The organism is Kribbella sp. VKM Ac-2566, from assembly GCF_004366005.1.
Classification (GTDB): domain Bacteria; phylum Actinomycetota; class Actinomycetes; order Propionibacteriales; family Kribbellaceae; genus Kribbella; species Kribbella pratensis.
Window position 1 is genome coordinate 908,770 of record NZ_SODT01000009.1, and the last position, 56,497, is coordinate 965,266.

At 67.9% G+C, this 56,497-nt stretch carries 51 protein-coding genes, 1 tRNA gene and 1 pseudogene (1 of these 53 cut by a window edge); 25 read left to right on the forward strand and 28 right to left on the reverse strand.

Annotated features, from left to right (window positions below):
* A protein-coding gene (locus tag EV647_RS15845; protein ID WP_134003396.1) for an ABC transporter permease crosses the window boundary here: on the forward strand, positions 1–865 show its 3' portion. 125 nt of this gene lie to the left of the window's left edge; the window shows 865 of its 990 coding nt (coding positions 126–990); its start codon lies beyond the left edge, outside the window; its stop codon occupies positions 863–865.
* Here EV647_RS15845 and EV647_RS15850 read toward each other — a convergent pair.
* Positions 858–3,389, reverse strand: coding sequence for a YfhO family protein (locus tag EV647_RS15850; RefSeq protein ID WP_166680339.1), 2,532 nt, complete (start codon positions 3,387–3,389; stop codon positions 858–860). The two genes, EV647_RS15845 and EV647_RS15850, sit on opposite strands and share 8 nt — an antisense overlap.
* 105 nt (positions 3,390–3,494) lie before the next feature.
* Between EV647_RS15850 and EV647_RS15855 the strand changes: the two genes are divergently transcribed.
* Positions 3,495–4,445 carry a glycosyltransferase family 2 protein gene (locus EV647_RS15855; protein WP_134003400.1) on the forward strand — a complete coding sequence of 317 codons (951 nt, stop codon included), beginning with the start codon at positions 3,495–3,497 and terminating at the stop codon, positions 4,443–4,445.
* A gap of 62 nt (positions 4,446–4,507) precedes the next feature.
* Here EV647_RS15855 and EV647_RS15860 read toward each other — a convergent pair whose 3' ends face one another.
* The gene (locus tag EV647_RS15860; RefSeq protein WP_134003402.1) at positions 4,508–5,587 is read right to left on the reverse strand and encodes an ABC transporter ATP-binding protein; all 1,080 of its coding nucleotides are present in this window, start codon (positions 5,585–5,587) and stop codon (positions 4,508–4,510) included.
* A gap of 222 nt (positions 5,588–5,809) precedes the next feature.
* On the opposite strand from EV647_RS15860, the gene EV647_RS15865 reads away from it, so the two are divergent.
* Positions 5,810–6,829, forward strand: coding sequence for a LacI family DNA-binding transcriptional regulator (locus EV647_RS15865; RefSeq protein WP_134003404.1), 1,020 nt, complete (start codon positions 5,810–5,812; stop codon positions 6,827–6,829).
* A gap of 122 nt (positions 6,830–6,951) precedes the next feature.
* On the opposite strand, the gene snpA is transcribed toward EV647_RS15865, so the two are convergent.
* The gene (gene snpA / locus EV647_RS15870; RefSeq protein ID WP_134003406.1) at positions 6,952–7,635 is read right to left on the reverse strand and encodes a snapalysin; all 684 of its coding nucleotides are present in this window, start codon (positions 7,633–7,635) and stop codon (positions 6,952–6,954) included.
* 171 nt (positions 7,636–7,806) lie between these two features.
* Complete coding sequence (locus EV647_RS15875) at positions 7,807–8,697, reverse strand: alpha/beta fold hydrolase (protein ID WP_238177234.1); 891 nt, start codon at positions 8,695–8,697, stop codon at positions 7,807–7,809.
* Positions 8,698–8,749: 52 nt separating this feature from the next.
* On the opposite strand from EV647_RS15875, the gene EV647_RS15880 reads away from it, so the two are divergent.
* Positions 8,750–9,334, forward strand: coding sequence for a TetR/AcrR family transcriptional regulator (locus tag EV647_RS15880; RefSeq protein WP_134003410.1), 585 nt, complete (start codon positions 8,750–8,752; stop codon positions 9,332–9,334).
* Positions 9,335–9,346: 12 nt separating this feature from the next.
* Here EV647_RS15880 and soxR read toward each other — a convergent pair whose 3' ends face one another.
* Positions 9,347–9,823 (reverse strand): redox-sensitive transcriptional activator SoxR, encoded by a 477-nt coding sequence (soxR, locus tag EV647_RS15885; protein ID WP_133787295.1) that lies wholly within the window; start codon positions 9,821–9,823, stop codon positions 9,347–9,349.
* A gap of 350 nt (positions 9,824–10,173) precedes the next feature.
* Between soxR and EV647_RS15890 the strand changes: the two genes are divergently transcribed.
* The gene (locus tag EV647_RS15890) at positions 10,174–12,468 is read left to right on the forward strand and encodes a DEAD/DEAH box helicase (protein WP_238177235.1); all 2,295 of its coding nucleotides are present in this window, start codon (positions 10,174–10,176) and stop codon (positions 12,466–12,468) included.
* Between the two features lie 47 nt (positions 12,469–12,515).
* On the opposite strand, the gene EV647_RS15895 is transcribed toward EV647_RS15890, so the two are convergent.
* Positions 12,516–13,604 carry an aminotransferase class V-fold PLP-dependent enzyme gene (locus EV647_RS15895; protein ID WP_134003412.1) on the reverse strand — a complete coding sequence of 363 codons (1,089 nt, stop codon included), beginning with the start codon at positions 13,602–13,604 and terminating at the stop codon, positions 12,516–12,518.
* Positions 13,605–13,766: 162 nt separating this feature from the next.
* On the opposite strand from EV647_RS15895, the gene EV647_RS15900 reads away from it, so the two are divergent.
* The 5 genes from EV647_RS15900 to EV647_RS15920 are packed head-to-tail and all read left to right on the forward strand — an operon-like array spanning position 13,767 to position 21,410.
* Positions 13,767–16,886: a penicillin acylase family protein gene (locus EV647_RS15900; RefSeq protein WP_134003414.1), complete on the forward strand. Its 3,120-nt coding sequence runs from the start codon at positions 13,767–13,769 to the stop codon at positions 16,884–16,886.
* A 27-nt stretch (positions 16,887–16,913) separates the two neighbouring features.
* On the forward strand, positions 16,914–17,531 hold the full coding sequence (locus EV647_RS15905) for a YbjQ family protein (RefSeq protein WP_134003416.1): 618 nt from the start codon (positions 16,914–16,916) through the stop codon (positions 17,529–17,531).
* Complete coding sequence (locus tag EV647_RS15910; RefSeq protein WP_134003418.1) at positions 17,521–18,900, forward strand: GH1 family beta-glucosidase; 1,380 nt, start codon at positions 17,521–17,523, stop codon at positions 18,898–18,900. Before EV647_RS15905 ends, EV647_RS15910 begins: the two co-directional genes overlap by 11 nt.
* Entirely contained in the window at positions 18,897–20,141 is a 1,245-nt protein-coding gene (locus tag EV647_RS15915; RefSeq protein ID WP_134003420.1) for an MFS transporter, read from the forward strand. Before EV647_RS15910 ends, EV647_RS15915 begins: the two co-directional genes overlap by 4 nt.
* A 57-nt stretch (positions 20,142–20,198) precedes the next feature.
* The gene (locus tag EV647_RS15920; RefSeq protein WP_134003422.1) at positions 20,199–21,410 is read left to right on the forward strand and encodes an adenylate/guanylate cyclase domain-containing protein; all 1,212 of its coding nucleotides are present in this window, start codon (positions 20,199–20,201) and stop codon (positions 21,408–21,410) included.
* Here the strand turns inward: EV647_RS15920 and EV647_RS15925 are convergent.
* From EV647_RS15925 to EV647_RS15950, 6 genes are all read right to left on the reverse strand, one after another.
* A complete protein-coding gene (locus EV647_RS15925; protein WP_238177236.1) occupies positions 21,390–22,595 on the reverse strand; it encodes a winged helix-turn-helix domain-containing protein in 1,206 nt (401 codons plus the stop codon). The two genes, EV647_RS15920 and EV647_RS15925, sit on opposite strands and share 21 nt — an antisense overlap.
* A 127-nt stretch (positions 22,596–22,722) precedes the next feature.
* Positions 22,723–24,024 (reverse strand): MFS transporter, encoded by a 1,302-nt coding sequence (locus EV647_RS15930; protein WP_134003426.1) that lies wholly within the window; start codon positions 24,022–24,024, stop codon positions 22,723–22,725.
* Between the two features lie 21 nt (positions 24,025–24,045).
* Positions 24,046–24,480, reverse strand: coding sequence for an EVE domain-containing protein (locus tag EV647_RS15935; protein WP_134003428.1), 435 nt, complete (start codon positions 24,478–24,480; stop codon positions 24,046–24,048).
* A gap of 10 nt (positions 24,481–24,490) precedes the next feature.
* Positions 24,491–25,999: a tripartite tricarboxylate transporter permease gene (locus EV647_RS15940; RefSeq protein ID WP_134003430.1), complete on the reverse strand. Its 1,509-nt coding sequence runs from the start codon at positions 25,997–25,999 to the stop codon at positions 24,491–24,493.
* The gene (locus EV647_RS15945; RefSeq protein ID WP_134003433.1) at positions 25,999–26,511 is read right to left on the reverse strand and encodes a tripartite tricarboxylate transporter TctB family protein; all 513 of its coding nucleotides are present in this window, start codon (positions 26,509–26,511) and stop codon (positions 25,999–26,001) included. The genes EV647_RS15940 and EV647_RS15945 overlap by 1 nt, the downstream gene beginning before the upstream one ends.
* Positions 26,508–27,515 carry a tripartite tricarboxylate transporter substrate binding protein gene (locus tag EV647_RS15950; protein ID WP_134003435.1) on the reverse strand — a complete coding sequence of 336 codons (1,008 nt, stop codon included), beginning with the start codon at positions 27,513–27,515 and terminating at the stop codon, positions 26,508–26,510. The genes EV647_RS15945 and EV647_RS15950 overlap by 4 nt, the downstream gene beginning before the upstream one ends.
* Positions 27,516–27,697: 182 nt before the next feature.
* Here EV647_RS15950 and EV647_RS15955 point away from each other — a divergent pair, with 182 nt between their 5' ends.
* Together EV647_RS15955 and EV647_RS15960 are read left to right on the forward strand one after the other, a co-directional pair.
* A complete protein-coding gene (locus tag EV647_RS15955) occupies positions 27,698–29,350 on the forward strand; it encodes an ATP-binding protein (RefSeq protein WP_134003437.1) in 1,653 nt (550 codons plus the stop codon).
* Complete coding sequence (locus tag EV647_RS15960) at positions 29,347–30,012, forward strand: response regulator (RefSeq protein WP_134003439.1); 666 nt, start codon at positions 29,347–29,349, stop codon at positions 30,010–30,012. Before EV647_RS15955 ends, EV647_RS15960 begins: the two co-directional genes overlap by 4 nt.
* Positions 30,013–30,284: 272 nt before the next feature.
* On the opposite strand, the gene EV647_RS15965 is transcribed toward EV647_RS15960, so the two are convergent.
* Both EV647_RS15965 and EV647_RS15970 read right to left on the reverse strand, forming a co-directional pair.
* The gene (locus EV647_RS15965; RefSeq protein WP_238177237.1) at positions 30,285–30,920 is read right to left on the reverse strand and encodes a gamma carbonic anhydrase family protein; all 636 of its coding nucleotides are present in this window, start codon (positions 30,918–30,920) and stop codon (positions 30,285–30,287) included.
* A gap of 17 nt (positions 30,921–30,937) precedes the next feature.
* A complete protein-coding gene (locus EV647_RS15970) occupies positions 30,938–31,396 on the reverse strand; it encodes a T6SS immunity protein Tdi1 domain-containing protein (RefSeq protein ID WP_134003441.1) in 459 nt (152 codons plus the stop codon).
* 51 nt (positions 31,397–31,447) lie between these two features.
* Here EV647_RS15970 and EV647_RS15975 point away from each other — a divergent pair, with 51 nt between their 5' ends.
* The gene (locus EV647_RS15975) at positions 31,448–32,596 is read left to right on the forward strand and encodes an MFS transporter (protein ID WP_134003443.1); all 1,149 of its coding nucleotides are present in this window, start codon (positions 31,448–31,450) and stop codon (positions 32,594–32,596) included.
* 86 nt (positions 32,597–32,682) lie between these two features.
* On the forward strand, positions 32,683–33,045 hold the full coding sequence (locus EV647_RS15980; RefSeq protein WP_134003445.1) for a cupin domain-containing protein: 363 nt from the start codon (positions 32,683–32,685) through the stop codon (positions 33,043–33,045).
* A 7-nt stretch (positions 33,046–33,052) separates the two neighbouring features.
* Here the strand turns inward: EV647_RS15980 and EV647_RS15985 are convergent, their stop codons facing one another.
* Positions 33,053–33,631 carry a TetR/AcrR family transcriptional regulator gene (locus EV647_RS15985; protein WP_134003447.1) on the reverse strand — a complete coding sequence of 193 codons (579 nt, stop codon included), beginning with the start codon at positions 33,629–33,631 and terminating at the stop codon, positions 33,053–33,055.
* A gap of 114 nt (positions 33,632–33,745) precedes the next feature.
* On the opposite strand from EV647_RS15985, the gene EV647_RS15990 reads away from it, so the two are divergent.
* Positions 33,746–35,125, forward strand: a complete 1,380-nt coding sequence (locus tag EV647_RS15990; RefSeq protein WP_134003449.1) for an MFS transporter — start codon at positions 33,746–33,748, stop codon at positions 35,123–35,125.
* Complete coding sequence (locus tag EV647_RS15995) at positions 35,115–35,582, forward strand: GNAT family N-acetyltransferase (RefSeq protein ID WP_134003451.1); 468 nt, start codon at positions 35,115–35,117, stop codon at positions 35,580–35,582. The genes EV647_RS15990 and EV647_RS15995 overlap by 11 nt, the downstream gene beginning before the upstream one ends.
* Here EV647_RS15995 and EV647_RS16000 read toward each other — a convergent pair.
* From EV647_RS16000 to EV647_RS16010, 3 genes are all read right to left on the reverse strand, one after another.
* Entirely contained in the window at positions 35,567–36,289 is a 723-nt protein-coding gene (locus tag EV647_RS16000; RefSeq protein WP_166679974.1) for an endonuclease/exonuclease/phosphatase family protein, read from the reverse strand. The two genes, EV647_RS15995 and EV647_RS16000, sit on opposite strands and share 16 nt — an antisense overlap.
* 41 nt (positions 36,290–36,330) lie before the next feature.
* The gene (locus EV647_RS42545; RefSeq protein WP_202876174.1) at positions 36,331–36,618 is read right to left on the reverse strand and encodes a hypothetical protein; all 288 of its coding nucleotides are present in this window, start codon (positions 36,616–36,618) and stop codon (positions 36,331–36,333) included.
* A 277-nt stretch (positions 36,619–36,895) separates the two neighbouring features.
* A complete protein-coding gene (locus EV647_RS16010) occupies positions 36,896–38,221 on the reverse strand; it encodes an FAD-binding oxidoreductase (RefSeq protein ID WP_134003455.1) in 1,326 nt (441 codons plus the stop codon).
* Between the two features lie 185 nt (positions 38,222–38,406).
* Between EV647_RS16010 and EV647_RS16015 the strand changes: the two genes are divergently transcribed.
* On the forward strand, positions 38,407–39,063 hold the full coding sequence (locus EV647_RS16015; RefSeq protein WP_134003457.1) for a DUF998 domain-containing protein: 657 nt from the start codon (positions 38,407–38,409) through the stop codon (positions 39,061–39,063).
* A gap of 109 nt (positions 39,064–39,172) precedes the next feature.
* Positions 39,173–40,039 (forward strand): MBL fold metallo-hydrolase, encoded by an 867-nt coding sequence (locus tag EV647_RS16020; RefSeq protein WP_134003459.1) that lies wholly within the window; start codon positions 39,173–39,175, stop codon positions 40,037–40,039.
* A 168-nt stretch (positions 40,040–40,207) separates the two neighbouring features.
* Here the strand turns inward: EV647_RS16020 and EV647_RS16025 are convergent, their stop codons facing one another.
* Positions 40,208–40,570, reverse strand: coding sequence for a hypothetical protein (locus tag EV647_RS16025; protein WP_202876175.1), 363 nt, complete (start codon positions 40,568–40,570; stop codon positions 40,208–40,210).
* Positions 40,571–40,612: 42 nt separating this feature from the next.
* Positions 40,613–43,630 (reverse strand): PQQ-dependent sugar dehydrogenase, encoded by a 3,018-nt coding sequence (locus EV647_RS16035; protein WP_202876176.1) that lies wholly within the window; start codon positions 43,628–43,630, stop codon positions 40,613–40,615.
* A 169-nt stretch (positions 43,631–43,799) separates the two neighbouring features.
* On the opposite strand from EV647_RS16035, the gene EV647_RS16040 reads away from it, so the two are divergent.
* A complete protein-coding gene (locus EV647_RS16040; RefSeq protein WP_166680340.1) occupies positions 43,800–44,699 on the forward strand; it encodes a GIY-YIG nuclease family protein in 900 nt (299 codons plus the stop codon).
* 19 nt (positions 44,700–44,718) lie between these two features.
* Complete coding sequence (locus tag EV647_RS16045; RefSeq protein ID WP_134003465.1) at positions 44,719–45,351, forward strand: hypothetical protein; 633 nt, start codon at positions 44,719–44,721, stop codon at positions 45,349–45,351.
* 2 nt (positions 45,352–45,353) lie between these two features.
* On the opposite strand, the gene EV647_RS16050 is transcribed toward EV647_RS16045, so the two are convergent.
* The 3 genes from EV647_RS16050 to EV647_RS16060 form a co-directional block, all read right to left on the reverse strand.
* A complete protein-coding gene (locus EV647_RS16050; RefSeq protein ID WP_134003467.1) occupies positions 45,354–46,094 on the reverse strand; it encodes an RNA methyltransferase in 741 nt (246 codons plus the stop codon).
* Between the two features lie 4 nt (positions 46,095–46,098).
* Positions 46,099–46,395, reverse strand: a complete 297-nt coding sequence (locus tag EV647_RS16055; RefSeq protein WP_134003469.1) for a DUF4287 domain-containing protein — start codon at positions 46,393–46,395, stop codon at positions 46,099–46,101.
* 70 nt (positions 46,396–46,465) lie between these two features.
* Positions 46,466–47,842, reverse strand: a complete 1,377-nt coding sequence (locus EV647_RS16060) for an aminotransferase class V-fold PLP-dependent enzyme (RefSeq protein ID WP_134003471.1) — start codon at positions 47,840–47,842, stop codon at positions 46,466–46,468.
* 38 nt (positions 47,843–47,880) lie between these two features.
* Here EV647_RS16060 and EV647_RS16065 point away from each other — a divergent pair, with 38 nt between their 5' ends.
* Positions 47,881–49,062, forward strand: coding sequence for an MFS transporter (locus EV647_RS16065; RefSeq protein WP_134003473.1), 1,182 nt, complete (start codon positions 47,881–47,883; stop codon positions 49,060–49,062).
* Here the strand turns inward: EV647_RS16065 and EV647_RS16070 are convergent.
* Positions 48,992–50,200: an MFS transporter gene (locus tag EV647_RS16070; protein WP_370343194.1), complete on the reverse strand. Its 1,209-nt coding sequence runs from the start codon at positions 50,198–50,200 to the stop codon at positions 48,992–48,994. The genes EV647_RS16065 and EV647_RS16070 overlap by 71 nt on opposite strands.
* A 27-nt stretch (positions 50,201–50,227) precedes the next feature.
* On the opposite strand from EV647_RS16070, the gene EV647_RS16075 reads away from it, so the two are divergent.
* Positions 50,228–50,300 (forward strand) — tRNA-Thr (locus tag EV647_RS16075).
* A gap of 97 nt (positions 50,301–50,397) precedes the next feature.
* On the opposite strand, the gene EV647_RS42995 is transcribed toward EV647_RS16075, so the two are convergent.
* On the reverse strand, positions 50,398–50,790 hold the full coding sequence (locus tag EV647_RS42995; protein WP_238177239.1) for a tyrosine-type recombinase/integrase: 393 nt from the start codon (positions 50,788–50,790) through the stop codon (positions 50,398–50,400).
* A 483-nt stretch (positions 50,791–51,273) separates the two neighbouring features.
* Here EV647_RS42995 and EV647_RS16085 point away from each other — a divergent pair, with 483 nt between their 5' ends.
* Complete coding sequence (locus EV647_RS16085) at positions 51,274–51,912, forward strand: transaldolase family protein (protein ID WP_238177240.1); 639 nt, start codon at positions 51,274–51,276, stop codon at positions 51,910–51,912.
* On the opposite strand, the gene EV647_RS16090 is transcribed toward EV647_RS16085, so the two are convergent.
* A complete protein-coding gene (locus EV647_RS16090; protein WP_134003475.1) occupies positions 51,819–52,418 on the reverse strand; it encodes a hypothetical protein in 600 nt (199 codons plus the stop codon). The genes EV647_RS16085 and EV647_RS16090 overlap by 94 nt on opposite strands.
* A gap of 520 nt (positions 52,419–52,938) precedes the next feature.
* Positions 52,939–53,121, reverse strand: coding sequence for a hypothetical protein (locus tag EV647_RS42020; RefSeq protein ID WP_166680295.1), 183 nt, complete (start codon positions 53,119–53,121; stop codon positions 52,939–52,941).
* A gap of 898 nt (positions 53,122–54,019) precedes the next feature.
* Here EV647_RS42020 and EV647_RS43000 point away from each other — a divergent pair.
* On the forward strand, positions 54,020–54,796 hold the full coding sequence (locus EV647_RS43000; RefSeq protein WP_238177241.1) for a hypothetical protein: 777 nt from the start codon (positions 54,020–54,022) through the stop codon (positions 54,794–54,796).
* A 92-nt stretch (positions 54,797–54,888) separates the two neighbouring features.
* On the opposite strand, the pseudogene EV647_RS43005 reads toward EV647_RS43000, so the two are convergent.
* A pseudogene (locus tag EV647_RS43005) lies at positions 54,889–55,089 on the reverse strand (hypothetical protein); the annotation flags it as partial.
* 102 nt (positions 55,090–55,191) lie between these two features.
* Here EV647_RS43005 and EV647_RS16105 point away from each other — a divergent pair.
* Positions 55,192–56,070: a hypothetical protein gene (locus EV647_RS16105; RefSeq protein WP_134003479.1), complete on the forward strand. Its 879-nt coding sequence runs from the start codon at positions 55,192–55,194 to the stop codon at positions 56,068–56,070.
* Positions 56,071–56,497 lie beyond the last annotated feature (427 nt).

Genomic DNA, 56,497 nt, shown 5'->3' on the forward strand with positions numbered 1-56,497 from the left:
ATTGTCCGCCGTCGAGCAGCAGCAGGCCCAGCAGCAGTACGAGATGGCCCACAAGGACTGGGTCGAGCACGCGCAGGAGATCCGCACGCAGTGCGAGGCGGACTGGAAGACGCAACCCGACCCGAAGCCGAAGCTCGAGGAGATGTGTTTCTACTCCGAGCCGAAGCCGGAGGATTTCGGCAAGCCGCCGACCGTGTTCGCCCAGATCATGCCGGAGCTGTTGCAGGGTTCGTCGTACTTCCTGGCGTTCGCCGCGTTCCTGATCGGCGCCAGTTTCCTCGGCGCCGAGTTCAGTTCCGGTGCCATCGGCAACTGGTTGACGTTCGAGCCGCGCCGGCTCCGGGTCTACGGCAGCAAGTTGCTCGCGGCCGCGACCGGATTCGTGCCGATCGCCGCGGTGGTGCTGGCGGTCATCCTGTTCGGAACGTTCCTCATCGTCGACAAGCTCGGCGACACCGCGAGTACGACGGGGAAGGTCTGGGGCGACCTGTCCGCGATCGGCGGTCGCGCTGTACTCACGACCGCACTGGCCGCGGCACTCGGCAGCGTCGTCGGACTGCTACTCCGGCACACCGCTGCCGCGATCGGTGTCGTGATGGCGTACCTCGTTCTCGCGGAAGGCGTTTTCGCCGCCTTCCTGGAGAAAGCCCAGCCGTGGTTGGTGAAACTCAACTTCGACGCCTTCGTCCGGCACGGCGCGCAGTACTCCGTGACGGAATGCAAGACCGGCAGTGACGGCAGCTACATTTGCGACTACGTGCAGAAAACGCTTTCGTTCGAGCACGGCGCTTGGTACCTGGCGATCTTCACCGTGGTCGTGGTCCTGCTCGGCGGCTGGGTCTTCCACCGCCGGGACGTCAACTAGCGGAGCGCCGCCGTCGCCGTACTGCGCCGATCAGGACGATCCCGAGCGTGGCCACGGCGGCGGCCGCACCGATCGCCAGCCCGCGGAGAAGTCCGGGCGGCACGAACGTGCAGTCCACCCGGTCCGCGGTGCCCGTCAGCGGGACAGCGATCAGGCCGCCGAAGTTCCGCGGGGTCTGCGGCTTGCCGCCGGCGACCTTGCAGGTCCAGCCGTCGATCTTCGGTACGCCGACCACCGCCCAGCCCTTGCTGCCGGCGGGCAGTGTCGCGTGGAGGGAGTGACCGCCTGTCTCCACGTCCGTCGCCCCGGTCGCCCGAAGCTTCTCGACCGCGCTGCTCAAGGCCTGCTGGTCGAGGCAGCCGAGGGCGTTCCGCGGCGGGATGCCCTGTGGGGCGTCGCCGAAGTTGACTTCGACCAGCACGACCCCGCTCGCCGGCACGGTGCCGAGCCCGATCATCGCGCTGCTGGTGTTGATCCCGGGCCGGCGCGACGAGCTCAGTTCGTGCCACTCGCCGTCGGCCAGCCGGGCGCGGCCGCCGACCCGTGGCATGTACAGGTACGCCGTGCTGCCCGCCTTGCATGCCGCGACCAGTTTGACGTCACCGGTCGCGAACCGGGTGCCCTTGTACTTCGGGACGTCGTACACCTTGGTCCCAAGCAGGCGCTCCTGGGCGGCGTACGCGTTCGGGGCATTGGTGTCGACCGGGACCGCCGCATCGAGCCGGCGCCGTACCGTGACCAGCGGCGGGACCGTCGCCCGGGTGACCTGCGGGTTGCCGTCGACGAGCCGCATCCGGGCGCCGACCGAGAAGATCGTGTCGGTCACCGGGTTGTCGAGCGTCCGCGCCGCGCGACCGTACCCGGACCAGCCGAAGCCGAGTGCAGTCATCATCTCGTTCACCGAGTGCGGCAACAGGCTGCTGTACAGGCCGGCGCCCTGGCCGCCGAGCAGAATCGGGTCGTTCGGCGTGACGGACGTCCCCGGCTCGGTCCGGTACTCCGGCCACCCGTCGGCTGCCCGCAGCGCGTCGTACCGCGTGGTCTGCAGATCGTTCCACGGCGCAACGGAAGTGCTGAGCACCTTCGAGCGCTGCTCGTCGGTGATCACCGCGGTCCAGGTGGTCTCCACTGCCACGACCACCAGCAGTACGGCGAACGCGGCGACGACCGGCCACTTCACCCGGCGTGTCCTCGGGAACTGGCGCAAAGTCCAGATGGTGCCGAACGCAACCACTGTCACCGCCCCGGACGCGATCAGCACCTCTGTCCAGTGCTCGGTCAGCAGCGGACTGCCGTCGGACAGTACGGCGATCAGCGCCAGCAGGACCGCTCCGCCCAGCAGGGCGATCGGACCGGGCAGCTTGTGAGCGACCGAGACCCACGCGACCACGACGAGCACGCCGCAGAGCACGAACGTCTCGCGGTACTGGCTGCCGTTGGGGGTGTCGAACGCGTGCCAGAACTCCTGCGTCGGCGCCCAGCGGAACGACAGCGCCGTCAGGACGGTCGTGATCACCCAGACCGCTTTCGGACGCCAGGGGACGAACTTGTTGAACGGCATCGTCAGCGCGAGCAGGAGGGCGATCGTTCCGACGTAAAGACTGGCGGTCCGGCCGACGCCCTCGGACAGCGGCAGCAGCCGGGACAGGAACACATCCCACGCCGAAGGATGGAAGATCCCGGACGGGGACGGCGTTGCGGCGCGGTTGGTGGTGACGATCGGTAGCAGGATGGGCGCGACCAAGGCCATGCCGAGCGCGAACGAGACGCCGTGCCGGACGACCGACCGGAGGCGCAGCGACCAGCTGAGGTCGCTGGTGAGCAGCCGGGCGAGCAGGTAGATCCCACCCGCAATCGTTGCCATGTAGGCGGTGTAGAAGTTGGACAGCCAGAAGACGGCGACCACCAGCACACTCAGCACCCGGTTGGTCCGGCGTAGTGACCATTCGGCGACCAGGAAGAACATCGGCAGGGCGATGAGGCCGTCCAGCCACATCGGCACGTAAGCTCCGTCGTCGAGTGCCCAGCCGCAGACGCCGTACGACACGCCCAAGGTTGCTGCAACCCAACGGGGGCCTGGATGCATCTTGAGAAGTACGGCGGCCATCGCGGCCGCGGCCAGGCTCAGCTTGAGTGTGGTGACGACGTAGACGGCGAGGTCGATCTGGTCGCGGGGGAACAGACCCACCAGTAGGGACAATGGGCTGCCGAGATCGACCCCGACGTCCGCGAGGAAGCCGACGCCGAAGGCGCTCTGCCAGTTGAACAGCAGGTCGCCCTGAGCCTGGCCGTGCAGGACGTCCCAGAGATGGGCGAAGAAGGGGATGTACTGGGTACCAAGATCGTTGGTACTGCGGGACAGCGAACCGAAGGGAAAGGTACCGCGGATGATTCCGGAGGCGGCGAACACAGCCGCCACCACGACAGCGGCGACGGCGGCCGGCAGTAGTGCCGAGCGCCGTCGGGCAGACCCTTCGTCAGCGCCTCCCTCGGCGCCTCCGTCGGCACTGTCCTCGGAAACCATTGGCCGCCCCTTCGTTCCGCTCACCCGGTCGCCAAAGCTAGCGGGTAGTTCTGGTCTGGACAAGAATCGCATCATGGTCGACGTACGGGGCGGACGGGGACAACGATGCGGTTGAGTCTGGTGGTGCCGTGTTACAACGAGGTCGAGGTGATCTCGCGGTTCCATCAGGCGCTCAGTCGCGAGCTCGAGGAAACCGGGCGGCCGTACGAGATCGTGTACGTCGACGACGGTAGTGCTGATGGGACGCTCGAGGCCCTCGTCGAGTTGGCAGCGGCCGACGAATCGGTCCGGTACCTGTCGTTCAGCCGGAACTTCGGCAAGGAGGCCGCGATGCTGGCCGGCCTGCGGTACGCGACCGGCGACGCCGTGGTGATCATGGACGCGGACCTGCAGCACCCGCCGGAGCTGATCGGCCGGATGCTCAAGGAGTACGAGCGCGGGTTCGACCAGGTGATCGCGCGCCGCAACCGGACCGGGGACCCGGCGACCCGGACGCTGTTCGCGCGGGCGTACTACTGGTTGATCAACAAGTGGGCCGACGTCGAGCTGATGGACGGGGTCGGCGACTTCCGGATGCTGTCCCGGCGCGCGGTCGACGGCCTGCTCGAGCTGAACGAGTACAACCGGTTCTCGAAAGGGCTGTTCGCCTGGATCGGGTTCGAGTCGCTCCTGTTCGAGTACGACAACGTGAAGCCGCCGGTGGACCGGAAGAGCCGGTGGACGTTCCGGCGGTTGCTGGAGTACGGGCTGGACGGGCTGCTGTCGTTCAACAACAAGCCGCTGCGGGCAGCGATCTACATCGGCCTGCTGCTGACCGCGGTGGCCGCGGGCTACGCGGTCTGGGTGATCGTGGCCGCGATCGTGCACGGGGTCGAGATGCCCGGGTACGTCACGCTGATCGCCGCGATCACCGGGCTCGGCGGACTGCAGATGGTGATGCTCGGCGTGATCGGCGAGTACATCGGCCGGATCTACTACGAGACCAAGAAGCGCCCGCACTACTTGCTGAAGCAGACCAACATGGACCCCGCGGACCGGCTGGAGCGGCGTACCTGAAACGGGCACCGGCCCCAGGTGGACAAACCACCCGGGGCCGGTAGGACAGCTACTGCTGAGGATCAGGCGGTGAGCCGCTCCTCGGTGGACGTCGAGAACAGGTGCAGCTTGTCCGGGACGGCCGCGAGGCGGATGGTCGAACCCTTCTCGACCGGCATCCGGGCGTCGATCCGGGCGACGATCTGCTGGTGCTCGTTGTTGTGCTCCGCGGTGCCGTACAGGTACGCGTCGGCGCCGAGCTCCTCGACCACGGCGACCTTCACCGGCAGGCCCTCGTCGGCGACCTTGAAGGCCTCCGGGCGAACGCCCACGGTCAGGGTCTTGTCGCTCCCGGCCTTCTCCAGCAGGCTGCGCTGAAGCGGGATGACGTAGTCGCCGACCTTCGCACCGCCGTCGGTGATGTCGGCGGTGAGCAGGTTCATCGCCGGCGAGCCGATGAAGCCCGCGACGAACTTGTTCTTCGGGTTGTCGTACAGGTTCAGCGGGGTGTCGACCTGCTGGAGCAGACCGTCCTTGAGGACCGCGACCCGGTCGCCCATCGTCATGGCCTCGACCTGGTCGTGGGTGACGTAGACGGTGGTGACACCGAGGCGCTGCTGCAGCTCGGCGATCTGGGTACGGGTCTGGACACGCAGCTTGGCGTCGAGGTTCGACAGCGGCTCGTCCATCAGGAAGACCTGCGGGTTACGGACGATCGCGCGGCCCATCGCGACGCGCTGGCGCTGACCACCGGACAGGGCCTTCGGCTTGCGGTCCAGGTACTCCTCCAGGCCGAGCAGCTTGGCGGCCTCACCGACCCGCTTCGCCCGGTCCTCCTTGGAGACACCCTGCATCTTCAGCGCGAAGCCCATGTTGTCCGCGACCGACATGTGCGGGTAGAGCGCGTAGTTCTGGAACACCATCGCGATGTCCCGCTCCTTCGGCGGACGGTGCGTGACGTCGCGGTCGCCGATGTAGATGGAACCCTCGTTGACCTCTTCGAGGCCGGCGAGCATCCGGAGCGAGGTGGACTTGCCGCAACCCGACGGGCCGACGAGCACCATGAACTCGCCGTCCTCGATCTCGAGGTTGAGCTTGTCGACGGCGGGGGTGTCACCACCCGGGTAGATCCGGGTTGCCGACTTGAACGACACAGTAGCCATGACTGATCTTTCCCTTCACCGGCAGGAACGTGCCGGACGATCCGAGTAAAGGTTCCCCCAGGCGGGGGAGTCCGCCTATCCTCGCCCGGCCCAGCTCGTCCTGACAAGGTTTACGGCGTGTGACGTGTCCGTTCTGTTCACGTTGTGGACACCATCGCGCATCCTGCAAGTTCTTGCAGGATCTTGCTGAAAAGTCAGGGGCGCCTGGGTACAGTGCCGGGCGTGAGCAGCAGAGCACGGCTGGCGGACATCGCGGCCAAGGCGGGGGTCAGTGAGGCGACGGTCTCGCGGGTGCTGAACGGGAAGCCGGGGGTGGCCGAGGACACGAAACAGTCGGTGCTGACGGCCCTCGACGTACTCGGGTTCGAACGGCCGTCGCGGTTGCGGCGCCGGTCCGCGGGACTGATCGGGCTGGTGATGCCGGAGCTGATCAACCCGATCTTCCCGGCGTTCGCGCAGGTGATCGAGTCGGCGCTGTCGCAGCGCGGATTCACCCCGGTGCTGTGTACGCAGTCGCCGTCCGGCGCGACCGAGGAGGAGTACGTCGAGATGCTGCTCGAGCGCGGCGTCTCCGGGATCATCTTCGTCTCCGGCCTGCACGCGGACACCGGCGCGGACCACGAGCGCTACCAGGCCCTCGTCGAGCGCCGGCTCCCGGTGGTGTTCGTGAACGGCTGGCTGCCGTCGGTCGAGGCGCCGTTCGTGTCGTCGGACGAGTACGCCGCGATGGAGCAGGCGGTCACCCACTTGGTCGCCCTCGGGCACCGCCGGATCGGTTTCGCGTCCGGGCCGGAGCGGTTCATCGTCGTCCAGCGGAAGCTGGCCGGGTACCGGATCTCGATGAAGGCGCAACTCGGCCTGTCCGACGAGGACCTGGACCCGATGGTTGCCTTGAGCATGTTCGGTGTCGAGGGCGGCGAGGCGGCCGGCCGGCAGTTGCTGGACGCCGAGGTCACGGCGGTCGTCTGCGGCTCCGACATGATGGCGCTCGGCGTCATCCGCGCCGCCCGTCAGCGGGGTCTTTCGGTTCCCGGGGACTTCTCGGTGGTCGGGTACGACGACGCGCCGATGATGGAGTTCACCGACCCGCCGATGACGACGATCCGCCAGCCCGTACACGCCATGGGCCTGGCCGCGGTCCAGTCCCTCCTCGAAGAGGTACGCGGCCACACCACCCCCCGCACCGAGTTCCTCTTCCGTCCAGAACTCGTCGTACGTGGCTCGACCGGCCCGGCCCACTGAAACGCAACTTTGTGCACCCACCAACCAAATCCGGGGCGGAATTTTGGTTGGTGGGTGCACAAAGAAGGCTCCGGCCCGGAAACCGTCCCCTGCCGGGCGGCTCCGGGCCGGAGGTTCGGGGCCTACTTGGAGGTGTGGAAGGCGGCCTTGCTGGTGGCGGTGAACCCGTTGGCCCAGAGCTGGTTGACCTTGGAGCGTTCGGTCGAGTTCGGGTAGGCGTTCGTGCAGGACGGGCCGGGGCCGCCGCCGGACATCAGTTCGGAGCAGGGGCCGGAGTAGTGGTCGGGCAGGCCGAGGACGTGGCCGGTCTCGTGGGCCACGATCCGGGTCTTGTTGTACTGCTGCGACTGGGCGTAGTCGATGAAGATGTAGCCGCTCCCGTGCCCGTCGGTGGACGCGTAGGAGCCACGCGAGTCGTTGCCCTCGGTGTAGTAGAAGTCGTAGTTGCTGCCCTCGACGAGCTTCACGCTGCTGACCGACGAGTTCCAGATCTGCGTGCTGGACGAGATCTGGGACGCGAACGTCGGCGCGTCGACGGCGTACGTGACGGTCACCGCGGTGACCTTCCGGCCGGCCTTGGTCTGTTGCGCCATCTTGGCCCGGGCGGACTTCATCACGGCGTCGTAGAACGCCTTCGTGGCGGCTTCGTCCTGCGGCGAGCCGACGTACGCCGCGCGGGTGGCGGCGGTGGAGACGTGCGGGTCGACGGCGGGCGCGGCAGTCGAGGGGGACGCTGCCAGCGCGGGGACGGCCAGCGCGGCGGCGGCGAGCCCCGCGAGGCTGGAGAGGATACGGCGATGCGACATGGAGGGCCTCACTCCGAATCGGTGGCGGATAGCGACGGGCGGATTACCGATCGCCACCATCGGATGCTCCCAAGACTCCCGATTTTCCGCATCGCTTCCCGCAAAACCCTCGGGTTAACCCGCGAATGCGGTGGCCCGTTCTATGCCCGACATAACCGCCGGGTTATGAGCTCAGCGGTCGTGCGCCGCGAGGAACGTCCGCAGATCATCCGCGATCCGGTCGGGGTACTCGCCGTTGACCGCATGTGACGCGTCCGGATACAGCACGACGGTCTTGGTCCGGAGCGCGCGTTCCGCCGTACTCCGGGCCTTCGGGGGGTCGTGCATCACCGAGCGGCCGGCGATGATCGCCAGGACCGGCATCGGTAGTGCGGCCAGTTGGGTCTCGGTGATTCGGTGCGGTGACGGCTGCTTGATCGTGTAGTTCTTCATGCCGGCCTCGATCATGTCGGCGATCGGGACGTGTTCCACGGGCGCGCCGCCGGCGGTGTACGAGTTGAAGCTGTCCCGCCAGGATCGCGGCAGCCACTTGACCGTGGCCGCGACGGAACGAATCACGGTCTTCAGCGGCAGGCCGTCGTACACGAAGGGCGCGTCCAGGGTGGTGACGGTGGCGATCCGGTCGGGCCGGCGTACGGCGAGATTCATCGCGGTCCAGCCGCCGATCGACAGCCCGAGCAGGTTGAACCGCTGCTCCTGCAGGGCCACGAGGGTCTGGTCGAGCCAGACCGCCTTGTCCTCGTCGGAGGTGATCGGTTTGCTCTGGATGCTCATCCCGGGCTCGCCGAGCAGGTCGACCGCATACACGTCGGTGATCGCGAGCAACGACTTCAGGTTGTCGGCCCAGACCGGCGTTCCGGACGACGTACCGGGCAACAGAACGAGCGGGTGCAGGCTGCTCTTGGCGCCGGCGTACTGGTAGACGCGGACGACGCCGTAGTCCGTGCCGACGTCGCGGACCGCGGTCGGGGTGGGCAGGTCCTGCATCGCTGCGTCGTACTTCGAACGGTAGTCCTCGTAGCCGGCGGCGCTGTTCCAGCGGCCGACTGGATTCCTTGGCATGGACTCTCCTAACCGAGTGGTAGGTGATCTAACCATACGGTAGGTTGAAGGCATGCCTTCAGCGCGCGGCCGGAACCTGACGTTCACCGAGGAGGCCCGCCGGGCGCAGCTGGTCGACGTCACGATCGAGTTGGTCGCTGAGCGTGGGTACGCGGCGGCCTCGCTCGGGCGGATCGCGGAGAGTGCGGGAATCACGAAGGCGGGAGTGCTGTATCACTTCCCGTCGAAGCAAGCGCTGGTCGAGGCTGCGCACGAGCACGTCGTGTCCGCGTTGGTGGCAACGGTCGGGGCGGCCGTTGAAGCGGCGGGGCCGGCGGAGGGTCCGGCGGCGTACATCCGGTCGATGGTCGGGCACCTTCGGGAGCGGCCGCGGCACGTGCGGATGCTGATCGAGGCGATCACCTCCGGTGCGTCGCTGACAGACTCGAAGGAGCGCTGGTCGGCGGTCGCGGAGCTGGTCTCCGCGGCGCGCGCTGCCCGTGGGGTGACGGGGGAGGTGGATGTGCGGTCCGCTGCATTGCTGATCGGCGGCGGTATCGACGCGATCGTGGCGGAGTCGCTCAGGGACTCGGAGTACGACGCTGTGGCAGCCGCCGAACTGCTCGTCGAAATGGTGGAGCGCGGCCTGCTGTCCTAGTAGTTCGGGTGGTCAGGCCTCGCCGGGGATGCCGACGTTGAGGAGGCGGGCGCCCGGGCCTCGGGTGGAGAGGCGGTCTTCCTTGTTGTAGAGGTTGCAGCGCTGGAGGCTGAGGCAGCCGCAGCCGATGCAGGAGTCGAGGTCGTCGCGGAGGCGTTCGAGCTCCTCGATGCGCTCGTCGAGTCGGCTGCGCCAGGTCTTCGAGAGCTTGCTCCAGTCGGCGCGCGTCGGCGTACGGTCCTCAGGAAGCGAGTCCAGTGCCTGCTTGATCTCCGCGAGCGCGAGACCGACCCGCTGCGCCGCCTGCACGAACGCGATCCGCCGCAGCGTGCTGCGCTGGTACTGCCGCTGATTACCGGCCGTACGCCGGGACGCGATCAGGCCCTGGTCCTCGTAGAAGCGCAACGCCGACGCCGCCACCCCGGACCGATGCGCGATCTCCCCGATCGAGAGCCAATGCTCCTTGCTGGGGACGTTCTCCTCACCCATACCCGCCACCCTAGAACCCTGCCCCAAAAACTCAACTACGCTTGAAGTACGGGGAAAGACCAGTCGCGTGGGTGGTCTGCCGGTCGGGTGCGTGGTCGGGGGAACGGTCACGATCGGTTATACTTTTGGGGTGTCGGTGCGCGCGTCGCGTCACCAGAGATGTTCCAGGCGCTCCGACCCGTCGGTTTCGGCATCCGCTGAAAGTCCGGCGACATGGGTGCAACGCGATAGCACCCGCAGGTCGATGCCCGTCTCCTGCTGAGCACGTTGTTGTCCGGTCATGTTCGTGACCGGCGCTCTCGTGCGGCTGCGATCCGGCAATTCGTCCGTGAATCCGAGAGAGAGTTTGCGTGACCCAGCACCACCCCCACGACCCCGAGTCCGCCGACGGGCGGATCAAGAAGCCACGGCACAAGAAACACCAGAACCAGTCGTACGGCGAACGCCTCGCGGCGGACCCGGCCTATGTCGCACCACGCACGGACAGCGCGCCGGTGAAGGGGTACCGCTCCGAGCAGCCCCGCAACGACCGCGGCCAGCGCTCGACCGACCGTAACCGCGACGAGCGGAACGACCGGTCGTACAACCGCGACGACCGCCCCGCCGCGCGCACCAACCGCGACGACCGCCCGGCCTTCCGCCGCGACGAGCGTCCGCAGTACAACCGCGACGACCGTTCGTCCTCGAACCGGGGCGACCGCCCGTCGTACAACCGCGACGAGCGTCCGTCCTACAACCGGGACGAGCGTCCGCGGTTCAACCGGGACGACCGTCCGCAGGGCAATCGCGACGAGCGTCCGTCGTACAACCGGGACGACCGGTCGCGGTTCAACCGGGATGACCGTTCGCAGGGAAGCCGCGACGAGCGTCCGCGGTTCAACCGTGACGAGCGCCCGTCGTTCAACCGCGACGACCGTTCCTCCTACAACCGTGACGACCGGTCGCGTTTCAACCGGGACGACCGTTCGCAGGGAAACCGCGACGAGCGTCCGCGGTTCAACCGCGACGACCGCTCGCAGGGCGGCCGCGGCGAGCGTCCGGCGTACAAGCGCGACGAGCGTCCGGCGTACAACCGTGACGACCGTTCGCAGGGCGAGCGGACCGACCGGTCGCGCTTCAACCGCGACGACCGGCCGCAGTACAACCGGGACGAGCGGCCGCGGTTCAACCGTGACGAGCGTCCGCAGTACACCAATGACCGTCCGCGGTTCGACCGGGACGACAAGAGCTATCGGAGGGACCAGCGAGTGGAGAACCGGGACGACCGGCGGAGTGAGCAGGCGGAACAGCCGGTGGATCTCGGTACTGTTGCTGAAGACAACCAGTTCGCCGCGCTCGGCCTCGCGCCGCGGCTCGTGCAGCGGCTGGCCCGGGACGGGATCACCGCGCCGTTCCCGATCCAGGCCGCTACCATCCCGGACGCGCTGGCCGGCAAGGACGTGCTCGGCCGCGGTCAGACCGGCTCCGGCAAGACGCTCGGCTTCGGTCTTCCGACGCTGATGCGACTGTCCGGCGGCCACACCGAGTCGCGCCGCCCGCGCGGCATGATCCTGGTGCCGACCCGTGAGCTCGCGATGCAGGTGCACGACGCACTCGAGCCGCTCGCGCACGTGATGAACGTGTCGCTGAAGCTGATCGCCGGCGGTCTGCCGTACCCGAAGCAGATCGACGCGCTCCGTCGCGGCGTCGACCTGCTGATCGCCACCCCGGGCCGCCTGATCGACCTGTGCGAGCAGGGCGCGGCCGACCTCGGCGCTGTGGAGGTCGCGGTGCTGGACGAGGCCGACCACATGTGCGACATGGGCTTCATGCCGGCCGTCACCACGCTGCTCGACATGACGCCGCCGGAAGGCCAGCGGCTACTGTTCTCGGCGACGCTGGACAACGACGTCGACAAGATCGTCCGTACCTACCTGAAGGACCCGGTGCAGCACTCGACCGAGTCCGGTCAGGCCTCGGTCAGCACGATGGAGCACCACCTGCTGGTGATCGAGCCGGCGCACAAGCAGTCGCTGACGGCCGAGCTGGCCAGCCGGGACGGCCGGACCATCGTGTTCGTCCGGACCAAGCTGGGCGCCGACCGCATCGCGACGCAGCTGCGGGACCGCGGCGTGATGGCCGCGGCACTGCACGGCGGCCTCACCCAGGGCATGCGGAACCGGACGCTGGACCAGTTCAAGGACGGTTCGGTTCCGGTCCTCGTGGCAACGGATGTCGCGGCCCGTGGCATCCACGTCGACAACGTCGGCCTGGTCGTCCAGGCAGACCCGCCGGCCGAGCACAAGGACTACCTGCACCGCGCCGGTCGTACGGCGCGTGCCGGTGGCAAGGGCGCCGTCGTCACCCTGCTGCTGCCGCACCAGCGCCGCGGCATGATCCGGATGGCCGAGTCTGCCGGCGTCAAGGCCGAGCCGGTCCGGGCCCGTCCGGGCGACGAGCTGGTCACCGAGCTGACCGGCGGCACCAAGCCGTCCGGCTACCCGGTGAAGCTTCCGGCCCCGAAGCCGCAGCGCTTCAACAAGGGCGGTGGCAAGCGCTTCGGCAGCACCCGTCCGGGTCGCGGCCACGACAGCCGGGGCGGCAACGGCCCGCGTCGCGGTGGCAACAGCGGCCGTCGTACCGACGGAAAGTCCTACCAGCACTGAGTAAACAGGCCCTGATTCCCCTGTAAACAAGGGGGATCAGGGCCTTCTCATGTCAGGACTGCCCAGAGCCGGGCGAGAATGGTCGCGATCTCGTCGGCGTCGAGGGGGATGAGCTCCAGCATCAGCTCGTTGTCGGCCATCCGGTCGGTCATCACGTAGATGGGTGGTGTGCCGGCCTCGAGCTCGGTGGCGACGCGTTTGGCGTCGGAGACCTTCAGCAGAACCCGCGACACCTGCAGGCCGGTCGGGTCCGGGACCACCTCGGCCGTGACGCCGGGGATCCGCGCGACCGCGGCGACGAACGCATCCACCTTGGCGAGCTCGTCGGCCTCCCACTTCATCCGGTCGAAGGCCTGCCACTCCTCGAGTGCCGCGAGGACGCCGACGATCGCTTCCTTCGTCGGCTTCATCACCCGCCCGATGCCCTTCTCCTGCGCCCGCAGCGCCTGCACCAGCGACCAGCTTCCGGCCGCCATCCCAGCGGTCGGCGAGCCGAGGTACTTCTGCCCGCTCACCAGCACCAGATCCGCGCCGGTCGCGAGCAGGTCCGCGATCCGCGGGAACTGCGCCGCGCCGTCGATGATCGCCGGTACGCCGCGACGGTGCGCGGCCCGGATCGCGGCCACGAGATCGATCGGCGCACCCGTCGTCAACCGCGACGACACCAGCATCAGGCAGGCGATGTCGGGCCCGTCGAGTTCGGCCTCCAGGTCGGCGATCGGGCAGCCGTCCTCGTCGCCGGCCAGGTCCACGTGCGCGCCGGCCAGCCGGATGGCCTGCAGGTTGGAATGCCCGTAGTCGATCACGTGGCAGGCCGGCAGGACGACGCGGTTGTGCATGTCCGTTGTGTCCGGCAACGCCGCCGTCCGCCGGGGGTCGCCGCCGGTCATCGTGGCCGCGACCGCGAGCGTGATACCGGCCGCGGTGCAGTGCACGACGGCGCCCGCCTGGGCGCCGGTCACCTGCGCGATGGCTTCGCTGGCGCGGTCGCCGAGCTCGTCCATCACGAAGAACTCAGGCAGTGCCTGTGCGACGGCCGCCGCCACCCCGTCGGAGCTCCTCGACACCCCCAGCGGGGTGTACGTCCCCTTGGCGTTGATCACCACACTCAACCGATAACGATCGTGAATGCTCATGGTGTTGCTGAGCGTAGTGGTGACGGACTGCAATTGGCGAGAGCCTGAGAGCAGTCGAGATCTTGACCCGAAGCTACTCGTGAGTCATTCTCACTTTCACCGACCTGAGGAGGGAACCGTGCCCGGCCCGCACTCCGAACCCGCCTTCGTACGGCGCTCACCGTGGCAGCCGTCACCGCCGTCCTCGCGGCCCTGCCCGCGCCGACCCAAGCGGCACCGCGAGTGGTGTCGCAAGCCGTTGCCGCGAGCCCCGGTGACTATTGCCTCGAGCAATGTCGCGACATCCTGCCGCCGGGCCAGAACGGTAACGCCACATTCACGGATCTCCTTGCTTTCAAGGCGTTAGGGGTACGGCCGGCGCACTTCAGCGACACGGTGAAGCCGTACCAGGACCTGGTCTGGAACGCACAGGGCATCACCGACGCCGGCCTCGCGCCGTACTACGACGACTCGTCGTTCGGGGTGAAACCGGATGACGTGGCAAGCACCGTCAAGCCGCGCAGTGATGTCACGATCGTCCGGGACAAATCGCGCGGAATCCCGCACATCACCGGCACTACCCGGCTGGGCACGATGTTCGGTGCCGGGTACGCCGGCGCACAGGACCGGCTGTTCGTCATGGACGTGTTCCGGCATCTCGGGCGCGGCCAGTTGACTCCGTTCGCGGGTGGGGCGGCGGCGAACCGCGAGTTCGAGCAGGAGTTCTGGCGGACCGCGCCGTACACCGAGGCCGACCTGCAGCGGCAGTTCGATGACGCCGACGAGTTGTACGGCGCCGACGGTGTGAAGATGCAACAGGACATCCAGGCCTGGGTCGACGGTGTGAACCACTACATCGACACGGTCGGCATCGCATACCCCGGTGAGTACGTCGCCCTCGGTCTCGATTGGCCGACGCCGCACTGGAAGGTGACCGACGTGGTCGCCACCGCGGCCGTGGTCGCGGGCATCTTCGGCACCGGCGGCGGCGCGGAGGTCACGTCCGCGCTCGCGCTCCTCGAGGCACAGGCGAAGTACGGCGTTGCCCAGGGCACCAAGGTGTGGGAGTCGTTCCGTTCCCAGAACGACCCGGAAGCCAGTACGACGGTGCACAACGGCGCGACCTTCCCGTACGGCACGACCGGGCCGAACCCAGCCGGCCGCGCGCTGCCGGACCGCGGCTCGGTCACCCCGGAGCCTGAGGTGGTCGACCAGACGGTCAGCAAGACGGCAACCGTCGCGCCGACGCCGAAGGGCGCGGAAAGTCTGCGCGGAATGTTCGATGGCGGACTCTTTCCGGAAGGTTTCGGAAAGAAAGGCATGTCGAATGCCTTGCTGGTTTCCGGCGCGCACACGCAGTCCGGCAACCCGATCGCGGTCTACGGCCCGCAGACCGGGTACTTCGCCCCACAGTTGCTGCTCCGCCAGGAACTGCAGGGTCCTGGAGTCAGCTCGCGCGGGATCGCGTTCGCCGGCCTGAACTTCTACACGCTGATCGGTCGCGGCCCCGACTACTCGTGGAGCGCCACGTCCGCGGGGCAGGACATCACCGACACGTTCGCCGTACCGCTGTGTGAGCCGAACGGCGGGACGCCGACCAGGACCTCGCAGTACTACGTTTTCCGTGGCCAGTGCGTGCCGATCGAGCGGCTCGAGCGACACAATGCGTGGTACTCCAGCCTCGGTTCGTCGGAGCCCGCCGGGTCGTACACGTTGGTTGCCCTGCGCACCAAGTACGGAATCGTCACGCACCGCGGAACGGTCGGCGGAAAGCCGGTGCTGTTCACGAAGAACCGGTCGACGTACGGCAACGAGGCGGGGTCGGCGCTCGGGTTCATGCAGTTCAACGACCCCGACAAGATCCACTCGGCCGCCGACTTCCAGAAGGCCGCGGCGAACATCGGCTACACGTTCAACTGGTTCTACACCGACAAGAACTCGATCGCGTACTTCAACTCCGGCGACAACCCGGTCCGCGCGGACGGCGCCGACCCGAACCTGCCGAGCTGGAGCGCGTACGAGTGGCAGGGCTGGAACCCGGCCACGAACCGCGCGACGTACACACCGCAGGCCCAGCATCCGCAGGTGGTGAACCAGGACTACCTGACCAGCTGGAACAACAAGCAGGCGCCCGGGTTCTCCGCTTCGGACGGGCAGTGGGGCTACAACGCGGTCTACCGGAGTCAGCCGCTCGACGACCGGATCAAGGCGGTCATCGGCAACGGCCAGAAGTTCACCCGCGGGAAGCTGGTCGAGGCGATGGAGGACGCGGCCACGGTCGACCTCCGCGGCGACCAGGTCCTGCCCTATCTCCTGAGAGTCCTCAAGTCAGCACCGATCACCGATCCCGCCGTCGCCGACGCGGTCACGAAGCTGACCGCCTGGGACCAGGCCGGCGCGCACCGGAAGACCCCGAACGCGTCCTCGAAGACGTACGTCGACGCCGACGCGATCCGGATCCTCGACGCTTGGTGGCCGCTGCTCGTCCCGGCCGAGTTCAAGGATCTCGGCCCCGACCTGTACGGCGCCCTGGTCGCGAACCTGAAGATCGACGAGCGGCCGAGCGCGCAGGGATCCGCGTTCCAGAGCGGCTGGTGGGGCTTCGTCCAGCGGGATCTGCGGAAGGTGCTCGGCGACCCGGTGCAGGCGTCCCAGCCGGTGACGTTCTGCGGTGGCGGGGCGCTGGCCGCGTGCCGGTCGGTCCTCACCGAGACCTTGCTGGCGGCAACCAAGGTGCCGGCGTCGACGACGTACCCGGCGACCGCGGACTGCGCGGCGGGTGATCAGTTCTGCGCCGACCAGATTGCGCACAACCCGATGGGCGGCATCACCCAGGACCGGATCGCGTGGGTGAACCGGCCGACGTACCAGCAGGTGGTGGAGTTCCCGGCGAAGCGGGGTGACGACGTCAGCAACCTGGCGGTCGGGAAGACGGCGACCGCGAGCAGCTACGAGAAGGGCTGGTACAACTCCCCGCCGGCCCAGGCGGTCGACGGGAAACTGGACACCCGGTGGGCGAGTGACTGGTCCGATCCACAGTGGCTGAAGGTTGACCTCGGCAACGAGCAGACCGTCAGCCGGGTGGTGCTGCGTTGGGAGGCGGCGTACGCGAAGGGCTACCGCGTGGACGTGTCGCGGGACGGGTCGACCTGGCAGCAGGTGTACGCGACGACGGCAGGTGACGGTGGGGTGGATGTGGTGCGGTTCGGCGCTGTACCGGCCCGGTATGTGCGGGTGACGGGGACCCAGCGCGCGACGTCGTACGGGTATTCACTGTACGAGCTGCAAGTCTTCAGATGGTGATACCCCGGGGCCTGTCAGGATTAGGCCATGAACCAGAACTTTCCCCCGAACCCGCCGTATCCGCCGCAGCAGCCCGGTTACCAGCAGGGGCCGCCGCCCGGGTATCAGCCGGGGCCGTCGCAGGGGTATCAGCAGGGGTACCAGCAGGGGCCTCCGCAGCCGGGTCAGCCGCAGCCGGGTCAGCCGCAGCAGGGCTACGGCCAGCAGGGCGGCTATCCGCAGGCTCCGTCGAACGTGCCGCATGTCGCTCCGCAGGGATCGCCGTACCCGGTGCTGGTCTCGACGATGAACGACCTGCCCGGGTACACCGCGGAAAACGTGTTCGGCGAGGTCTTCGGGCTGACCGTGCGGAGCCGCAACATCGGGTCGAACTTCACCGCGAGCTTCCGGTCGCTGGGCGGTGGCGAGGTGCCGGAGTACACCCAGATGCTGGCCGAGTCGCGGCACGTCGCCGTGATGCGGATGTGCCAGATGGCGCAGCAGATGGGCGCCAACGCGATCCTCGCGATGCGGTTCGACTGCAACGAGATTGCGCAGACCATGAGCGAGGTGGCCGCGTACGGTACGGCGGTGGTCGTCCGGAAGACCGAGCCCCCGCGGCCGACCGACACGACTCCCGACGAGGACGATGCCAATGACAGCTGACCTCAAGTTTCCGCCCGGTTTCCGGTGGGGGGTCTCGACGTCGGCGTACCAGATCGAGGGTGCCGTGGCCGAGGACGGCCGCGGTCCCTCCACCTGGGACACGTTCTGCGCCGAGCCCGGCCGGATCCGGGGCGGCGACACCGGCGCAGTTGCGTGCGACCACTATCACCGGTACGCCGAGGACGTCGCGCTGATGCGTGAGCTGGGGGTGGACACCTACCGGTTCTCGTTCTCCTGGCCGCGGATCCAGCCGTCGGGAAGCGGCCCGGGGAACGCGGCCGGCCTTGACTTCTACGACCGGCTGATCGACACGCTGCTCGGCGCCGGGATCCAGCCGGCGCCGACGCTGTACCACTGGGACACACCGCAGCTGCTCGAGGACGCGGGCGGCTGGCTGTCCCGCGACATCACCGACCGGTTCGCGGAATACGCCGGAATTCTGGCCGCGCACTTCGCGGACCGGGTGCCGATGTGGATCACCATCAACGAGCCGATGGTGCTGACGCTGATGGGCTACTCCCTCGGCGCGCATGCCCCCGGCAAGGAGCTGCTGTTCGACGCGCTCCCGGTCGCGCACCATCAGCTGCTCGCCCACGGCCGCGCGGTGCAGGCGCTGCGAGCGGCCGGCGCCTCGAGCATCGGCATCGCGTCCAACCACGCGCCGACCTGGCCCGCGAGCGACAGTGCGGAGGACAAGGAAGCGGCCGCGCTGTACGACAACCTGATCAACTGGTTGTTCGCCGACCCGATCCTGCTCGGGGAGTACCCGTCCGGCATGGGCGACGCGATGCCCGGCCCGGTAGCCGACGACCTCGCGGTGATCTCGACGCCGCTCGATTTCTTCGGCATCAACCACTACGCGCCGGTCTCCGTCGGCGCCGCCACCGGGCAGGCCGACACCGCGGCCACCGACGGCGTGCTGCTGCCGCCGGGCCTGCCGTTCGAGCCGCGGACCTTGCCCGGGTACCCGACCACGGACTTCGGCTGGCCCATCGTGCCGGATGCCTTCGGCGAGATCCTGCGGATCTTCAAGCAGCGGTACGGCGACAAGCTGCCGCCGATCTACATCACCGAGAACGGGTGCGCGATCAACGACGAGCCCGTCGACGGGGTGGTGTCGGACCAGCGGCGGATCGACTACCTGGACGGGTATCTGCGGTCGTTGAAGGTCGCGATGGACGACGGGATCGACGTCCGCGGGTACTTCCAGTGGTCATTGATGGACAACTTCGAATGGGCGGCCGGGTACTCGCAGCGGTTCGGGCTCGTGCACGTCGACTTCGAGACGTTGGAGCGGACGCCGAAAGCGTCGTACCACTGGTTCCGTGACCTGATAGCCCGGAGTCCATCGGTTCCGGGTCGGCCATGATTCCCGAGCCGGGCGTGGTGCCGTCCGCGCTGGCGGAACCGACTGTCCGGGTGCGTGGCGGCTGGACCGCGGCCGTCGTACTGGCGAACGTCGGGGTGTTCGCGGCCTGGCTCGGCCCGATTCAGGTACTGCTCGCGAAGCAGTCCGAGGCTGTTGCTCCAGGCAACAAGGAATACGTTTTCGGGTTGGTGACCGGCGTCGGCGCGGCGGTTTCGGTGGTTGCGAACCCTGCTTTCGGTGCGATGTCCGACCGGACCACGTCCCGTTACGGACGCCGAGTCCCGTGGGTGGTCGCCGGTGCGGTCGGTGGCGCGATCGGGCTCGGCATCTTGTCGGGCGCGCACGTGATCGCGTTGATGCTGATCGGCTGGTGCCTGATGCAGCTGTTCGGCAACGCATTGCTCGCCGCAGCGACCGCCGTCGTCCCCGACCGTGTCCCGGTCACGCAGCGCGGCGCCGTCGGCGGGTGGGTCGCTATCTCTCAAGTCCTCGGCGCATTGGTCGGGACAGCGTTGGCGGCCGCGTTCAACAGCTTCACCCTCGGGTACGTCGCCTGCGCCGTTTTCCTGCTGTTGTCCGTCGTGCCGTACCTGCTGCGGAGCGGCGATGCGACGTTGACGGAGCGACCGGCGTTCGTGTTCGGCGAATTCGTGAAGAGCTTCTGGATCAGCCCGCGGCGCTACCCGGACTTCGGGTGGGCGTGGCTGACGCGGTTCCTGTTCAACGTCGGTAATGCGTTGGGGACGTTGTACCTCTTCTACTACCTGCAGGACGAGGTCGGTGTCGCTGACCCGGACACCGGCGTACTGATCCTGACGGCGATCTACAGCGTGTGTGTGCTGGTGACCGCGATCAGCTTCGGCCGTTGGTCGGACCGGTCCGCGCGGCGCAAGGTGTTCGTCACCGCGTCCGGGTGGGTGATGGCGGCGGCCGGCGTCGTACTCGCGGTCTGGCCGACCTGGCCGGGCGCGATCCTCGGGGCGACCGTCCTCGGCGCCGGCTTCGGCGTCTACCTGTCCGTCGACTTCGCGCTGCTCACCCAGGTCCTCCCCAGCGCCCGCAACCGCGGCAAGGACCTCGGCGTCATCAACATCGCCAACTCCCTCCCCCAGGTCCTGGCCCCAGCCATCGCCGCCCCCATCGTCAAACACCTGGGCGGCTACCCGGTCCTCTACCTCCTGGCGTCCGCGGTAACGCTCCTCGCCGGCGTACTGGTCACCCGAATCCGTTCGGTCAGCTAGGCGGCCGCCCCTGGCTTGCAGCCGCTCGCTCCTGTCACGATGAGGCGTGAGCGGACGATGACGAACCGCCGAGAGCGATCGCTGCTGATCCAGCGCCTTGCAGCGCTCGGCGCCGTCGACGGCGATGCGGAGGACGAGCGCCTCAGACGGTCGACGCTCGTGCTGTCGACGTCGCTGATCTGCGTCCTCACGCCACTCTGGGTCGTCACCTACCTCGCCCTCGGCCTGCCGATCCCGATGTCGATCCCGTTGGGCTACCTGGTCGTCACGATCCCCTCGCTGGTCTGGTTCGCCCGGACGCGGCGATACGTCCCGTTCCGGACGTTCCAGCTGACGCTGATGCTCCTGCTCCCCTTCGCCCTCCAGTGGTCGCTCGGCGGGTTCGTCGCGTCGAGCGCCGTGTCGCTCTGGGGTCTCTGGCCGGCACTCGGCGCGGTCTTGTTCGTGGGGGCGCGCGGGGCAGTGGTCTGGTTCGCCGGATACCTGGCCCTCTTGGCCATCTCTGCCGTAATCGAGCCCATCCTCGAACCGGCTGCGATTCCGGATGCCGTGCAGACCGCGTTCTTCGTCGGGAACCTGACGGGCCCGTCGCTGGTCGCCTACCTGCTCCTGCAGTACTTCGTTCGCGAGCGCGATCGGGAGCATCAACGGTCGGAACGTCTGCTCCTGAACGTCCTGCCGGCCGCGGTCGCGGCCCGACTCAAGCAGCGTGAGGGGGTCATCGCCGACCGCTTCCCCGAGGCAACCGTGCTCTTCGCCGACATTGTGGACTTCACGCCGCTTGCGGTCGGGTTGCCGCCGGAGGACGTGGTCAGGTTGCTCGACGAGGTCTTCACCGCTTTCGATCGGCTCGCCGATGACTACCGCCTGGAGAAGATCAAGACCATCGGCGACGCCTACATGGTGGCGGGCGGCGTTCCGACGCCGCGGGACGATCACTGCGAGGCTGTCGCCGAGATGGCGCTTGCGATGCTGCAGGTGTGCCAGGGGCTGACAGACCTCAACACCGTGAGGTTGCGGATCGGCATGGACACCGGTCCGGTCGTAGCCGGCGTCATCGGGCAGCGCAAGTTCAGCTACGACCTGTGGGGCGATACGGTCAACACGGCGAGCCGGCTGGAGAGTCATGGTGTGCCCGGCTCGATCCAGGTCTCGTCACGGGTCTACGACCGCCTGTCGGATCGGTACAGCTTCGAACAGCGCGGCCTGATCGATCTGAAGGGCAAGGGTCCGACACCCGCCTGGCTCCTACTGGGACCGCGGGCGTGATCGGCCGAGGGCCTCAGTCAAAGCGCGGGCGGTAGCACCATTGGCGGGTACGGCGATGTGCTCGAGGTCCAGCCAGTCCGCCATCAGGTGGAGCTCCGCGGCCAACTGCTCGGCAAAGTCGGGGGCGTTCGGCTCGGGGGTGAGGGTGGGGACGACGAGCGTCGAGGATTGACGGTCGGCTTTGAGGTCTACTCGGGCCACCAGTTGGTCGCCCAGAAGGAACGGCAGGACGTAGTAGCCATGGATGCGTTGTGGGGCAGGGGTGTAGATGCTGATCCGGTAGAAGAAGTCGAACAGGCGATGGGTGCGGTCGCGGTTCCAGATCAGCGGGTCGAACGGCGAGAGCAGAGCCTGCGCGTCGATCGGGCGGTCCTTCGCCTCGTGCCAGCGGTACGCCTGCTGCTTCACGCCCTCGACACGAACCGGGATCAGCTCACCGGCCTCGACCAGCTCGCCGACCACCTCGCGACCAGTTGCTGCGGGCAACGGAAAGTGCCCCCGGCCGCTGACGCCACACAGCTCCTTCAGCGTCGCGATCCCCAGACCACGGGCCGCGATCCGCACCAGCTCACGACGAGCCTCGTCGGCGGTCGGCTCCGGAGCGTCGAGTACGTCGGCAGGCAGCACGCGCTCGGTGAGGTCGTAGATCCGCTCGAAGTGCCGCCGGCCCGCGATCGTCACCAGGCCCGCGCAGAACAGGTACTCGATCGCGATCTTCGCGTCCTGCCAGTTCCACATCGTGCCGGTCGTCGGATCCGGATGCGGCTCGGAGCGCTTCCGCCGTACGCCGTCCGGGCTCGCCTCGCCCGCCGTCAGCGGCCCCTGCTCCGTCACCATCCGCAGGACCTGGTCGACGTACCCGGGCCGCTCCGCCGTCAGCCGGCGCATTCCCTCGACGACCGACCACGGCGCGGTCACGTCCGGGCTCAGCTCCTCGTCCCACACCTGCCGCTCGGCCGCCCGCATCCGCCACCGCATCAAGGGGTACGTCGTCAACGGGAGCAGTGCAGCCTTGTGGCCCCAGAAGTACTCGAACAACTCCCGGTCCGCGCCCCAACTCAGCTTGTCCAGACCCGCTCGCGAGTACCTCCCAACCCGCGAGAACACCGGCAGATAATGCGACCGGCACAACACGTTCACCGAGTCCAACTGCAGCACGCCTGCGCGCTGGACAGCCTTCCGCACACGCCGTACATCCCCGCGTCCTCGCGGCTCTCCGAACCCCTGCGCCCCCAACGCAATCCGCCGCGCCTCACCCCCCGAAACCTCATCTCCAACGGCAGCCATGCTTCGAACATATAGCGAACCAGTGTTACGCAGGCACAAGTTCCGCCTCGTAGCTGATGGTCAGGCGGCGGTAGGCGGCGCTCAGGAAGGCCAGGAGTACGACGATCAGCATCAGGAGGCTGGCCGCGACGAAGGCTAGGGCGATGCCGCGGGCCTGGCCGTCTCCGAGGAGCCAGCCGAAGGTGGTGCGGCCCGCTGCCGAGTCCATGTAGGGGATCAGCAGGAACTGTGCCGCCGGGCCGATGGCGAAGGCGGCGATGGGGGTGGACGCGGTCTCGATGCTCTGTGCGAACCCGAACACCCGGCCCTGCTTCTCGAACGGGACCATCCGCTGCAGGATCGTCTGCTCGGCCGCCTCGGCGACCGGGACCAGCAGCATGAAGCCGAACATGCCGAGCACCAGCAGCGACTGCCACTCGCGCGCCGCCGTAGTCAGGCCGACGACCGCGATCCCGACGTTCGCCAGCATCAGCAGCCGCAGCGGCGAACGGCCGAGGCCGAAGCGGGCGACGACGGCGCCGCCGGCGATGAAGCCGATGCTGGTGATGCCGAGGACGATGCCCCAGGACTGTACCGAGAACAGGTTCAGTCCGTACGGGTCCATCAGCGCCATGAAGACGCCCATGATCAGGTTGTTGAACGTGCTGAACAGGACCAGCGGCAGCAGCCCGGGTACGTCGCGCATCGTCTGCCAGGCGCTCCGGATGTCGATCCGGGTCCGCTCGTGGTGCTCCGGCCGCGGCTCGTCGAGGTGGATCGCGAGCAGCAGGTGGACGAGTACGGCGGCCGTGAACACGACCGCGATCGCGACCGTGCCGCCCATGCCGACGAAGCCGACCGACAGGCCGCTGAGGACGCTCGTGATCAGGTGCGCGACGCCGTTCACCGTGCCGACGAGACCGTTCGCCTTGTCGCGGCGGTCGGCCGGGACGAGCAACGTCACCGCGGTCGAGAGCGCGATGCTGCGGAGCTGGCCGGCGGTGCTACCGACCAGGACCAGGAGCGCGAACGCCCAGAACCACGGCCCGTGCCAGTTGGTGAGCTGCCGGCCGACAACGACGTACAGGATGCCCGCGAGCGCGAAGGCCACGCCGGTGATCGAGGTGGACAGCGCCATCGCGGTCTTCTTGCGGTGCGAGTCCACGACCGCGCCGAAGATCGTCCCGGAGGCGGCGCCGATCAGCATCGAGACACCGGAGACGAGCGATGCGGCGAGCACCGAGTGCGTCACCAGGTACACCCAGAAGGCGAAGCCGAAGCTCAGGAACGTGGTCGTCACGTTCGCCACCAACGTGTTGATCAGCAACCGCCTGAATGTCGTCGTCATACCCCTACGTCGGACGCGACCTCAAGAAATTGACAACACCTCGCGAAGCGTCTCGAAATCGTCCGGTTCGAGCGGGACCAGACCGCGGCGGAGCTGGTAGCCCCAGTTCGGCGCCTGGGTCAGCCTCAGGTCGACCTCGCGGAGCGCCGCGCGGTGGACGGGCAGGAACTCGATCCGCCGCCGCCACGGCTGGATCGTGCCGCGGGCACCCATCGACATCGGTTCTGCCTGGTACGGCGCGGTGTCGGCGACCACTCCGAGCGCGGTGAACGCCCGGAGCGGTTCCTTGGACCCGTACCGCTCGGTGGGGGAGTAGATCACGAACCCGTCACCCTCGCGCAGCCGCGCGACGCCGTACCGCTTGCCGTGATTGAGCTGGATGAAACCGCCCTCGACGGCCCGCCGGGTGTGGTCCGCGGAGACCACACCCAGCCAGGCCCTGTTCAGATCGTTCATGCACCTAGTGTCAGGCGGTATATACGACATCTTTCGTCATAATTTTCCGGCGGAGTTTGGCGAGCAGCGGCCAGGCGATCATCAGCAGGATCACGGCGTAGATCACGTACGCGACCGGCCCGCCGATCAGGCCCGAGACGTCGCCGTTGGACAGCTGCAGCGCCATCCGGGCCTGACGTTCGGCGATCGGTCCGAGGATCACGCCGATGATCAGCGGGAGTACGGGCAGCCCGAAGCGGCGCATCGCGAACCCGAGCAGGCCGAGCACGAGGAGCAGCAGCAGGTCGAGCGGCTGCGCGTTGACGGCGTACGCGCCCATCGAGGCGAAGAAGATGATCCCGGCGTACAGGTACGGGCGGGGGATCTGCAGCAGCTTCGCCCAGGCCGGCGCGAGCGGCAGGTTGAGCAGCAACAGGAACAGGTTGCCGATGAACAGGCTCGCGATCAGTGCCCACACCAGCTTCGGTTCGCGCTGGAACAGCAGCGGTCCGGGCTGGATGCCGTACGACGTGAAGGCGGCGAGCATCACCGCTGCAGTCGCGTTCGTGGGCAGACCGAGCGCGAGCATCGGGACCAGCGTGCCGGCGGCCGACGCGTTGTTCGCTGCCTCCGGTCCCGCCACGCCCTCGATCGCACCATGCCCGAACTCCTCCGGGTGCTTGGACAGCTTCTTCTCGGTCGCATACGAGAGGAAAGTCGGGATTTCCGCGCCGCCGGCCGGCAGCGCTCCGATCGGGAAGCCGTACGCCGTACCTCGTAGCCACGGCTTCCACGAGCGACGCCAGTCCGACTTGCCCATCCACGGCCGCCCGACCGGGATCACCGTGCCGGGGTTCCGCCGCAGATGCGCAGCGACCCAGAGCGCCTCGCCGACCGCGAAGATGCCGACGGCAACCACCACGACATCGATGCCGTCGGCCAGCTGCGGGATCCCGAGCGTGAGCCGCTGCTGGCCGGTCACCTTGTCGATCCCGACCAGCCCGATCACCAGCCCGAGCAGCAGCGCCGCGAACCCGCGGATCCGCGACGACCCGAGCACCGACGTGGCACCGGCGAACGCGAGCAGCATGATCGCCAGGTAGTCCGGCGCGCCCAGGCTGATGGCGAACTTCACCACCTGCGGCGCGACCAGCACCAGCAACAGCGTCCCGATCGTCCCGGCCACGAACGATCCGATCGCGGCCGTCGCCAGCGCCTGCGCGGCCCGTCCGGCTCGTGCCATCTTGTTGCCCTCGATCGCCGTCACCACCGATGACGACTCCCCGGGCGTGTTGAGCAGGATCGAGGTGGTCGAGCCGCCGTACATGCCGCCGTAGAAGATGCCGGCGAACATGATGAACGCCTGCACCGGCTCCATCCCGTAGGTGATCGGCAGCAGCAGCGCCACCGTCATCGCCGGCCCGATCCCGGGCAGTACGCCGACCGCCGTACCGACCGTGACTCCTAGCAGTGCCAGCAACAGGTTGATCGGCGTCAGCACGTCGCCGAACCCGTTCAGCAGGTTCGTCAGGTTGTCCATCACAGAATCCCTTGCAGTACGCCGGCCGGCAGGTTGACCCCGAGCCCGATCGCGAACGCGTAGAACGTGATCAGCGACAGTGCGACCGCGATGAACACGTTCCGGATGTGGTGCCGGCTGCCGAGCGCGAACGCCGACCCCCAGAACAGCAGGGTTCCGCTGATCACCCAGCCCAGCGGCTCGATCAGCACCAGGTTCACCACGAACGCGGCGATCAGCAGCAGTACCGTGCGCCAGTCGACGGACGACGTGACGTCGACGTCCTCGCCTTCCTCGGCCGCACCGGTGCCGCCGCGGGCGACGTCGACGGCGTACAGCACGGCGACCACGAGCAGCAGTACGCCGAGCACGATCGGGACCGGCTTCGGGCCGATCGGATCGTTGCTGTTGGCAATGTGCTGGATCCGGGCGGCGTCGACGATCACCAGGGCGCCGACCACCGCCAGGAAACCACACACTCCGTACTGCGCTGTGTCCCGCCGAGCCTCGCGTGGAGTCTCGGCGGTGCTCATGCCGCCAGGCCCAGTTTCGTCAGGATGTCCGCCACGGCCTTGTCCTGTTCGGTCAGGAACTTCCCGAACTCGTCACCGGTCACGAACGCGTCCGTCCAGCCGTGCTTCTGCAGCTCGGCCTTCCACTGCGGCGAGTCGTGCATCTTGGTCAGCGCGTCGATCCAGACCTTCTTGTCCCCGTCGCTGATCTCCGGCGGCGCCACGATGCCGCGCCAGTTCGTGAACACCAGGTCGATCCCGGAGCCCTTCAGCGTCGGCACGTCCTTGAGCGCGTCGATCGGCTTCTCGCTGGTCACCGCGAGTACGCGGACCTGACCGCTCTCCACTTGGTCCAGGAACTCGCCGAATCCGCTGGCCCCGAACGCGATCTTGCTACCGAGCAGCGCGGGCAGCAGTTCGCCGCCACCGTCGTACGAGACGAAGTTGACGTCCTTCGGATTGATGCCGACGGCCTGTGCGAGCTGCATCGGCAGCAGGTGGTCCGGTCCGCCCGGCGACGAGCCGCCGCCGACGGCCAGTCCCTTGGGGTTCGCCTTCCAGGCGGTGACGAGGTCCTGGATCGTCTTGTACGGCGAGTTCTTCGGCACCACGATCGCGCCGGCCTCCTCGATCATCTTGGCGATCGGGGTGGTCTGGGTGAGCGTCGCCTTCGACTTCGACGTGTACGTCGCGCCGACCACGCCGAGCCCCATCTGCATCGCGAGCTTGCCGTTGCCCTTCTCGTTCACGATCCGCTGCAGGCCGACCGTGCCGCCCGCGCCGGGCAGGTTGAACACCTGGACGCCGGTCGCGATCTTGGCGTCGTCCATCACCTTCGCGGCGGTCCGGGCGGTGGTGTCGTACCCGCCGCCCGCGGTGTTCGGCACCATCAGCCGCAGGCCGGTGGCCGGCTTTCCGCTGTCGGCGTTCGATGTGTCGGATTTTTCCGCGGTCGCGCCACAGGCGGTCGCGGTCACCAGGGCGACCAGCGCCGTGGTGACCCAGAGCATCGGCCTAGACCTCATCGGCGGAGTCCTTTCGGGAATGGTTCAGGTGCCGACGATCGTGGACCTCCTGTGGTACGGGCGTCTGCGTTGTGGCCGCAGCGGTGGTTGAGTTCATTGTGGTCACAGGCGGAACCTGGTTGAAGTGTGGCACTTGGCCGCTGGAGCGGTGATCATGCGGCAGGACGTGCGAGGAGGTGAACATGGCGGTGCGACTGGGACGAAGGCCGACCCTGGCCGGCCAGCTGCTGGTGCTGCAGCTGGCGATCGTGGTGATCGTGCTCGTGGCCGTCGCCGCGGTCTCGCTCGCCCAGTCGGCCGCCACGTTCAACCGGGTCGAAGGCCGCCGGGTCACCTTGCTGGCCGAGCAGTTGTCGTCGAACCCCGCGCTGCGGTTCAACGTTCGCAACCCGGCGCCTGCGGAGATGCTTGCACCCACGCTGCAGACCAGCCTCGCGCAGTCCGGCGTCACCTCGATCACGGTCGCGAACGCCGACGGAAAGGTGATCGCGGCAACCAATCCGACCCTGATCGGGACGAAGCTCACGCTCGGTGTCCCAGAGGTTGCGGACGGTCGAGGCTGGTCGGGGCAGCTGCGGGGCGACGGCGGGATGGAGCTGGTGGCCCAGGTTCCGGTGCTGAGCGAAGGCAGGGACAAGAACGGCAAGCTGGACGGGACGCTCGGCGACCACATCGGGACCGTGATGGTCGGTGAGCGGGCTCCGTCCGTACTGCAGCGGTTGCGCGGCGCGTCGTCGTACCTCGCGATCTATCTCGGAATCGCCTGTGTGCTGGGGCTGCTCGGGTCGTGGCTGCTCGCCCGGCGGATCAAGCGGCAGACGCTCGGGCTCGAACCTCGGGAGATCGCGGGACTGGCGGAGCATCGGGAAGCCATGCTGTACGGGCTTGCCGAGGGAGTCGTTGCCTTGGACCCGCATCTGCGCGTGACGCTGGTGAACGACGTCGGCCGGCGACTCCTCGATCTCCCTTCCGATGCGGTGGGAAAGTCCTTGCGGGAGCTGGGTGTCGAAGGACGGCTGCGCGAAGTGCTGGCCGGCGAGGACGAGGCGCGCGACGCGGTCGTCGTACGGCGTGGTCGGGTGCTCGTGATGAACCGGATGAGTGTTACCAAAGACGGGCGGTCACTCGGATCCGTCACCACGCTGCGGGACCGGACCGAGCTCGCGCAACTGGAGCGCGAATTGGGGTCGTTCCGTTCGTCCGCGGAGCTGCTGCGGGCGCAGACGCACGAGTTCGCGAACCAGCTGCACACGATCTCCGGGCTGATCCAGATCGGTGAGTACGACGAGGTGGTCACGTACGTCGGCGCGCTCAACCGCTATCGTGAATCGCTCGACCTGACCGTGACCAGGCGGGTCCACGACACCACGGTCGCCGCCCTCCTGATGGCGAAGTCGTCGCTCGCGGCCGAACGCCGCGTCGAGCTCCGGGTGTCCGAGCGGACCACGCTGCTGCGCCTCGATCCGGCGCTTTCCGCCGACATCGCGACCGTCCTCGGCAACTTGGTCGACAACGCCGTCGACGCGGCCGCGCTGTCCGGTACGCCGCTGTCGCCCGCATGGGTCGAGGTCGAGCTTCGGCAGGACGCGACGAGTGTGGAGATCGTGGTCCGCGACTCCGGGCCGGGAGTCGCACCCGAGCTGGCGCAGGAGGTGTTCGCGCACGGATTCACCACCAAGGCCGCGGCCGAGGGCGAACGCGGGATCGGCCTCGCGATGACCCGCCTGATCTGCCGGCGCCGCGGCGGCGAGGTGGCGGTCACCAACCTCGCCGAGGGTGGTGCGGCGTTCGTCGCGCGGATGTCCACCCAGCGCACGCCGGAGGGAGCCCGATGATCAAGGTGCTGGTCGTCGACGACGACTTCATGGTCGCCCGCATCCACCGCGGGTTCGTCGACCGCGTGGACGGCTTCGAGGTCGTCGGTACGGCGAACTCCGGCGACCAGGCCGTGGCGGCGCTCGGTGAGCTTTCTCCTGACCTGGTTCTTCTGGACCTCTACCTCCCCGACATCTTCGGCCTCGACCTGATCGCCCGCCTGCGTGCCGTCCAGCCCGACGTCGACATCCTCGTGATCACCGCCGCCCGCGAGGCGGACGCGGTCCGCGGGGCTGTGCGGCAGGGTGTCGTGAACTACCTCCTGAAACCCTTCGGTTTCGAGGACCTCCGGGCGCGGCTCCGGGAGTACGCCCGCCGCCGCGCCAGCGTCCCCGACCAGGTCACCTCCCAAGCCGACGTCGACCGGGTCCTGGCGCCCGCCCGTCAGCTGGTCAACCGGCTCCCCAAAGGACTCAGCCAGGAAACCGCCGACCTCGTCACCGCCGCCCTCCGCGCCGCCCCCGACAACCTCTCCGCCGCCGAGTGCGCCGAGAAGGTCGGCATCTCCCGCGTCAGCGCCCGCCGCTACCTCGAGTTCTTCGCCGCCCAAGGCCAGGCCGAAGTATCCCTCCGCTACGGCACCACCGGCCGCCCCGAACGCCGCTACACCTGGCGAACCTGACCCCCACTCCACCCGCCCCACCCCCCGTACACCCACCCCACCCACCCCGCCCCCCGTACACCCACCCCACCCGCCCCGTACACCCACCCCACCCACCCCGTACACCCACCCCCGGCCGCCCACGCCGCCCGGGCGTCGCCCCGCTCGGTCCCCGCCCTTGGCCGACCCGCATTTGCTGGGTCAGCCACCGCATTTGATGGGTTGACCAGTCAAATGGGGGGTTCCACACCCTTAACCAGGGTGGTTAACCCCCCACTTGGCTGGTTAACCCATCAAATGCTGATGGGCTGGTCGTCGAGTCGTTGGCTCGATGGGTGCGGGAGCGGGCGGGGTGCGGTCAGCGGGAGGCGGCGGCGTACGGGCGGTCGAAGATCTCGCCGAGGGTCAGTCCTCGACCAGTTCGACGGATGCGGCGTGGCGTTCGGCCAGCGCGTGGTAGACGGCGGCGTTGTGGTCGACGAAGAGTCTTGCGGTGCCGTCGAGCGGGATGATCTTCTCGCGGGGCTGCCCATCGCGACCGACTCCGGTGGGATGACCGCGCCGGGCGTGACCGTGGACCCAGCGGCGACCAGTGACCGTTTGCCGACCACCGCGCCGTCCAGCACGATCGCGCCGTTTCCGACCAGCGCCTGCTCGCCGATCGTGCAGTCGTGGACCAGGCACTGGTGACCGACCGTGGCGTTCGGGCCGATCTCGCAGCCGTTGTGGCCGACGTGGATGACCGTGTTGTCCTGGATGTTCGCGCCGGCGCGGATCGTGATCGTGCCCAGATCGGCCCGGATCACCGCGCCGTACCAGATCGACACCCCGGCCTCGACCACCACGTCACCGACCAGCGTGGCGGTCGGCGCGATCCACGCGTCGGGATGGACGGTCGGACGCTTACCTTCGAACGAGTACAGCGGCATGCGCCACACCCTAATGCTCAGCTGATCGTGATCCCGCTGATCGGCGTACCGGGAGGCAGGTCGCGGATCTGGGTGTGGATCTGCCCGAGGATGTTGAGCGACACCACGAAGTCCAGGACCTCGACGTTGTCGAGCGTGAGTTCGCCGCCGAGCTGCGGCGGATGGGTGAACGAGTAGACCTGATCAGGACCCGGTACGACGCCCTGGTTCGCGGCGCCGAACACCAGGCCGGCCAGCAGGTACTGGTCCTGGCCGTCCTCCGTGTTCAGCGCGTCCCGCAGCTCGTCCGCGCTCGCCCAGGTGAGCTCCAGCGTCCCCTCGAGCGTGTCGAGCCACCAGAACCCGTCAGCCGCCTGGAAGAACACGTCCCCGAACGGCGACGTGAACACCGGCACCAACCCGTCGAGTTCGAGGAAGGTCCAGGATTCGAGCGCACGCGCGTACTGCTCGTCGGAGAACGACCGGGTCAGCTCCATGCCGTGAGCCTAGGCGCGAGCGGGGGCCACGTGTCCAACTAGGGTGAGCGGATGCTCAAACCAGTCGCCGGGTTCGCAGCGTTCGGACTGTTCTGGGGTGCGTGGGGAGCGATCCTGCCCGCGATCCGGGCCGGCGCCGGTGTGAACGACGGAGAGCTCGGTGTGGCATTGCTGATGATCGGGCTCGGAGCGCTGGTGTCGATGCGGTTCACCGGCTACCTGATCGACCGGTACGGCGGCGTCGTGCTTCCCGTGGTGACCGTGTTGTTCGCGCTCTGCGGCGTACTGCCTGCCCTGGCTGGTTCGGTCGTCACGCTGAGCGCGGCGCTGTTGTTGCTCGGAGCAACTTCTGGTGCGACGGACGTGGCGATCAACGCGACCGGATCCCACACCGAACACGAGACCGGACGGCCGGTGATGAACCTCGCCCACGGCATGTTCTCGGTCGCGGTCGTGGTGGCGAGCCTCGGTACGGGGGGACTTCGGGCGGCCGGTGTGAGGGCACTGCCGGTGCTGGCCGGTGTGGCGACTCTGATCGTGATCACGGCGGCTGCCGTCCTTGCGCCGGGAGCAACCAAGGTCACCGGGACCGCCAGGACGCACACCGGAAAGTCGAGAGCCAGGCTCGAACCGGTGCTCCTCGTGTTCGGCGTGCTGTGTGCACTGGCCTACCTGGTCGAGAACGCGTGGCAGAGCTGGAGCGCCGTACATCTCGACACCTCACTGAACGCCTCGGCCGGCCTCGCGTCCACTGCTCCCGCGGTCTTCGCTGCTGCGGCCGCCACCGGCCGCTTCGCAGGTAACGCTCTGCTCGCCCGGGTCCGCCCGGTGCGGCTCTTGGTCGTCGGCGGTGCCGTCGCAGCCGTCGGCTCACTCGTCGCGGCCACCGCGAACAATCCCTGGACGGCACTCATCGGGATCGGCGTCGCCGGCCTCGGTACGTCGGTCTGCGCGCCGACCGTCATCGGGATGGCGGGCGCCTGGGCGGGTCCCGAGCGGCGCGCCGGAGCGATCTCCACGGTGACCACGATCGCCTACGTCGGGTTCCTGATCGGCCCGGCAGCGGTCGGCGCGGTCTCGTCAGCGTGGTCGCTGCCGGTTGCCCTGGGCGCGGTCGCCGTCATCGCGGTCGTCGTCGCCGGCCTCGCACCGGTCGCCGACCGTGTCGCCAGTCCCCGAGCGAGCCGCCAACTGGACTGAGTGCGGCCCCGTCGACGTACGTCGAAAGGGATGTGAAAGGCCCTACTGCAACGGTTACGGTGGCTGAACCGATCGAGGAGGGTGGCATGACGGAGATCGCGAAATCCGGGGCTGCGGTGATCAGCCGGGCGGACGGGCGGGACGACGGCGAGGAATGGACCGAGAACTACACCGAGCTGCCGGGTGGTGCCGGTGTCTCGCTGATTCTCGAGTCGACCACGCAGGAGGGCGTCGGTCCGCGGCTGCACCTGCATCCGTACGCCGAGACGTTCATCATCCGGCGGGGTTCGGCGACGTTCACGGTGGACACCGAGGAGATCGTCGGCAAGGCCGGCCAGATCCTGGTCGTACCGGCCGAGACCCCGCACAAGTTCCGCACCGGCCCGGGCGGCTACGAAGCGGTGCACATCCACGCCAACCCAACCTTCGAAACCACCTGGCTGGAGTAGTTAGGCCCTACTCGGCCTTCGGGGGAGCGAACGCGGCCAGCAGGGTCGCGGTGATGTACGGCGCTGCCTGGTCGGACGTGATGCGCCCGGCCTGGATCTCGCTCGCGGCGCCGTGCATCACGTTGTGCATGACGCTGACCAGCCACGACGTCGGCAGGTCGGTACGGAAAACGTTTTCGGCACGGCCGCGTTCGAGCAGCCGTTCCACGCGCGCCATCGGATCGGCGTGCAGTTCTCGCACCCGTCCGGGCGGCAGTGCGTCCTGAGCCGCGAGCAGCAGCGCCCGGTACTGGTCGACCAGGTGCCAGCTCGACTCGATCAACCGGGTCAGCGCGTCGCGCGGATCACCGGTCAGATCGACCTGCCCGAGGGTCTCCTCGCCGGTCGCGATCGCCTGGACGAAGACGGCGTCGACCAGCTCGGCCCGGGAGGGGAAGTGGCCGTACAGGGTCACTCGCCCGACCCCGGCCGCCTTCGCGATCTCCGACGTACTCGCCGCCGGATCCCGGCCCAGACACTCGGCGGCCGCGGTCAGGATCGCCGCGATGCTCCGTTGCGCGTCCGCGCGCCGGGTGGTGACAGCCATCGGCCCTCCATGATCTCGAACACTACTGTACGAATTCCTCTTGTCGAACACCAGTGTACGAGTTACCGTACCGAATGTAACCCGTACACACCTGTTCAAGTTAAGGACGAGATCATGACTCAACCCGACCCCCGGCGGTGGCGGCTGCTGGGGCTGCTTGCCGTCGCGCAGTTCATGCTGATCCTCGACGTCACCGTGGTGGCGATCGCGCTGCCGAACATCGAGACCGACCTGCACCTGCGGCGCGAGACGCTGACCTGGGTGGTGAGTGCGTACACGCTGATGTTCGGCGGCCTGATGCTGCTCGGCGGTCGCGCCGCCGACCTGTTCGGCTCGCGCCGCGTCGTACTGACCGGCCTGTTCGTGTTCACGCTGGCCTCGCTCGTCACCGGTCTCGCCAATGGGCCTGAGGTCCTGCTGGGCGGCCGCGTCGCGCAAGGCATCGGGGCCGCGATGCTCTCGCCGGCGGCGCTGTCCGTCGTCACCAAGACGTTCGACGGGGACGAGCGCAACAAGGCGCTCGGGATCTGGTCCGCGATGGGCGGTGGCGGCTCCGCGATCGGCGTACTGCTCGGTGGTCTGCTCACCGCGGGTCCCGGCTGGCAGTGGGTGTTCTACATCAACCTGCCGATCGGCCTGGTCGTGTTCGCGCTGCTGATCCGGATGCTTCCCGCCGACACGCCGAGCGAGCAGCCGGGGCATCTCGACGTACCGGGTGCTCTGCTGGTGACCGCCGGCACGGGTACGGCGATCTACGCGCTGATCAACGCCGGCGATCGCGGCTGGCTCTCGCTCGCGACGCTCGGCACGCTGGCCGGAGCTCTTGTTCTGTACGGCGTCTTCGCCTGGGTCCAGCGCACCGTGCGGTCGCCGCTGATGGACCTGCGGATCTTCACCCGCCGGCCCGTCACCGCCGGTATCTTCATGATCCTGGTCGCGACCGCCCTGATGATCTCGATGTTCTTCCTGGGCTCGTTCTACCTGCAGCATTTCAAGCAGTACGGCGCTCTGCGCACCGGACTGTTGTTCCTGCCGGTGGCGATCGCGGCGATCGTCGGCGCGCAGATTGCCGGGCATGTCGTCGGCCGGGTCGGCGCACGGCCGATCGCGATGGCCGGGTTCCTGATCACCGCGGCCGGCGTGGCTGTCCCCGCGATCTGGGAGGGTGCTGCCGTGGTCGTGATCGGGATGACCGTCGGGACGGTCGGGCTGGGCGCCGCGTTCGTGGCGTCGTCGACCACGACGTTCGCGCAGATCGACTACCGCGAAGCTGGTCTGGCGTCCGGGCTCCTCAGCACGTTCCACGAGTTCGGCGCCTCCCTCGGCGTCGCTGTGGTGTCGAGCATCGCGGCGGCGAGTCTTGCGGGGACCGTGTCGACAGGATTCACTCGTGGGTTCACGTTCGCCGCGGTCACCGCCGCGGTGGCGGCCGCCCTCGCGCTGGTCGTCGTACCGGCGTTCAAGCCTTCGACTGGAGAAGTACATGCCCACTGAGATTCGCCGCGCGGTGGTCGCGGACGCGGAGATCGTGCTGACGATGATGCGTGAGCTGGCCGACTACCAGGACCAGGGCGCCTACCTGACGGCGAGCGTCGAGGACTGGCAAGGGTTCCTCGGCCGCGAGGACGTGATCGTGCTGATCGCGGAGGTCGGCGGCGACGCGGCCGGGTACGTTTCCGCGCTGCGGCGACCGTATCTGTGGGTCGGCGGGGACCAACTGGCGTTGGACGACCTCTATGTTCGGGAGCATTTCCGCGACTCCGGCGTCGGACGGAAACTCATGCTGGAGCTGGCCCGGCACGCGTTGCCGGACCGGCTACCGATCGGCTGGGGTCTGCGTCTGGAGAACACGGCCGGCTACCGCTTCTACGAACGCCTCGGCGCCAAGATGGTCACCAAGACCGCAGCCGGCTGGTCTCCCGAGGCGTACGAGCGTCAGCTGAGCGAGTAGGTGGCCGCGACCGGGAAGTGGTCGGACGCGAAGCTCACCGGAACCGACGCGGCGGTCGGCACCAGTTGCGCACTGTGCAGGTGGTAGTCGATCCGCTTCGTCGGCAACGGCACGGGGCTGGTGAGCCCGAGTCCGAGGCCCTTCTGCGGCCAGGTGTCCGTCCAGTTCGTCGTCAGAGTCTTCATTTCGGTCGACGTCGGTACGGCGTTCAGGTCGCCGACCAGGAGCGTCGCCTCGGGAGCGTCCTTCAGCAACGCGACGATCGCATTCACCTGATCGATGCGCTCGTCGTCATTGGTCGTCGTGAGGTGCGTGTCGGCGAAACGCAACGGCGTACCGTTCACGTCGATCAACGTCTCGAGCAGACCGCGCTGCTCACTGCCCGCATGCAGCGGCAGCAAGGTGTTGCGGGAGTCGACGATCGGGTACTTCGAGAGCACGAGCGTCCCGTACTGACGACGGGGCTTGCCGGGCTCGGCAGGATCCCAGTCCAGGTTGGCGGCGAAGACGTAGTTCATCTGCAACCGCGCCGCCAACCAGGCCGGCTGGTCCACCCAGTTGCTGCGGGCATCGAAGTACTTGTCGACCTCCTGCAGACCGACGACCGCGGCCCCGGCCGCCTCGATCGTCTTCGCGACCCGCTCGAGATCGAGCTTGCCGTCGACGCCCGCGCCGTGATGCATGTTGAACGTCAGGGCAGCAAACATTCCCGATCGCATACCCCAGTATCTCGGGGCGCCGGGATTATTTACATCGCTTCGGTTGCCAGGTCCTGCCAGGCTTCCCAGGTCTTCAGGCGGTCGGCGTACACCTGCTGGAGCATCGGGTAGCCCTGGGTTCCGAAGAAGATGCGGAGTGGTGGTGTGGGGGTGTCGGCGAGCTCGAGGATCGCGCGGCCGGCCGCGGCGGGGTCGCCGAAGTCGGCCGAGGCCACGTACGCGGACAGTGCGTCGCGCAGGTCGTCGTACAGCGGGCTCGGATCCGAGCGGACTCCGCCGGTGACGCCATCGGTCGCGTAACCGCCAGGCGCGACCACCGTGACCTTGATGCCGAAGCCCGCGACCTCTTGGGCGAGCGTGTGCTTGTTCGACGGCCGCGAACACAGCTGCCTTGTCGGTGACGTCGAGGGTGAGTGGGAGTACCGCGTCGCCGTACGTCGCGGTCAACTCGGTGACATCGCTCCGCGGTCCGTCGCGGCCACCCGGTCCCCACGGGACAGGGCGGCCTCGACACAGTGCTTGATGGTGCCCTCGCTTCGCTCGGTCACGTCCGGCCGAGGCCGCGAGAGGAGCCGGTGACGAACCAGACCTTGCTCATGGCCTGACGTTGTGGTTGCCGGCGAAAACGTTTTCTGGATCGTATTCGCGCTTCACCGCCGCGAGCCGCTCGTAGGTCTTGGCGGGGTAGACCGCGGCGACATCAGCGTCTTCGGCCTCGGACAGGAAGTTCGCGTACGCGCCGCTGACCCGCGGGCTCAGGCGATCCCACAGTTGCTGCCGCGCCGGACGCGTCGCCTCGATCACCGGCGGCGGACCGACGGTCATGGTGACGAACATCAGCTCCGCCTGGCGGTGCGCGTACGCCGTCGCGTCGTCGGCGACCTGCGCCACGGCCCCGCCGACGCTGCGGACGGCGATGACCGGAGAGCCCTGCGAGGTGCCGGCCTCGGCGAGGATCCGCAGTACCTCGGGCACGGAATCCTTGTCGACAAAGGCACTCCGGGTGGCGAACTGGATGCCGGGCGGCGGTACGACGCCGTCCACGAGCACCTCGGCGTACGGCGTCAGCGTGACATCGTCGGCGATCACGGTGCCGAGTGCGCGGATCGGATCGATCGCCTGCGCGGCGAGTTCGGCATAGTCGCCGTCGTACGCGACCTGGATCTCCAGCGGCGCCTCGGGACCGCCGAGGAACGGGTTCGCGAACGACGCGATCGAGGTCAGCTCCACGGGCGCGGTGCGCAGGTACTCCGCCCAGCGGGGCAGCACCTCGGCGATCTCGTTCGGGGGAAAGACGATCTTGCCGAAGTGGATGTCGGTCGTCGGGTGCGCCGCGAACTCGAACGCAGTCACGATCCCGAAGTTCCCGCCGCCACCGCGGATCGCCCAGAACAGCTCCTGGTTCTCGTCGGCCGACGCCCGTACGACGTCACCCGCGGCGGTCACGAGCTCCGCGGCGACCAGGCTGTCCAGCGCGAGACCGTACTTGCGGACCTTCCACCCGATGCCGCCGGTCAGCGTCAACCCGCCGACCCCGACGCTCTTGGTGTCACCCGACGAGATCGCCAGCCCGTGCGGCGCCAGCGCGGCCGCGACCTGCCCCCAGGTGGCGCCGCCACCGATCCGGACGACGTACTTGTCCTTGTCCACAACCTCGATGCCCGCCAGGTTGACGAGATCGATCACCACCCCGCCGTCGTTCGTCCCGAATCCTGGGAACGCGTGTCCACCGCCGCGCACCGCGAGCGGCAGCCCGCTGCCCGCGGCGTACCGGACGGCCTTCTGGACGTCCTCGACGGTCGTCGGCCTGAGGACGTACGCCGGACTGCCCCCGACCAGCACGGTCTTGCTCGCGGCGTCGTACCCGGGGTCCTCCGGCCCGACGATCTCTCCAGCGAATCCTTCGACTATTGCGCTCATGACGTTCCTTTGCGTTTGCCCTCATCGAACAAACACCTGACGCCCGCCGAGCGCCCGATGTGACGTGAGCAAGCCCACATCACAAAACGCGGGGCTACTTCGTCTGTTCTCGGCTGTGGTGTCGATTCCGCGGTGGTCCGGTCGACGCAGTGGTGACGGTTCACCTCTGTGAAAGGACTTTCGACATGAGTACTGTGACGCTCCCGGCCGCCCGTATCTCCACTCGCGCCATGCTGACCGGCGGAGTTGTCGCCGGGCCGCTGTACGTCGCGGTGTGGCTGACCCAGGCGTTCACCCGCGACGGTTTCGACATCACCCGCCACCCCGCCAGCCTGCTCGCGAACGGTGGGCCGGGGTGGATCCAGACGGCGAACTTCATCGTCAGCGGCCTCCTGACAATCGCCGGCGCTGTCGGCCTCCGCCAGACGCTGCGGGCCGGTGGTTCGTCCGTGCGCGGGCGGGTGTGGGGTCCCCGGCTCGTCGGCGCCTACGGTTTCGGTCTGCTACTCGCGGCCGCGTTCCCCGCGGATCCTGCGGCCGGGTTCCCGGTCGGCACGCCGGCCGACTACGCCGAGATCAGCACGCGGGGCATGGGTCACTTCGTGGCCGGCACCATCGGGTTCTCCGGCCTGATCGCCGCGTGCCTGGTGTTCGGCGCGCACTACCGCGCGATCGGCCGCCGTACCCTCGCCCGCTTCTCGGTGGTGACAGGCATCCTGTTCTTCGCCGCGTTCGCAGGTCTCAGCGCCGGCGCCGGCAGCCGCCCTACCATCATCGCCTTCGACCTCGCGGTGATCCTCGGCTGGACCTGGATCACCACAATCTGCCGCGACAAGCGCTAGAGCATGTCTCCCAACCCCACGCCTAACGCATGCGGATCGTCACCAGCCCGCGCCGCCACCCACCCGGGGTTGGCGGTGGACAGACGAGGGGTGGTGGGAGGGTGGGGTGATGATCTATCGGTTCTCGGTGGGGCGGTTGGAGTGTGTGGTGGTGAGCGACGGCCAGCCGGGGCCGCCGTTCGAGCCGCGGCTGGAGGATTTCTTCACACCTGAGTCGGGTGTACCGGACGACGTACTGCGGGACTCGTGCCAGGGGCGTTCGACGCTGACCTGCGGGTACAACTGCCTGTTCGTGAGCACCCCGGACGGGACAGCGGTGATCGACACGGGGCTGGGGGCGAGCTTCCTCGGGTACGGCGAGTACATCGAGCCGCTCATCGGACAGTTGGACTGCGGAATGACCAGCGCCGGACTGTCGCAGTCGGAGTTGGCTGCGGTCGTGTTCACGCATCTCCACCAGGATCATGCGCGCGGAGCGATCTGGGCGGGCAAGCTGACCTTCCCCGCGGCGACCGCGTTCGCGCATGCGTCGGAGGTCGCGTTCTGGTCAGGCTCCGTCGACCTTCCGTCGGCGCAGCCGCACCTCGAGGCTGCTCGAGAAACCATCCGCATGTTCGGCGAGAAGCTGCGGCCGTTCGAGTACGACGCCGAGATCCTGCCCGGCGTACACACGCTCTCCGCCCCCGGCCACACACCCGGCCACTCAGCCATCCTCCTGCAGTCCCAAGGCGAACGCCTGCTCTGCGTGGGCGACACCTTCTACGACCCGCTTCAACTCATCAACCCGGCCTGGGCCACCCCGTGGGACCTGGACGCACCGGCCTCCGTCACCACCCGCCGCCAACTCCTGTCCCGCGCCGCCGACGAACACCTCCTGATCCACGCCTACCACCTCCCGTTCCCAGGCCTCGGCCACGTCCAACGCAACGGCCCCACCTACACCTGGCACCCCCTCGACGTACCGAACAACGGGTAGTGCTCCAGCGCGGACCTCCACGCCCGCCGTCCTGACGACTGGCCAGCGTTCCAGAGGTGGACCACTACCCGTCCTTCGGTACGCCTCTCGCCCACCTTCCGCGGCTACCGCACCGCGTCCTCAGCACATCGCCTCGTCCGCACGCTGTGGTGGTGTCGCGGTGGTGGGTTAGGGGAGGCAGGTGCGGAGGGCGGTGATCAGGTGCGCGGCTCGGGGGTCGCCGTGGCCGAGCATGCGGTTGGCGGTGTAGGCGAAGGCTACGCCGTACTCGTCGTCGCCGAAGGCGAACTGGCCGCCGGCGCCGTCGTTGCCGAAGCTGCGTGGGCCCAGCGTCGGCCGGAAGGGGGAGTCCAGCAGGAACCCGGACCCCCAGCGTGCGCCGGCATCAAACCCCAGGAACCCCGCACCGGAAGAGACCTCACGCACCGCGTCGCCGACCGTGTCAGGAGTCAGCAACCGCGGCGAGCCGTCGATCCCGGTGATCGCGGCGGCGTCCGCCCCGAACCCCTCGTCCACCCAACCTGAACTCATGGGCAGGACGATAGGTCCGAGGCGACTCTGCGGGCGATCGAATTACGGAAAGGTCCACTTCTGGTTGAGGCCGTTGTTGCAGGTGTAGAGGATGAGTTTGGTGCCGTTCGCTGAGGAGGCGCCGGCGGCGTCGAGACAGAGGGGTACGGCGGCGTTGACGAGGGCCCCGTTCGGTTGGGGGATCCAACGTTGACCGGGGGAGTTGTCACAGGTCCACAGCACGGCAGGGGTCTTGAGGGCGGTGCCGCGCGCGGAGAGGCACTTGCCCATCGTGCGCACGGTTCCGTCCTCTGTGGACGGCGTCCACTGCTGGTTGATTGCGCCCTTGCACGTGTAGAGCGTGGTCGGCGTACCGTCCACGGTCGAGGCCTGGTAGACGTCGATGCACTGGCCCGCGATCCCGGTGGCCGGCCCGGTGTCCTGGTACACCCCGAACTCCCAGAACGAGTAGTAGCTTCCGGCCACGGCTCGCTGCGTCGCGACCATCCGGACGTACCGCGCGTAGTTCGGTGTGAACGTGACGACGTCCGTCCCGCCGTCCCCGCTCACCGTCGACGCCACAGTCCTCCAGGTGCGCCCGCTCGCCAACACCTGGATCTGGTAGGACTTCGCGTACGCCGTCGACAACCAGTTCATCATCACCCGGTTGACCACCTGGACGGACCCGAGATCGACCTGGAACCACTGCGGATCCGTGCGCGCACTCGACCATGCGGTGCTCATCGAACCGTCCACGGCCTTCGACGCCTCGCGCCCGGCAAGGTAGGTGCTAGAGGCAACCGCAGGGCGACCGCGGGCAAGGTTCCGCTTCGTAGCAAAGGCGGCCGTGTACGTCGTCGGTGTCGCCGGTGCAACCAGGTTGTGGTCACGCGCCCCACCGTCCGACCACAACCCGAACCGGTAGAGCTGGTTGGCCACGTTCTGCACCGGATCCGTCGCCACCGAAACACTCGATCCGACGATCGTCGTGACCGGGAGCGGACTCTTCCCGCTCTTGGCGAGGACCGTCACCGGCAACCCGGTCGGTGTGGTCGCGAACGTCGTACCGACCGTCTTCGGATCGAGCCGCACGCTCTTGACATCCGTCAGCCCCTGAGCATCCCGCGCCGTCAGCTTCAGCTCGAGATACGACGGATATTCGTGATCCGGCGCCGTGAACGAGCTGGTCGCCCCGGTCACTGTCGTGATCGTATGCGTGTGGCAGTCACTCGGGCAGTGATGCATGATCAGCGACCACGTCAACGCGGATCCCGGCAACGTCCCCTGCTCTGGGTCGGTCGCCGAACCCGAGAAGTTGATGGTGTCGCCAACCTTCCACGTGGTTGCCGGACCGGGAGAGGTGATCGTCGCGGTCGGTGCGGTGTTCGCGACGTTGATCTGGGTGCTCGTCGTACTGCTCGCTGTCCCGTCGGACACCCGCAGACGCACAGTCACCGTGTCGGTGGCCGTGTACGTGTGCTGCACAACGGCGGCCGTCGAGTCGTCGTACGCCCCGTCGCCGTCGAGGTCCCACGCGTACGTGAGCGGATCGCCGTCGGCGTCGTCGGACGCGGTCCCGTCGAACGTCACCGTCAACGGCGTCGGCCCGCTCGACGGGTCGGCGTGGATCACGGCCGTCGGCGGATTGTTCGTGCTGTTGTAGACGTAGCGGAGGATCCGGCCGTTGTCGTAGTCGACCGTGAAGAGGTCGCCGCCGGGACCAGTCTGCAGGCGAGTGGCGCCGTACCCGGAGGCGAAGAGCTGGATCTTCGCCGGGTCGGGCAGACCGTTGCTCCCCGGCATCATCGCCCACACGCACCTGCGGCTGTAGTCGGTGAAGAACAGCGAGCCGTCGTACGCCGCCGGGTAGTTCCCGCCCTTGTAGAACGAGAGCCCGGAGATGGACGAACTGCCGGTGGAGCACGTCCCGGCGACCTGCTCCGTGTGCTTGTAGGTGTAGTACGGCGACGCGACCGCGGACGAGCCTGCCGCGTACAGGTTCTCGCAGATGTTGACGTTCGCGCCGTCGTACCCGGGCTGGCGGCCGGTGCCTTCGTAGCACGGCCAGCCGAAGTTCGTGACGCCCGCCGTCGGGGCGACGACGCGGTCGATCTCTTCCCAGCTCTGGTACCCGACGTCACCGATCCACAGCTCGCTCGTCCCCGGCCGGAACGTGAACCGCATCGGGTTGCGCAGACCTTCCGCGACGATCCGGCGGGCGTTCAGATCTGGGCTGCTGATCAACGGGTTGTTCGGCGCGGCCTGGCCGGTGTCGGGGTCGATGCGGATGATCGAGCCGTCCAGACCGGTCGGATCGCCTGTGGTCCGTAGGTCCTGCGCACGCAGCGCGCCGCCTTCGGCAGTCGGCGGAGTGAGCGTCGCACCGACCGGAGCCGGCCCGTCGCCACACGGGTTGTCGGGCGTCAGGTCGGAAGCGGGGAAGCTGTCCTGCCCGTAGTCGATGTAGTTGAAGCTCCCGCCGTCACCACCGCCGGCGTACAGGAAGCCGTCCGGGCCGAACTCGATCGAGCCGATCGAGTGGCTCGGGTAGACCTGGCACCAGTCCTCGACGAGCACCTGCTCGGCGCCGTTCGCGTTGAGCACCGAGAGTCGCGCGCTGGCTTGGCAGCCGTCACCGGTCGGGCCGGGCGGCGACGGACACGGGTCGGCGTCGGTGCCCGGCGTACCCCACTTCGGCGTCGGCCCGCCGATCAGCCCGTCGTGCGTGTACAGCACGTAGATCCGTGGATCTCCAGGGAAATCGGGATGCAGCGCCAGTCCGAGAAGGCCGCGGTCCCAGTAGTTGTAGACCTCGGTCCGCAAGTCGGCGTACACGCTGGGCGTCGGATCGTCGAGCGAGTCGAAGACCTTGATCAGGCCGCTCTTCTCGGCGACGAACACCCGGCCGTCCGGCGAGAACGCGACGTTCGTCGGACTGGTCAGTCCGCTGAACGCCACTTGCTCACTGAAACCGGTGGGCGTGACAGCAGCCTGTGCCGGACCGATCGTGACGAACGGCAACAGAAGTACGACGCACAGTGCGGGCAGCGCAGAGCGCAGCCAACGGGCAGAAATCCTCACGAAGCCCCCAGGACCAAGGTCCGGTGCCCGACCCCTCACAACCCCCTGCGGGCACTCGGATCGCGCCAGCATGACCGCCGCTCCTGGCACGCGCAAGCCCCGGCCTGTATTCGTTTCAAACAATCCACCGGACGGTCACTCGGCCGGTCTGATCGGGCACACTGGGCTGATGATCCGTAGCATCCGGGAGTTGCCGGCCGGGCCGGGTGTCTATCGGTTCCGCGATGACACCGGGAAGATTCTGTACATCGGCCGCGCCCGAAATCTGCGGCGGCGCGTGCAGTCGTACTGGGTGAATCTCGGCGACCGGCCGCATCTGCAGGCGATGGTACGGCGGATCGCCCGGGTGGAAGGTGTTTGGTGCGATTCCGAACACGAAGCGGCGTGGCTCGAACGCAATCTGCTCGAACACTCCAAGCCGCGCTGGAACCGTACCGAGGGCGGCGCGGAGGTCGTCGGCTACATCCGGCTCGCCGACGGATCCAAGCCAGGCTTGCGTTTCGAGCACATGGTCAGCGGTAGCGGGCCGCATTTCGGGCCGTACCTCGGCGGCTTGCGGATCCGGCAGGCGATCTCCGGGCTGCATAGGGTGCTGCCGTTGCAGTACACCGTGGCGGGTGACGGTTCGGCGGAGGAGTTCGGTCGGTTGTTCGGCATCGGGCCCGCGGATCGGGAAACGTTGGCGCGGACGGCGATCGCCGTACTTCTGAAGGAACCGACCGCGGTCGAGGCGTTACGGAGCGAGCTGGTACGACGACGTGACCGGGCTGCGGGTGAATTGCGGTACGAGTTCGCGGCGAAGGTGCAGGGGGAACTCGAGGCGCTCGAGTGGATCTGTTCCGAGCAGAAGGTTGCCTGGATGGAACCGCGGGACGCGGACGTGTACGGGTGGGCGGACGGCGTACTCGTGCGGTTCGAGCTGAGGAGCGGGCGGATGTGCACCTGGACGCAGCGCGCGGCGGGCGAGGCGACAGCGCGAGAGCGAGTGGCGGCGACGCCTGCGTTGTGGCAGCCGTTCGCCCGGCGCAACGCCGAGCTCGCCGCACGACTGCTCAAGGTGACTTCCTGATTACCTAGCATGGTGTCCCATGACGCAGCCGCCTGGTCCGCAAGGTCAGCCTTATCCGCCGGGGCCACCGCCGTACGCGCCGATTCCCCCCAAGCGATCGAAGGGGCCGCTGCTCATCGTCGGCGGTCTTGTCCTGTTTCTCATCGTACTGATCGTCACCGGCCTCGTCCTGTTCGTGAACCGCGGCGAAGACAAACCGGTCAGCCACGAGTCCACTCCGCCGGCCCGCACCAAACCGTCCGATCCGAAGGCGGTCGAGTTCCGCCGTGTGCTCAGCTCGAAGCCCGGCCACTGCGCGACCCCGTCGCCGACCGGTACGGCGTGTGACGACCAGGGCAACGTCTACACGCTGGGCAAGGTCGAGCTCGACGGCAGCAACGTGTCCGAGGTGAAGGCCGGATTCGACCCGGCGCAGGGCACCTCCTGGTACGTGAACCTCACCCTCGATCCGGAAGGCACCAAGCTGTTCGGTGGGTTGACCGCCAGCATCGCCAAGCAGGAGCCTCCGGCCAATCTGCTGGCGATTGTCGTCCACGGCGAGGTGGCCGCGGCACCGGCCGTGCAGTCCGCGATCACCGGCGGCGAGGTCCAGATCTCCGGCGGCTACACCCGCGACACCGCCGAAGCCCTTGCCAAGAAGATCACTGGCTAGCCTCAGCGGTTGGTGACTTCGAAGGCGACCACTGCCGCGGCGACGGCGACGTTCAGCGACTCGACGCCGGAGCGCAGCGGGATCTGCAGGTCGGAGTCGGTCGCGACCGTGATCCCGTTGGTCTCGCCGCCGAGCACGTACACCGCGCGCGGTGCGAGCTCGGTCTTGAACAGCGAGTCCTGCGAACGCGCCGACAACCCGTACACGTGGTACCCGGCGGTCCGCAGTACGTCGACCGCTGCCTTCGCCGTCGACGTGTTCACGATCGGCGCCTGGAACGCGACGCCCGCCGACGCCTTGATCACGAGCGGCCCGACGTGCGGCGTACCGGCCCGGGGGAGGATCACACCGTCGAACCCGGCGCCGGTCGCGGTCCGCAGAATCATTCCGACGTTTCCGGGATTGGTCACCCCGTCGAGCAGGAAAACGTTGGTCGGCCGTTTTCCGCGGGCCCGCACGAACTCCTCCAGCGGCGTCATCCGGGGCGCGTCCACGTCCGCGACCACGCCCTGGTCGTGCTTACCGTTCCCGGCCAGCCACTTCACCCGGCTGGCGGTCGCCCGCTCGACCGGCGTCCCGTACCGCTCCGCCGCGCGCAGGATCTCCTGCATCGAGTGGCCGGTCGCGTTGTCGGCGAGCACGACCTTCGCCACCGACAGGCTCGGATCGTGCAGCGCCTCCAGCACAGGCTTGCGCCCGTAGACCGTGATCCACTTGTCGCGGGGCGATTTCTTCGAATCCACCCGCCTACCGTAGCGCCGGGTTCGTCGCCTTACCGTCCAGCCAGAGCATGTTGCTCGGGTCCGAGTGCGTGCCCGTGGTGCCGACGTGCTTGTCGCCGATCTGCGCGCCGTTCTTGATCACGTGCACCAGCGCCATCCCGTGGCCGCGGCCGAGCTCGTAGTCCGCCTTCAGCCAGTCGAGGATCGTGCCGGCCTTCACGTCCGCGGCGCCGTACCCGCGCTGATGAGCCTCGTCGACCAGCTCCCGCGGGGTCTTTCCGGTCTTTTCCTCGATCTTGTCCAAGTACGCCTGGAACGACATCGTTTTCCTCCTCGGGTGGTGGTCGTACACCCCTGCGTCGGGCGAACACCGCGGAAATCGACACCGACGATCAGGAAACTTTCCGCAACACCGCGAGCACAGTTTCCGCCGAGAGGTCGATGTCGGCCGGCCCGGTGGTCCAGTTGGAGACCGAGATGCGCATCGCGGCCCGGCCCTGCCAGGTGGTGCCCGACATCCAGCAGGTGCCCTCGTCCTGCACCTCGGCGACCACCCGCCGGGTGACCGCGTCGTCGTCCCCGAAGCGGACCAGGACCTGGTTGAGGACCACGTCGTTCAGCACCTGCACGTCGTTGGCCGCGAGGATGCCCGCGAACCGCTGCGCCATCGCGTGGCAGCGGTCGACGATCTCGGCGATCCCGATGCGACCGAGCGCCCGAATCGCGGCGTACACCGGGATGCCCCGAGCTCGTCGCGAGAACTCCGGGTTGAAGTCGAGCGAGTCGCGTTCGCCGTCCTCGTCCTGGATCAGGTAGGCGGCGCGGATCGACATCGCCGCACGATGGGCGTCGGGGTGCGCGCACAGGACGAGGCCGGAGTCGTACGGCACGTTGAGCCACTTGTGCGCGTCGGTCGCCCACGAGTCGGCCAGCTCGATCCCGTCGACGAGCGCGCTGAGCTGCGAGCTGACCGCCGCCCAGAGGCCGAAGGCGCCGTCGACGTGCACCCAGGCCTGGTGTGCGTGCGCCAGGTCGCAGATCTCGGTGATTGGGTCAGATGCCCCTGTGTTCACGTTGCCGACCTGCGCACAGACAATCTGTGGGCTATCGCCGCTCAGCGCCTTGGCGAGGGCGTCTGGGCGCATCCGGCCTTGGCTGTCGACCGCGATCGGCACGATGCAGCTCGTCCCCAGCCCCAGGAAGCGCAGCGCCCGGTCGATCGTGTCGTGCCGCTCCGCCCCGGCCAGCACGCGGATCGGGGGAGCGCCGATCAGGCCGTCGCGTTCGACGTCCCACCCGGCTCGCCGCAGTACCTCGTGCCGCGCGGCCGCCAGCCCGGTGAAGTTCGCCATCTGCGCGCCGGTCACGAAACCCACCGACGTACCGCGCGGCAGCCCGAAGAGCTCGACCAGCCAGCCCGCGGTGATGTCCTCGACCACGGCGGCCGCCGGTGATGCGGCGTACAGACCGGCGTTCTGGTCCCACGTCGTCGTGAGCCAGTCCGCCGCGAGCGATGCCGGCGTCGCGCCGCCGAACACGAATCCGAAGAACCGGCCGCTCCCGCTCGGCAGCAGCCCGTCCTCGACCCCCTCCGCGAGTCGGGCGACCACTTCCCGCGGATCCGTCGGCCCGCTCGGCAGCGGTCCACCGAGCGCCTCGTGAAGCTCCTCGGCACTCGCCCGAGGCCCGACCCGCCGCTCCGGAAGCCCCTCCAGGTACGCCGTCGCGCGCTCATATGCCTCTTTGAGCGGCCCCTCCCAATCAACCATGCCTCTTTTCTACGCCTTGGGGGCCGTAAAGTGCGCCCATGCAAATCCGGAGCCGGTGGTCGGCGATCGTCGGGTACTCCCTGGTCGGCGCGGCGACCCAGCTGGTCTGGCTGAACTTCGCGGGCGTCACCACCGTCGCCGCCTCCCGGTACGGCGTCTCCGAGAGCGCGATCGGTTGGCTCGCCCAGGTCTTCCCGCTGCTGTACGTCGTACTCGCGATCCCATGCGGTCTCGCCCTGGACCGCTGGTTCCGGGGCGGGCTGCTCGCAGGCGCCGTACTGACTGCTGTCGGCGCCATGGTGCGGCTGATCGGTGATGACTTCGGCTGGCTGCTCGCGGGTCAGATCCTGGCGTCGATCGCGCAGCCGCTGGTCCTGAACGCCGTCACCGGCATCACCGGCCGGTACCTGGAGGAGAAGGACCGGCCCACCGGTATCGCGATCGGCACCGCCAGCATCTTCGCCGGCATGGTGATCGCCTTCCTGCTCTCCGCTGTCTTCACGACGTCCTCGTCCATCCCCGCCATGCTGACCGTCAGCGCCATCTTCTGCGTCCTGGCGGCGATCGTCCTGGCGGCTGCCATCCGCGGCCCCGTCGAATCCCACACCACCGCAGCTCGACGCCCCGACCGTGGTGCGTTGGCGGCCGCCTGGGGCGACCCATTGATCCGCCGCCTGTGCGTGCTCGCGATCTTCCCGTTCGGCGTTTTCGTTGCCATGAGCACCTTCGCGCAGGCGCTCCTCGAACCAGCCGGTGTCAGCGGCGGCACCGCAAGCACGATCCTCCTGCTGCAGGTCATCGCCGGCGTCGTCGGCAGCGCCACCATCCCGATCCTCGTCGTACGCCGCCGCGCAGAATCCGGCCTCCTCGTCGTCAGCCTCGCCGTCACCGCCGCAGCCTGCGTACTACTCGCCCTCGCCCCCGGGGCAGTCACTGGCTTCGTGGCGATCACCGTGATCGGCCTGCTCCTTCTCCCGGCGTTGCCGATCGTGCTCGAGCTCGTCGAGCGCCGTACCGGAGAAGCCGAAGGGACCGCCGCCGGACTGATCTGGATGGCCGGCAACCTCGGCGGCCTGGTCGTCGCGGTCGTTGTCGGCCTGCTGGTCGATCACCCGTTGGCGGCGTTCCTCGTGATGGCCGTGATCGCGCTCATCGCCGTACCGGGCGCTCGCGCTCTTCGTCGCCCGATCGCCGAACTCCGATCGCAGTCGCAACCGTAGCGATCAACCCGCCGGCGCCGGCGACGACAAACGTCGTACGGGCGTCTGTGTGCTGGAGGAGCAGCCCGCCGCACACGTACGAGATTCCGGCCGCGAGACCGATCGCGCCGTACAGATTGCCGAAGACACGGCTGCGCAGGTGCGGCGGTACGACGCGTTGCAGGTGGGTGTTGACGCCGACGTCGACGCCCGCGATCCCGAGGCCGCGAATCACCTGCAGCGCGAGCGCCGCCCAGATCGCCCAGGCCAGCCCGGTGACCAGGTTGCCGACGCTGCTGACGGCGAACCCGAGGAGTATGAGGACCGGCATCTTCAGGCGGCCCGCATACCGCGCCAGGATCGCGAATCCGACGATCAGCCCGATGCCCACCCCGGCGTACAACGTCGCCGACGCCGAATCGCTCCCGTGCAACTCGTCCTTCGCGAGGAACACCATCGCGACGTCGTCCACCCCGTTGAACGCGACGGTGGCGAAGAACCCGATCCCGATCACGCGGATCTGAGCCGTTGTGAGGATGTAGCCCAGCCCGTCACGCGCGTCCTTGAACACACTGTTCAGAGTCGGCTCGGACGGTGGGATCTTCGGCAGCCTGGCGAGCAGGCCCGCCGAAATGAAGAATGTCGCCGCGTCGATCAGCAGGATGCCGCGTACGTCGGTGACCAGGAACAACCCCGCCGCGATGATCGGACCGACCGCCTCCAGCCCGTTCGTCCCCGCCCCGAGCGCCGAGTTGGCCGCCTCGAGTTGATCGTCCCGCACCAACGCCGGCATCGCACTCCGCGAAGCCGCCTGAAACACCTGCGCCGTGACGCTCCTGACCGCCACCATCACCAGCAGCACCGTGAGCGGCGGCAGGACGAGGGCCATTGCGACCGTCAGCACGCCCTGGACGACGTCGCAAGCCACGATCACCCGCTTCAGATCGAACCGATCGCCCACCACCCCCGCGAACGCCCCGAACAACCCCGGCACAAAGTCCCCCGCCAACAGGAGAAGCGCCACCGCGATCGCGGCCCCCGTCGACGCCTGCACATACAACAGCAACGCGACAAGCCCCAGCGAGTCCCCCAAGAAGGACACCGCCCGAGCCCCCCACAACGCCCGAAACGCCCCCGACCCCCGCAGCACTCCCCACACAATCCTCTAGTATGTATCCGCACACCGGCCGGTGTGGCGCAACTGGCAGCGCACCGCTCTTGTAAAGCGGGGGTTAGGGGTTCGAGTCCCCTCACCGGCTCTCTGACCTGGCCATATAACCCGGAAGTGATGAACTTCCGGGCCTCAACCCACCGGTTACCCACCGCTTTGCGACTCTCGGCCGCCGCGCGGTGCCACTAGATCGCAGGTCCTTCTGGCGTTTGCCGCCCCTGCTCGTGGATGTCGCGGAGAGCCTGTTCGAGATGGCGAGCCGCCTCGGGGTTTCGGGCCCGTCGGCCGACGTAGTCGTCCATCGTCGTTGTCGTCTGCGCGTGACCCAGTTGGTCTGCGATCTGGCGCGGCGACTGGCCCGACTCCTCCAGAATGGTCGCGGTGGTCTTCCGGAAGACGTGTGCGGTGACCCAGCCGAGTTCGTCAGCCAGTGAGCGCATGCCGGCGAGTTCGGTCAGTTCCAGCAGCGAGGTCCGGTCGGCCCGGGACAGCCTGTAGAGGTCAGCAAGCTCGGTGGCCTCGCCGGGGTCGAGCCGAACCCGACCAGTTTCAATGGGCTGACGCGCGTCTTGCGCCAACCGAGTTTCGTGACGACGTCGGTCTGCTTCAGTCCGGCGTTCCGCCGGTGTTGCTGAAGCACCCGCCCTAGGTCCTGCCGACGTTGGCTTCCGACCGGTCGACGGGCCTCGCGCAGTGCCTTCTGAACGTTGTGCGGGTCCCGAAATCCACCCTCGCTGCTAGGAAAGATAGGGCTGTCCAATGGAGTTCCCGGCATCCATCTGCTCGTCAGCATGTCGAGCGCCCACTGGGGTAGTCCCAGGATGCGTTCACCGGCCGCCGACTTGACTCTGCGCCGTATCAGCCCGTGCCCCTTGATTCTCTGGATCTGATGGCTGCAGTCGATATCACCAGTCGTCCAGTTGAGATCTTCCCAGCTCACAGCCAGACACTCGCCGATGCGCTCGCCAGTAGCCAGCATGAACTTGCACAGGTCGACCAGGTCCGCGCGGCCGGCGCGTTAGCAGCAGCTGGCCTGGACGCCAAGGAGAGCCGGGAACACAATGACCAAGCTGGAACACCTCTACGGCCACTTCGGGCAGAGCCCATGGCTGGACAACCTCACCCGCACCTCTCTGCGTGACGGCACCCTGGCGCGGATGGTCGCCGACGGGATCCGCGGCGTCACCGCGAACCCGACGATCTTCGCCCGGAGCATCACCGGCTCCCACGACTACGACGAACAGTTCTCGGAAGTGATGGCCGCCGGCAAGTCGGTCGACGAGGCCTACTGGGAGCTCGTCATCTCCGACGCCAGCCAGGCGCTCACCGTACTGCGACCGGTCTTCGACGGGGGCGACTGCATCGACGGGTTGGAAGTTTCTTCCGAGCTGCCCTACGACGCGTCCGGCACGATCACCGCCGGACGGTGGCTGCGCCAGCGGATGGATCAGCCCAATCTGCTCGTGACGATTCCCGCCACAGGAGCCATCCGGCGCTCGAGAGCTGGACGCTTCCAGGCCTGGCACCGTTCAAACCAGCAGCGACCCGGACCGCCACCTGTCAGCCGCTTCACCGGTCCGGCTGACCGGCGTACTGATTCTCACCATCAGCTGAGTGCTGCGAAGAGGGGTTGGATCAGGACTGCGTTGGGGTGGCCCAGGGGGACGGCGAGGACGGGCTGGTCGGAGTGGGTCGCGTAGATGTAGATCATGCCGGCGTGTGGCTCGGGTGGATAGATCGAGTTCCAGTCCAGGGACACCTTCGGGCGCTTGCAGCTGATGCCGTCCTGGTGCACCTTGATGCTGCCGCCGATCGTCACGGTCTCGCCCTGGCGGACCCGGTTGACCAGGTCGGTGAGCAAGCGTGGTTCGACGACCTGCGCGGACAGGTTCACCAGGAACGTCCACCAGTCCGGCAGCTCGTCCCGGCGGCCCGACCGCGAGTCGGTCAGCGTGACCGCCGGCGCCGCCTTGTGCGGGTACTTGCCGACCTCGAAGTGCCAGTAGGTCGTGTACGTGGTCGGGAACATGAAGCGCTTCTCGGTGACCTGCTCGACCCAGTAGCCGACCCACTCGATCTCGTCGAGCGGCATCGACCGCCGGCCGTAACTGATCTGCTGCCCGTCGGCGTGGAGCGAACTCCAGCCGACCTTGGTGTCGAGAACCGGGATCTGGCCGGGCTGCGGTTGCCGGTCGTGCTCGCTCACGTGATGAGCCTTTCGGGTCGGTAGGGCTGATCGCGCGTGAGACGCGCACCGGGTCCGTCTGGTTCCGCTGTACCTGTGGGTACATTTACTCGCGTGGGAGACGGCCAGGGATGTTCTCGCCGCCCAGGCCGCATCAGCGAAGCCAGCTTGGCGGCTTGTGCTGCGGTGAGTGGCACCGTGCGTCCGACCATGACCAGCTTGTCGCCGCGGCAACGGCCGGCGATGACCGCCGTCAAGGGAGTGGGGTCGGCAGAGCCGTCTGTGCTACCGGATCCGCCGGGCGGTGGCGGTGGATCTACTGGATCAACTGCCGGCTGGTACAGGTTCGACAGGTCGTAGGTGAACCGTCGCCAACGAAGGGCTGCTTGTTGTACCAGAGCGCGTACGCACCCCCCGGACAGCTGTCCGAAGGGGAACCCTCGCCCAAAGGTGGGGGTAGAGCTTCTGGATTGGCATCGCGCTGTACGGGCGAGAGCAGCATGTGCCGCAAGCGGGCCTGCGATTCGCGACCGATCGACGTTCAGGCGCTCGCACTGCAGCACAGCCACCGTGACGGACCGGCCGTTGCTGCAGCCGTGCGGCGCCACCGGGAGGCGGTGAGGTGCTCGGTCACCACCGCGGGCAGTTGGTGGGTGGTGTCGCGGGCCAGTTCAGCGAGCTGGCCGGTCGGCAACGGCCCGTCGCTGCATACGAGGCAGGCCACGGCGTAGACGGTGCGCGGCTGGCACCCGCCGCAAGCCGGCGTGACAACGATCCGTGTCGATGTTTGACGTCGTTTGCACAGGTGTCCGTACTCGTCTGCACAGCAGTGGATGCGCAGCGCTAGAACTTGTTGCGACACGCCGGGCACGACCGGCTGCGGCATCAGTCTTCCCTTCGCGGACTTCCTTCCCTTGTTCGGCGAACGCCTTGAAATCCTGCATGTGCTGTTGCGACTGCTTACGGAAAGCGCCGGGCATTAGAAGCCCCGCCAGCCGCATCAGCAGACCGCTGAAACGGTAGTCGCTCTCGCTCTCGCTCTCGCAGAACGTCATCTCCGGATTGGCCTCGGTCAGCCGATCGCGCACGACGCTCCACATGCCCGCGGACGATCTCGCGGTCGAAGTGAACGACGCTCTCCTTCGGGATCCCGTGCAGGGTCTGCCGGATCCCGGCGTGTGATCGTTTCGGTGCACTCGATGTTCCGCTGCCCCGACTGCATCGCGACCCGCGACTTGGTGCCGAGCTGCCCGTATATCCCATTCCCCGAAGCGCTGGCCGAAATCCGCACCTGGTCCCAACACCCCGCCCCACCACCAAGAACGTCATTCCCTGGGGCCCAGAACCCCTACTCACCTACACAACAGCCACAACCTTCGCGCGCATCCTTACCACCTACCTCACCTGAGGAATCTCGCTGCTTGAGGGGCCGAGAAGGGAAGCGGATACTCGGCCCTATGGTGGGGAAGGTGTGGTTGGGGGTGGTGCTGGTGCTCGCTCTCGGAGGGTGTGGGTCCGAGGCAGCGCCGGGCTCTGCGCCTAGTAGTACGTCGGCCCCTCGGCCGGCGTGGAAGACACCGGGCGGTGATCTGGTGCCGCAAGCTCAGCCCACACAAGCGTTTGTGGAGCGTGCGGGAGTGGTGGCGCGGGTCGTGCGGGCGGCGGGGATTCCGGCGCCGGGGACCGGGGTCTTCTTGTACTCGACGCGGACGCCGGGGCTCGGGTTCGATACCTGGCAGCAGAAGAACTCGTGGTCGTCCGGGCGGGTTGCCTTTGCGGACGGGGTCCAGTTCGCGGAGGGTGGTACGACGCGGGTCGATTTCGCGGATGGGTCGAACGAGACGATGCAGGTGCTTGGAGCTCAGCAAGCTCTGACCGAGGCGATCGGGCCGCCGAACGACATCTGCGAGAGGATGCCGAGCTGCGAAACGCTCACGATCACCGGCGGCTCCTTGACCACTACCGACGTGGAGACCAGCCATGGCCGGGCGACCGTGCCGGCTTGGTCCTTCACGGTGCAAGGCCTGTCGAGACCTGTTGTCGCCGTCGCAGCCCCCGCGGGCGTGCTCAAGTCGCTGCAGTGGCCCGACGCGCTACCTGGTCTCGCCCGGCTCGAGCAGGGTCTGCTCCGCGTCGGCGTTCTCGACTGGGTCGACGGCAAGACCCTCAGTTTCGAGTTCAGCCACGGACTCTATGAGACCGACCTCCGGGCCCACGTCGTCGAGTACGACGATCTGGTGGTCATCGGCGGCAGTCACGGTCGATTGCTCCCGGGCGGTGCGGACGTCGGGAAGACATCGACCGCGGTCGTCACCCTCGGCAAGCCGCTCGGCGACCGGGCCGTCATCGCCGCGGACACCGGCGTACGTCTCACGCCGTACCCGTACCTCAGAAAGTGATCGAGGTGAAGGCTCGGGTTTGGTCGGTGAGGGGCTCGTTCGACGGGGAGGCGTTCCAGGGAGGAGGCGACGTAGAAGCCGTGGATGCCGGTGGTTTTGCGGGGAACGCACTCGGCGGCGGCGGGTTCGGCGACCGGGCCGCCGTGGACCAGGACGATGACGAAGTTTCGCTTAATTCTATTCGGCCGACAGTTGAGGTGAGTACATTGCGGACATGTAGAATGCGGATATGTGTTCTCGTCGCGATCGGAGTACTGTGCTCGGCCTGCGGCAACCAGGTCCCAACGAGTCATTCGGCCGCCAAGGCGGCGTACTGCTTTTTGCTGGAACGTTTGAACGCTCCAGCATACTCCCTCGCCTTCGACAAGGTGAAGGACGCGTTATGGTTCCCGGTCATGGAAATCGGAGGCAAATCGAGCCTCCATCGCTATGATCTCGCGACTGGACAACAGTTTCAGTATCCGCTGCCGGACTCCGACTACAATGGCCTTGTCACGACCACCGTTATCACCAGCGATGGCGCGGTATGGGTCAATCTGCCGTACGCTGTCGCGCGCTGGGATCCAATCCGAGAAACGATAACCACAACGTCGATCCCTGCCGACGCCGAAGGTCAGCTCGCTGGAGCAGTTGACACGACGCAGCCCCTGGCTGGGACATGGATTTCAACCCTCATTGCAGACGGCGACGGGGTGCTGATCGGCCGCCTAAACGTTCCCTATCTCCAACGGGTGTCCGGCGACGGCACAACGGCGAGAGCCTTTGACTTACCCAACGGGTACGAGGGTACGAAGAGAATCGCTCGAACGGGCAGTACGCTGATCGTGGCACCAGGTTGGTTATCCGACGAGTCGGCAACAGACGTCATAGCAATTGCGTCGAGCACAACAAAGCACACGGACATTATCCCATTGAACGGTCTCTTCGATCTTGGCGGGACCATCGCCGCGCTGACTCAGAACGGTTTGGTAAAGGCCGACACTGGCGAGCGCCTGTCGACCGTGCTCACACCGGACCCCTCCGCGCATGCCTTGTTGGCACAGACCGGTGAAGCCGAGGTCGCGTACAGCCCATCCAGGCACACTCTGGAACGTGCCGTGGGAACCGAGGTCGCGACCCTTCAGTTGAACAGTCGCACAGCACCTGCCGCTGGAGGAACTGGGACTGCAGTGAAAGCTTGGGAAGGGGTTACGGCGTTGGCACAAGGCCCCGATGCGACCGTGTTCGCCCTTCGAGCCAACGGGACCGAGCTGTGCGAATGGGCATCCGGGTAACGGCATTCCCGGCCGGTCTACCGACCGGCGAGAGTCAGGCCGAGGAGTGCCCGGCGGGGACCCGCGCCACTAAACCTCGCTTTGCAGTAAACGATGCGATCGCGGTGGTCGACACGCGACCTGGATGTAGAGAATTGCCTTACCTGCAAAGGGATTCTGGACTCGCCTCGAGTCAGAATGACCCGAGCGGGAAGGCGTTTCGCAGGTGAAGAGTACAACGACGCGTCCCGCGGTCATGGTGACGGCTCATGGGCGGGGTGTCGCCTCGCATGCCGGTCGCTGACTCTTGGCCGTCCCGCCTCCGTCGATAACTGCCACTGTCACCGGCGTCCCGGTCAGCGGCGTCACGACGGTGTGCGGCGGCCGCGGTGACTGTCGAGAAGGCGCCGGCCGGGCCCGGGCGAGCCGACCAGCCGTTGCTGCCGTA

Coding starts and splice junctions, on each gene's coding strand:
- EV647_RS16000 (WP_166679974.1), bottom strand. CDS start 36,289: ATGTTTGCTGCCCTGACGTTCAACATGCATCACGGCGCGGGCGTCGAC.
- EV647_RS16025 (WP_202876175.1), bottom strand. CDS start 40,570: ATGAGTTCAGGTTGGGTGGACGAGGGGTTCGGGGCGGACGCCGCCGCG.
- EV647_RS16015 (WP_134003457.1), top strand. CDS start 38,407: ATGAGTACTGTGACGCTCCCGGCCGCCCGTATCTCCACTCGCGCCATG.
- EV647_RS16060 (WP_134003471.1), bottom strand. CDS start 47,842: ATGGTTGATTGGGAGGGGCCGCTCAAAGAGGCATATGAGCGCGCGACG.
- EV647_RS15930 (WP_134003426.1), bottom strand. CDS start 24,024: ATGACGACGACATTCAGGCGGTTGCTGATCAACACGTTGGTGGCGAAC.
- EV647_RS15920 (WP_134003422.1), top strand. CDS start 20,199: ATGACGAACCGCCGAGAGCGATCGCTGCTGATCCAGCGCCTTGCAGCG.
- EV647_RS16010 (WP_134003455.1), bottom strand. CDS start 38,221: ATGAGCGCAATAGTCGAAGGATTCGCTGGAGAGATCGTCGGGCCGGAG.
- EV647_RS15875 (WP_238177234.1), bottom strand. CDS start 8,697: ATGCCAAGGAATCCAGTCGGCCGCTGGAACAGCGCCGCCGGCTACGAG.
- EV647_RS16065 (WP_134003473.1), top strand. CDS start 47,881: ATGCAAATCCGGAGCCGGTGGTCGGCGATCGTCGGGTACTCCCTGGTC.
- EV647_RS15940 (WP_134003430.1), bottom strand. CDS start 25,999: ATGGACAACCTGACGAACCTGCTGAACGGGTTCGGCGACGTGCTGACG.
- EV647_RS15895 (WP_134003412.1), bottom strand. CDS start 13,604: ATGAGCATTCACGATCGTTATCGGTTGAGTGTGGTGATCAACGCCAAG.
- EV647_RS15855 (WP_134003400.1), top strand. CDS start 3,495: ATGCGGTTGAGTCTGGTGGTGCCGTGTTACAACGAGGTCGAGGTGATC.
- EV647_RS16085 (WP_238177240.1), top strand. CDS start 51,274: ATGACCAAGCTGGAACACCTCTACGGCCACTTCGGGCAGAGCCCATGG.
- EV647_RS15975 (WP_134003443.1), top strand. CDS start 31,448: ATGCTCAAACCAGTCGCCGGGTTCGCAGCGTTCGGACTGTTCTGGGGT.
- EV647_RS15905 (WP_134003416.1), top strand. CDS start 16,914: ATGAACCAGAACTTTCCCCCGAACCCGCCGTATCCGCCGCAGCAGCCC.
- EV647_RS15985 (WP_134003447.1), bottom strand. CDS start 33,631: ATGGCTGTCACCACCCGGCGCGCGGACGCGCAACGGAGCATCGCGGCG.
- EV647_RS16055 (WP_134003469.1), bottom strand. CDS start 46,395: ATGTCGTTCCAGGCGTACTTGGACAAGATCGAGGAAAAGACCGGAAAG.
- EV647_RS15980 (WP_134003445.1), top strand. CDS start 32,683: ATGACGGAGATCGCGAAATCCGGGGCTGCGGTGATCAGCCGGGCGGAC.
- EV647_RS15960 (WP_134003439.1), top strand. CDS start 29,347: ATGATCAAGGTGCTGGTCGTCGACGACGACTTCATGGTCGCCCGCATC.
- EV647_RS15850 (WP_166680339.1), bottom strand. CDS start 3,389: ATGGTTTCCGAGGACAGTGCCGACGGAGGCGCCGAGGGAGGCGCTGAC.
- EV647_RS15965 (WP_238177237.1), bottom strand. CDS start 30,920: ATGCCGCTGTACTCGTTCGAAGGTAAGCGTCCGACCGTCCATCCCGAC.
- snpA (WP_134003406.1), bottom strand. CDS start 7,635: ATGTCGCATCGCCGTATCCTCTCCAGCCTCGCGGGGCTCGCCGCCGCC.
- EV647_RS16040 (WP_166680340.1), top strand. CDS start 43,800: ATGATCCGTAGCATCCGGGAGTTGCCGGCCGGGCCGGGTGTCTATCGG.
- EV647_RS15880 (WP_134003410.1), top strand. CDS start 8,750: ATGCCTTCAGCGCGCGGCCGGAACCTGACGTTCACCGAGGAGGCCCGC.
- EV647_RS15915 (WP_134003420.1), top strand. CDS start 18,897: ATGATTCCCGAGCCGGGCGTGGTGCCGTCCGCGCTGGCGGAACCGACT.
- soxR (WP_133787295.1), bottom strand. CDS start 9,823: ATGGGTGAGGAGAACGTCCCCAGCAAGGAGCATTGGCTCTCGATCGGG.
- EV647_RS15970 (WP_134003441.1), bottom strand. CDS start 31,396: ATGGAGCTGACCCGGTCGTTCTCCGACGAGCAGTACGCGCGTGCGCTC.
- EV647_RS16105 (WP_134003479.1), top strand. CDS start 55,192: ATGGAAATCGGAGGCAAATCGAGCCTCCATCGCTATGATCTCGCGACT.
- EV647_RS15950 (WP_134003435.1), bottom strand. CDS start 27,515: ATGAGGTCTAGGCCGATGCTCTGGGTCACCACGGCGCTGGTCGCCCTG.
- EV647_RS15935 (WP_134003428.1), bottom strand. CDS start 24,480: ATGAACGATCTGAACAGGGCCTGGCTGGGTGTGGTCTCCGCGGACCAC.
- EV647_RS15955 (WP_134003437.1), top strand. CDS start 27,698: ATGGCGGTGCGACTGGGACGAAGGCCGACCCTGGCCGGCCAGCTGCTG.
- EV647_RS15990 (WP_134003449.1), top strand. CDS start 33,746: ATGACTCAACCCGACCCCCGGCGGTGGCGGCTGCTGGGGCTGCTTGCC.
- EV647_RS16045 (WP_134003465.1), top strand. CDS start 44,719: ATGACGCAGCCGCCTGGTCCGCAAGGTCAGCCTTATCCGCCGGGGCCA.
- EV647_RS16020 (WP_134003459.1), top strand. CDS start 39,173: ATGATCTATCGGTTCTCGGTGGGGCGGTTGGAGTGTGTGGTGGTGAGC.
- EV647_RS15860 (WP_134003402.1), bottom strand. CDS start 5,587: ATGGCTACTGTGTCGTTCAAGTCGGCAACCCGGATCTACCCGGGTGGT.
- EV647_RS15945 (WP_134003433.1), bottom strand. CDS start 26,511: ATGAGCACCGCCGAGACTCCACGCGAGGCTCGGCGGGACACAGCGCAG.
- EV647_RS15995 (WP_134003451.1), top strand. CDS start 35,115: ATGCCCACTGAGATTCGCCGCGCGGTGGTCGCGGACGCGGAGATCGTG.
- EV647_RS15910 (WP_134003418.1), top strand. CDS start 17,521: ATGACAGCTGACCTCAAGTTTCCGCCCGGTTTCCGGTGGGGGGTCTCG.